Here is a 57,671-nt window from a genome sequence, read left to right on the forward strand (position 1 = left end):
CCGGAACGGCGCGCGCGCTGCGGTGCGCGAGCACGGCGTCCGCGCCGAAACGGGAGGCGACCTCGGCGGGGCCGAGCGCCGCGAAATCACCGATCCGGCGTAAACCCAAGCGGTGCAACAGATCCACCAGCTCGGCGCGCTCCGGCGCGGCCAGGCTCGGCTCCAGCGCGAGTTCGGATACCGCGAGCGGCGCCAGGAATTCCGCACCCCCACCCTGCGGCACGATCGCCCCGCGCCGCGCCGCGATCACCGCCGTGGACAGCTCGTCGGCGATGCCGATCTGCGCCTCCACCCCGACCGCGGCCACCGCGTCGACCAGCCGCTCGGCGGCCGCCTCCTCGGACCCGAAGAACCGGGCGGCCCCGCGCGCACCGAGCACGAGCAGCCCGGGCCGCAGCACTTCCACGCCGGGCACCGTGGCGTCCACGGCCGCGACGACCGGTTCGAACAGTCGCGCATCCCGATCCGGATCCGCCTGCGCCAGAAACAATTCCGGGCACCGCGCCTGCGCCTCCCTGCGCCGCAGCCCGCGTCGCACCCCGTCGGCCCGCGCCACCGCCGAGCAGGCCACCACCCGGTTGGCGGACAGCACCGCCACCGGCCGCGTCGGCGACAGCTCCGCCACGGCCGCCGCCGCGACCGCGGGCCAGTCCTGGCACCACACCGCGAGCACCCGCGTCGCCCTTCGCACCCGATTCGGCCGAATCACGGTGCCGCACCGCCACTCTCACCGGCCCGCGCCGCGCCACGCACTCGACTCGGACGAACCGAGGTGCCGCACAGCGACTCTCGAAGCAGGTCCTGACTCCTCATGACGCCGCACCCCGTGCGATCGGCAATTCGATGGGCGCGGGCGAGGTTTCCTGGGCGAACCATTCGACGCGACCACCGCTGGGGCGCAGTTCGACGCGTCCGCGCCGGGGCATGCCCGCCCGGTGCCGCGCCTCGACCTCGAGGTTGAGGGAGCGGAGGCGGCCGTGGCCGGTGCCGAGGCCGACGTATCCGGCGATGCGGGCATCCAGGCGCAGGGTGGGATTGGGCCAGTTGCCGTCGGTGACAACCAGGGTGGCGCCCTTGCTTCGGGCGCGGGCGGCGAGCACTCGGGTGCGCGCCGGGGGGACGGAGACGCCGTCGAGACCGAGTACGACCAGGTCGAGACCGTCCAGCAGTACCGCGGCCACCTCGACCGGGTCGGGCCCCGGATCGGCGATCACGGCCAGCCGCGCCAGCTCGGCGCCCATCTCCGCCGCCGCGAGCAGGCCGAACCTCGGCACCCCGACGACCGCGGCGTGCCCGCCGTGCTCGGTCACCGCGGCCAGCAGACCGGCGAGCAGCGAGCGCGCACCCGTGCAGGCGACCACGGAGCCCTTGCCGAGACCGCCCTCCGGCAACAACTCCGCAAGGGCCCGGGGCACCGGCAGCGGTTCGCGGCGCATGTCCTCGGCGAGCGGCACGCGCGCGACCGCCGATTCGCCACGGCCCGGGACAGCGGCCATTCGGCTGCGCAGCTCGGCCAGCTTCTGTTGTCTCTCTGTCTCCCCCACCCGCACGTCCGAACCCATCACAACCACCTACTTCCCACGATGGACTCCGAGGCGAAGCGAGCGGACCGACCCCACCTCCACACGGAGGAATGGAAGCCAGCACCGATACAGCTATCGATCCCTTATCGAATATACGTTCGATACGAGTCCAGTAGAAACCCACCCCCGGAAACCGTCAAGAGCACCGGACGGGGAGTCTCCGCGTCCGGATCCCCGGTTCCCGAGAACGCCCGCGACCCGCGCGGTACTTGGTCATGTTGTCGACAGTCCACTGGAGTCGACAGAGGTCGGTGACGGCCGCCACGAGTGCAGGCAGCGGTCACGATCAGCACAGCGGCCGAGGCGATGGACATCGGTTCAGCCGAGGAAGCTCTCGATCAGCGGAATGGCCTCGGTCGGGCAGTCCTCGTGCACTGTGTGACCGCACCCGGGTGGAGCGGGAGGCGGGCACGATCCGGGCGAAGACGCTGATCCTCTGGGGCGACCAGGATCGGGTCACCAACCCGTCGCAGGCTCAGCCGCTCGCGCGACTGATCCCCGGGTCGACGTTGCGAATGCTCACAGGCGTCGGCCACAACGCCCATGAGGACGATCCCGTCGCCGTCAACACGGCGCTGGCCGACTTCCTCGGCCGCTGAGGGTCGGCGTGGCGTGTCCTCGGTGCCGCCGACCTTGGCGTTCCCGGCGCGTCGCCGTAACTTGTTCTCGCACCGCTACTTGTCGCTCAAGAGTCGCGGCGACGCAGGAATATTCGGATACCCTGCACACCATGATCGATCGCCCCCGTCCCATCGTCGGCCCCGACTATCTGGTCGCAGGCCGCTATCGCCTGCAGTCCAAACTGGGCGGCGGCGGCATGGGTGCGGTGTGGCTCGCTCACGACCGGCTGCTCGACCGGGACGTCGCCATCAAGCAGGTGCTCTCCACCGCCGGGCTGCCCGAGGCCGAAGCCACCGAGGTGCGCAACCGGATCATGCACGAGGGACGGGTGGCGGCGAAGCTCTCGCACGACCACGCCATCGCCGTCTACGACGTGGTGCTGGAGGCGGGCGAGCCCTGGCTGGTGATGGAGCATCTACCCTCGCGCAACGTGGCGCGCGCGCTGGCGCTGGTCGAGACGCTGCCGGTGATCGAGGTCGCGCAGATCGGCGCCCAGGTCGCCGACGCGCTGGCCGCCGCGCACGCCGCGGGCATCACCCACCGCGACATCAAGCCGGGCAACATCCTCGTCGCCGATCGCGGCCCCGGTGTCGGCATGGCCAAGCTCAGCGACTTCGGCATCTCCCGCGGCGCGGGCGAGATCGACGAACCGGACGGGATCATCACCGGCACCCCCGCCTACCTCCCGCCGGAAGTGGCGCGCGGCATGCAGCCGACCGAGGCCAGCGACGTGTTCTCGCTCGGCGCCACGCTGTACACCGCGATCGAGGGCCTGCCGCCGTTCGGTTTGCACGAGGACAGCGACGTCCTGGTGGAGCGCGCCGCGATGGCCCAGATCATTCCGCCCTCGCGCAGCGGCATCCTCACCAACGCTCTGCTGCACATGATGGAGCCCGCGCCGCAGCGCAGGCCGACGATGGCCGAGGCGCGGGACGAAATCCTCGCCGCCGCTTTTGGTCCCGGCACCGGGCCTTATATCCTCGGCGCCCCGGTGCGCACCGAGGACGGCACCATCCCGCCGTGGGCGGCACGAAATTCGGCCTCCGGTCTACGCAGCCCGCACTCGGCGCCGCTACCCCGCCCGCACCGCCCCGCCCCCGGCGGCACGGTCGCCGCCCCCGCTGCCCCGCAGCGCGCGGCCAAACCGCAGGCGACCAACGCCCCGCTGGCCATCGCCGTCGGCCTGTTCATCGGCCTGCTCATCATCCTCTTCATCATCGTCATCGCGATGTAGACCGCACAAACGATCTGCACGCCACACAGCGCCACCGGCTGTGTGACGCGTGTGCGGGGTGTGTGGGAGCTAGTCGATGCGGCGGCGGTGTGCCCAGCGGGTGAGGGCATTGCGGTTGGACTGCTGGGTTTTGCGCAGGACGTTGGAGGCGTGTGTTTCCACGGTCTTCACCGAGATGAAGAGGTTTTCGGCGATCTCGCGGTAGGTGTAGCCGCGGGCGAGCAGGCGCAGCACTTCGAGTTCGCGCGGGGTCAGCGAGTCCAGCTCGGGGTCGAGTGGCGGTTCCGGGACGGGGGACTTGCCGGTGAACGAATCGAGCACGAATCCGGCAAGGCGCGGGCTGAAGACGGCATCACCGCTCGCGACCCTGCGGATGCCGTCGGCGAGCTCGGCGCCGGAGATGGTCTTGGTGACGTAGCCGCGGGCACCCGCGCGGATCACCGCGATCACGTCCTCGGCGGCGTCGGACACGCTGAGCGCCAAGCACACCGGGCCGTCCTCGATGCCGGACAGCACCGCGACACCACCGCCGTCGGGCATGTGCACGTCGAGCAGCACCACGTCCGGACGGGTGGACTTGATCCCGGCGATGGCCTCGGACACGCCACCCGCCTCGCCGACCACCTCCATGTCGGCCTCCCGGCTCAGCTCCGCGCGCACACCCGAACGGAACACGGCGTGATCATCGACGAGAAAGACCCGCACGCTCACCTGCTTCTCCTCACCTGTCGGTGGATCGCCCCACCCTGACTGCGCCGACCGCCCGGAGGAGGTCCGCATTCCATCGGTACCACACGCCGACCGACGATGGCGTGTCCGCTGCGGAACTCCGCACCGGGCACGGCTCACCAGCATCGAGCCAAGTGTGATGACTTGCCGGTTCCGCTCCGGTGAAGGCTTGCCCGCCGCACCGCCGCTACTTTCCCGATCGCACCGACTGCCGGATGCGCTCGGTCGGCGGATCACCGGCGGTCCCCGCGGTATCGGTGACCGCTTCCTCGGGTGCCCCGGAATCGCTGCGCGGCATGAAGATCCGCACCTCGGTGCCGCGGCCGGGAGTCGACAGGATCTCCACCTTGCCGCCGCGGCGTTCGATCCGGCCGCGGATGGATTTGGCGAGGCCCTGCCGGTCCTGCGGCACCGCGGCGACGTCGAATCCCGCGCCGCGGTCGCGCACGAAGACGCTCACCTGGTGCGGTTCCGCCTCGGCGAACAGATCGATGGTCGGCACGCCCGCGTGCTTGGCGGCGTTCACCATCGCCTCCCGGCCAGCGCCGAGCAGCGCGGTGAAATGTTCCTTGGGCAGGCCGTTTCCGGATTCGTCGACGTCCATCGAGACATCACCGACCGTCACCGGGGTCACCTTGACGCCGTGCTGGTCCTCCACCTCGCCCGCGATGGTGCGCAGCGCCGCGGCCAGGCTCGACTGCGCGGGACCGGAGTCCTCGAACAGCCACTTGCGCAGCTCCCGCTCCTGGCTGCGGGCCAACCGCGCCACCTCCTGCGGGTCGTGCGCTTGCCGCTGGATCAGGGCCAGCGTCTGCAAGACGGAATCGTGCAGATGTGAGGCGATCTCCTCGCGTTCCTCGTTGCGGATGCGGGCCGCGCGCTCGGTGTTCAGCACGCGCATCATGCGCAGCCACAGCGGGACGGTGAGCAAGCCGGCGCCGATCAGGGTGACCGCCACCGCGATCAGCGCGGAACCGAGCGCGCTCAGGTCGATCCTGGCCAACACCACGACGCCGAGCCCGAGCACCACCATGGTGGCCCCGGCGACGATGCGCGCCCAGGTGATCACCGAAGGGTGCGCGGGCAGGCCGAGCAGCGAGCGCGGGCCGTCGGTGTCGTATTCACGCCAGACCAGCGCGGCGCCGACCGCGACGACGACGATCGGCACGATCACCTTCGCCGCGACGGTACCGTTCATCAGCCACGAGACGGCCACCGAGAGACCTAGCCCGAGCAGCGCAAGACCGATCGCCTGGCGTCGCTCGGTGCCGGACGGCTTGGTCGAGTCGGCGCCGCTCGGGGTGAAGATCCACAGCAGGCCGTAGGCGAGGATGCCCGCCCCCGCCAATGCGGACAGCAGCACGAACGCCATCCGCACCTTGAACACGTCGAGCCCGAGATGGTCGGCGAGACCGCCCGCGACACCGCCGACGATCCGTCCGCCCGACCGGCGCACCAGCCGCAGCTGCGGATGCCGACCGAGATCGAGCACCGGGGCGGGTCCGAGACCGCGCCCGGCGCCGTAGCCGCGGGCGGGGTCGTACCCTGGCGCGACCCCGAAGCCCGGCGCGGCGCCGCCGCCACGGGCAGCGTCGAACACGGGACCAGTCGGGTGCATGCTTCGATACTGGCACGCTCCCCCACACCCGGTCATCAGGAATCACCCTGATCTTGCCGTCATCCCCCGGTTCGGACGCCCACGTTGTCCTTCTGGACCGACCATCCCGTTGATCTGCGGAAACACAGGTCCACCTCTTCGCCCGACCCCGACACGCAGAAGGGCGCCACCCGAAACTCGGACTTTCCGGCCCCTCCGAGGCGCAATCCGGCCGCACGACGCCGTCCGGACCGGACAAACAACCCTGTTGAGCTGCGCAGATACAAGCATCCGCCGAGCCGTCGCCCGGCGGTCGAGCCCAGTCGGCGACACATTTCCGGCCCACACGCCTCGCCGGTCCGGAAAACCCACGCCAACGCCGTGACCAGGGCTTTCCCGCTCACCACCGGCTCGCGACGCTGGGGCCGGGCATCGACCGCTCCATACCTTTCCGTTGGGTCACCGAGGACCCGGTCACCACCGGCAGCACTCGGTTCGATCACCCGCATTCCGGCGGGAAAGCAATTTCTCAGGGGAGGAACACATGAAGCACATATCGGTACTCGCGGCGGCATTCTCGGCCGCCGTCCTGGTGATCTGCATGGTCCTTACGGGGACCCCGTTCGCCGGGGCGGCACCGATGGCGCCGCACGAGAAGACGGTCGAAGGGCCGAACGGATTCCGGTTCACCGTCGGACACTCCGGTCAGGCCTTTCATCCGGTCGCTCCGCTGAACGGCATGCCGACCAACCGGGAGGTGTTCCTCGACGACACGTTCTACGGCCGGATCGACGCGGGCGGGACCGGAACACTGAAGGCCGGATACCTGGTCGCCTGCGCGGTCGACCTGACCGTCGGCATCGACCTCGGCGCGGCGATCGGCTTCGACGCGGGATTCCAGGTCGGCGGCTCCAGCAGCGGCGATTCGGCCTCGTCGAGCGTGGACGCGGGCCTCGGCCCCGACCTGCACATCGGCGCGAGCATCGACCTGTCGATCACGCCGGGCAAGGTCCAGCCCTTCGAGGTCGGCATCAAGGAGCTGCCGTCCGGCAGCACCGGCTACCTCGTCAGTCGCGATTTCCATGTCTCGGTGCAGGATTGCGGCGGTCCGCTCACCATTCGCTCGTACACGATCGTCGAGGCGGAATCGCCGGAGGTCAGCGGGCGTGAAGCGGTCTACGGGGATCCGATCTTCCTGTGAGGGCGACGTGGAAGGCGGTGCGCAATGCGGCGCACCGCCACTGTCGGGAAGATGAGCAGCGGACCGGCCGGGTAAATTGTTCCTGTGTTCGTACTGCCCAAACGTTTCCGTGGGCACGCGTGACAGGGGACGCGCCGCGGGGGGAAATTCGTTCGCCACGAGCGATTTTCGCCGAACGATTCGCCGACCTGTACGCAGCGGCGGGAAACCCGACGCTGCGCCGGGTCGCCGCCCAGGCGGAGAACCGCATGCGGGCCGCCGCGGCGGCGAACCCCGCGTCCGCCCAGCGGATCAGCGACTGGAAGGCGGGCCGAAATGTGCCCGCCCGCTTCGAATCCCTGCTGCCGGTGGTGCTGACGCTCATCGACCTCGCCAAGAAGCGCGGCGCCGCGCTGCCCGCGAAGCTGGCGGACCCGCAGGAGTGGAAGCGGCTGTGGACCGCGTCGAACTCCTGGACCCCCGACGACGCCGATGACTCAGCGTGCCCGTACCTCGGCCTCCAGTCCTATCGAAACACCGACAGCGACTTCTTCTTCGGACGCAAGCGGGCGACCGAAGAGCTCACCGAACTGGTACGGAACACCGCGGGCGGCGGGTGCGGTGTAGTAACGCTCATCGGAGCGTCGGGAGCCGGTAAGTCTTCGCTGCTCGCGGCGGGACTGAGCTTCGAACTCGCACGGCGGCAAGATAACTGGCACATCGTCACAGTGACGCCCGGCGCGCATCCATTGGATGCCTTGGCGAAGGCCCTTGGCGGGCAGACGTCCTGGCCGACCGATGGGCCGCGCCTGCTGATAGTCGACCAATTCGAAGAACTGTTCACCGTCTGCGCGGACGAACAGGAACGCGACGAATTCTTGGCGCTGCTCGATCAGTACGCCACGCAAGCCGACCCCGTCGCCGTCGTCCTCGCCCTGCGCGCCGACTTCTACGCCCGCTGCCTCGACTACCCGGTCCTGCAGGAATCCCTCGAGAAGCGCAGCTATCTGCTCGGCCCCATGCGCGTCGACGAGCTGACCGAGGCGATCATCGGTCCGGCCGAACGCGCGGGACTGAAACTCGAACCCGGACTCGACGAACTCGTCATCACCGAACTCTGCGGCCTCGGCGACCATCAGACCCGCCAGAGCTACGACCCCGGCGCCCTGCCACTGCTCTCCCACGTCATGGCCGCCACCTGGCAGCACCGGGAGGGACGCAAACTGACCATCGCGGGCTATCGCGCGGCGGGCGGGGTCGTCGGTTCCGTCGCCGCCACCGCGGAACAGGCGTGGAGCGAACTGTCCGATCCGCAGCAGTCGGCCGCGAAGGACGTGCTGCTCGGACTCGTCACCGTGGCGCGCGACTCCCGCGACACCCGGCGCATCGCCGCGCGTCCAGCGCTCCAGCAGCGCAGCACCGACCCGCTCTCGGCCGCGGCCGCGCTGGAATTGCTCGCGCGCACCCGGCTGGTCACGCTCGACGCCGATTCGGTCTTCCTCACCCACGAAATCGTGCTGGACGCCTGGCCGCGGCTGCGCGCCTGGATCGATGAGAACCGGGTCGGATATCTGGTGCGGCAGCGGGTGGAAGCGGATGCGGCCGAATGGGATTCGATGGGCCGTGATCCGGCGCTGCTGTATCGGGGTTCCCGGTTGGAGGCCGCACTCGAGCACGCGGCGGCAGCGGATGGGGTCGTGCGCGATTTCCTGCACACCTCGCGTGCATCCCGCGGCCGGTCCCGCCGACGCACCACGCTCACAAGGATCGGCCTGGCGCTGGCGGGGGTGGTACTCCTGATGCTCGGCCTGACCGCCTACACCCAGACAAAATTCGGGCAGGCACAACGCGAGGAGAAGAACTTCGCGGCGATCATGACGGAGGCGCAGCGCCTGCGCAGTATCGACCCCTCCTTGTCCGCCCAGCTCTACCTCGTCGCGGAGCGGATGCGACCCGGCGACGCGACTGTGTGGACCCATCTGCTCGGCACTCAGGATCAGTCACTCGCGACCACCGTCCCGGCACATGTCGACGGCTACGTCGAAGTGACTCGGCAGCCAGGGGGTGCTCTCCTGGCATCGGTAGACGACGAGGGCATCACGTACCTGTGGGACAACAGCAATCCACAGCATCCCCACAAGCTGGTGCAACTCCCCGGCGAGATATCGAAGGCGGTATTCAGCGCGAATCGTCGCGTCATGGCCACCAGCAGCAGGGAAGGTTCACGGCTGTGGGACATCACCGAGCCCGGCGCGCCTCGGGTGCTGGCCGAATTGCCGCGGGCCGCCGGGGGACCGTACGTGCACATGAGCTTCAGCGCGGACGGCAATATCCTCGCCACGGCGAGCGCCGAGGCCGTCACGTTGTGGAATGTCACCGATCCCGGCAGGCCTCGAGCCGGCGCAATATTGCCCGCCGGGCAGGAAGTCATGCCCGAGGTGCGGTTCAGCCCCACGGAGCCGGTGCTGGCCGTGCTGATGAACAACCTGCTCCCGAACGCGCCGTATACAGGGCGGATTCAATTATGGAAGGTCGACGATCTCGAGCGCGCTGTTCCCCTGGGATCGCCGATCGGGGCCACGACGACGGTCCTGACGGTCATGGATTTCAGCTCTGACGGTCGAATTCTGGCCGCTGGCGGCGGAACCGGGTCACTACAGCAGGACGGACAGGTGGACCGAGGGACGGTACAGCTATGGCGAATCGAACGAGACGCCCCACCCACACCGCTCATCGCACCGATGCCGGTCAGCGAATCCACCATCAGGTCGGTGACTTTCAGTCCCGACAGCCCAATACTCGCGGTCGCCACCTCCGAGCACGCGGCCCTATGGAATATGACGAATCCGGCCCGGCCCACGCTCATCGACGAGCCGCTGACCACGAGCCCTACGACCTGCCGGTTCTCGAAGGAGCTGGCGATGCCCTGCCGGGGCGGCCCCACCAGCCTCGCCTTCGGTTCCGACGGGCGGACCCTTACCGCTGGCGGATGGGACGGCAACTTACGAGTCTGGTCTCTGCCGCCCGCGCTGGTGCCCGGCACGTCGGAGAAGGCCTCGTTTCCACGGTTCGACGCGGCAGGACATCGCGCGGTCATCACCTCGAATGGGGACACCGGCGAAATTTGGGACACTCAAGATCCCGGACGGTGGCGACTGCTCGGTCGTTTCGCGCATCGCTACGGTGACTATCCGTTTGCGGTGAGCCCGGACGGAGCGACCCTGGTGACCACTACGCTCGGGAGCCAGTTCACGGTGTACGACATATCCGATCCAGCGAACGTGCGTCTTCGCGGCGACTGGGCGACGAGCCTGCAAAGCGGCAACAACTTCGCCATCCGGCCGGACTGGCGAATCGCTGTGACGTCGCACGACGACTCGCTGAGACTATGGAGCCTCGAGGATCCCGGACATCCCACGCCACTCGGCGAGAAGATACCGCTGACAAAGGCGCGAGACATCGAATTCAGCGGCGACGGCAGAATCCTCGCGGTCCGCACGTCCGTGTGGGATGGTGACATCGTCCGGCAGCCTGTCACGTTGTGGGACTTCGCCGACCCCCTACGTCCAGCCCCACTCGGTGATGAACTTCCCGCGATAGCCAACAGCGTCACTACGGTCGAGTACGCTCCCGATGGCCGCACGATGATCTTGGTCGACAACCCGAGGATGCAGGTGTGGGACATCGGCGACCGCACACGAATCCGACCGATCAGTGCTCCGATCGTCGCGGACAGCCTCTCGGTGAGGCGGATCTCCTTCTCGCCGGATTCCCGCCGGGCCGCCATCACCGGCGAGGATGGGCGAATCACGCTGTGGGACTTGACGGATCGCACTCGTCCGCAACAGATCGGCGACCCGCTGGAACCGCCGCGCGAAGACAATGACGACTGGACCGCCCAATTCCTCCCCCACGGCAACCACCTCGTGATCTCGGGCGGAGGACTGCGCGTCTGGGACCTCGACGTGTCACGCGCCATCGATCGAATCTGCGACGTCACCGGCGCCCTACTGACCGAGGACCTCTGGCAACGCCACCTCCCCCAACTCCCCTACCATCCCCCGTGCCCCTGAATCACACCCTCTTACAGGGACTTTCCAAGTATTCCTTCAGGACTCCCGACAATGCTGAAAGCAACCACGGGGGCAGTCCGTGGTCGCGCCGGGTAGGGAGCCCCGTAGAACAAGGGGGATACCGAAATGCTGGGGAAGTCTGGGCTGACCGCCGTCGCGATCGCGGTGGGTTGTCTCACGGCACTCGCACCGCAGGCGACGGCGGTCGATCTCGCACCGCACGAGAAGACGTACTCCGCCCCGGGCGGGCTGGAGTTCACCGTGGGCCACAGCGAGCACGCGGTACGGCCGGTGGGGTCGCTGACGCCCTGATCCCACAGGATCAGGATGTTTTTTCAGGGTTCCCCCCGATGCGCCGCGCCGCTGGTCAGTCGCACCATGGGAAACATGACGAGAACAACCTTCGGCGATCAGCTGCAACAGATGTGGCAGACGCGGCCCGTCCGGCTGCCGCGGCAAGGTCCGATCGCGGGCGTCGCGGCGGGGTTCGGGCAGCGCTACAACGTCGACCCGGTGCTGGTGCGGGTCGCGTTCGTGGTGTCCACCCTGTTCGGCGGCGCGGGCATCGTGCTGTACCTGCTCGCCTGGCTGCTGCTGAACGAGTCCGGGGATCAGTCCTCGGCCGCCGAATCGTTGTTCGGCAAGGGCCACAGCTCGCAGTCCCAGACGAAGACGGTCGTGCTGATCGTGGCGCTGGCCATCGCGGTCACCACGGTCGGCCCGATCGGCGTTGGGCTTGCGGGCTCCGGGATGATCAGCACGGCCCTCCTGCTGGCGGGCTGGTGGATGCTGTTCATGCGGTGCCCGCAGCCGCCGCCGGGCACCAGCGCGCTCGACGGCGGTTTCGTCGACAGCGGGTTCGCCGACGGCCTCGCCGCGACGGGCTACCCCGGAGCGGTGTTCCCGACCGGTCCGCTGCGGACGCCCGGTTACCCGATCCCCGACGTCCCGCCGGTGTACAGCCCGTACACCAAGCTGCCGGACTCCTACGTGCCCGACACCCCGCGCGAGCCGGAGACCTCCGTGCTCCCCGCCGACGCGTCGGAGACCGTGTCGCTGGACAAGGACGTCGACCGCCCCGCCGAGGTGATCGACGCTAAGACCGAAGTACTCGACGCGCGGACCTCGTCACCGCGGTCGAACACCGAAGACGTGGATGCGCCGCCGCTTTCGCTCGACAAACCCGACCGGCCCGCCGACCCGAAGACTCTCGCGGAGAAGCCCGCTCGCACCCCGGCCCCCGCGGCCTTCCCCAGCGTGACACCGCCGTCCTGGGATCCGCTCGGCGTTGCGCCGCTGGCCTGGGACCTGCCCGAACCCGCCCCGGCCCGCCCGGTGGCCGTCCCGCCACCGCGACGTCCCCGTTCCCGGCTCACCCCGGTCGTGATCGGCCTGGCCATGCTGGCCGCGGCGGGGGCGGGCGCGATCGCCGCCGCGGGCGCGGACTGGATGACGCCCGGCCGGATCGCCTCGGCGGCCCTGGCCGTGATCGGCCTCGGTTTGGTGCTCGGCGCGTTCCTGCGGCGCGGCTATGGTCTGCTGGTCGTCACGGCTCCACTCGCCGGCTTCGTCCTGCTCGCCTCGATGATCGGACCCATCGAATTCGACAGGGGCGCCATGGGCGAGCACGTCTGGGCCCCCGCGACGATGGCCGAACTGCAGCAGGATTACCAGATCTCGATGGGTTCGGGAACGCTCGACCTGCGCTCCCTGAACCTGACCGAGAACCGGACGGTGAACGTCGACGTGCAGATGGGCGAGGCCCGCATCCTGGTGCCGGAGGGCATGACCGTCCGCACCGGTTGCACCGTCACCATGGGCGAGAACCTGTGCCCGCAGGGCGTCACCGGTCCGAATACCCCGGGCGCGCCGGTGCTCGATCTCGATGTGGACGTACACCTGGGCAGCGTGGAGGTGCAGCGTGGCTGAGCAACCCCGACCCAACGACACGCCCGAAGGCCGCGGACCGTCGGCTTCCCTGCTGATCGTCGGCCTGCTCGCCCTCGCGGTGAGCGTCTGGGGCTTCATCGGCCCCGCCGCGACGGCAGGCGGAGCGATCTCCTTCGGCTGGATCGTCGTCGTCGCCGCCATCGTCATCGGTGTCCTGCTGGTGATCTCCCCCCGAAAACGGCGCTAGCGCAATGGCCCGAGTCGCACAGGAGAACCCCGTGGCGCGAGAACAATTCGAGACCGACGCGGCCGATCCGGCACCACCACAACGACCGGGCACGCCCGTCGCGCGGATCGTGCCGGTCACGCCCGCGAGGGCCTATGTCGGCGGCGGCTCGCTGCTCGGCCACGTCGTCCTCGGCCACGGCTGGAGCCGCGCCGGGACCGACTGAATCCCGAAACGCCGACGGCCCCCGCACACACCGTGTGCGGGGGCCGTCGTGGCTCTCGGGATCACTCCCACTCGATGGTGCCCGGCGGCTTGCTGGTGACATCGAGGACGACACGGTTGACCTCGGCGACCTCGTTGGTGATGCGGGTCGAAATGCGCTCCAGCACTTCGTAAGGCAGGCGGGTCCAGTCGGCCGTCATGGCGTCCTCACTGGAGACCGGGCGCAGCACGATCGGGTGACCGTAGGTGCGGCCGTCGCCCTGCACGCCGACGCTGCGCACATCGGCGAGCAGCACCACCGGGCACTGCCAGATCTGGCGGTCCAGCCCCGCCGCGGTGAGCTCCTCACGGGCGATCGCGTCGGCCTGTCGCAGCGTGGCAAGGCGATCCCCGGTGACCTCGCCGACGATGCGGATGGCCAGACCCGGACCCGGGAACGGCTGGCGCGCAACGATTTCCTCGGGCAGGCCGAGCTCGCGACCGACCGCGCGGACCTCGTCCTTGAACAGCAGCCGCAGCGGCTCGACGAGCTCGAACTCCAGATCCTCCGGCAGCCCGCCGACATTGTGGTGCGACTTGATGTTCGCCGTGCCGCTGCCGCCGCCGGACTCCACCACGTCCGGGTACAGGGTGCCCTGCACCAGGAACTCGACCTTGGGCGCCTGGCCGTCCTCGGCGCCGTGCGCGGCGACGACCTCGCTCACCGCGTCCTCGAAGGAGCGAATGAACTCGCGGCCGATGATCTTGCGCTTCTCCTCGGGATCGGTGACGCCCTTCAGCTCGCCGAGGAACTTGTCCACCGCGTCGACGGTGACCAGCTTGGCGCCCGTCGCGGCGACGAAATCCTTCTGCACCTGCTCGCGTTCGCCGGAGCGCAGCAGGCCGTGATCGACGAACACACAGGTCAGCCGGTCGCCGATGGCGCGCTGCACGAGCGCGGCCGCGACGGCGCTGTCCACGCCGCCGGACAGGCCGCAGATCGCGTGCCCGTCGCCGACCTGCTCGCGGACCTGCGTGATCAGCGCGTCGGCGATGTTGGCGGGCGTCCACGCGGCCGGGATGCCGGCGAGCTCGTGCAGGAAGCGGCTGAGCACCTGCTGGCCGTGCGGCGAGTGCAGCACCTCGGGGTGGTACTGCACGCCCGCCAGGCGACGGGCCCTGTCCTCGAACGCGGCGACCGGCGCACCCGCGGTGGTGCCGGTGACCTCGAAGCCCTCCGGCGCGTCGGTGACCGCGTCACCGTGGCTCATCCACACCGGCTGGATGGTGGGCAGACCACCGTGCAGCAGACCGCCGTCGATGTTCAGTTCGGTGCGGCCGTACTCGCGGGTGCCGGTGTGGGCGACGGTGCCGCCGAGCGCTTGGGCCATCGCCTGGAAGCCGTAGCAGATGCCGAAGACCGGCAGCTCCAGATCGAAGAGCCGAGGATCCAGCTGCGGCGCGCCCTCGGTGTACACACTCGCCGGGCCGCCGGACAGAATCACCGCGAGCGGGTTCTTGTCGGCGATCTCCTCGACGGTGGTGGTATGCGGAATCACCTCGGAGTACACGCTTGCCTCGCGCACCCGCCGGGCGATCAGCTGAGCGTATTGGGCACCGAAGTCGACGACGAGGACCGGTCTCTGGGATTCTGCCACGGCCACAGTCTAGTGAGCCGGGTGCGCGCCCGAACCAACGGGCATGCCCCTGTGCAGGCACGTTGTCTGCGCGGGCGCCGGGCGCTCCCGACATCCTCCGGCTATCTCGAAGCGGGCGGCCCGAATCCCGCGTCGACCCTGCCGCGGCTCGTTATCCTCTTGCGGTGCCCTTCGCCCGTGCGATAGACGCCGACATCCATTACGAGGACAGCGGCGGGGACGGTCCGGTGGTGTTGCTAGCGCACGAATTCCTCATGGACCGCACCATGTTCGCTTCACAGGTGGCCGCGCTCGCGCCGGAATTCCGGATCGTGTCCTGGGATGCCCGCGGCCACGGACGCACGAAAGATCAGGGCCTACCCTTCACGTACTGGACCGCGGCGCGCGACGCGCTGACGGTGCTCGACCAGCTGGGCGCCGAGCGCGCGGTGGTCGGCGGCACCGCGCAGGGCGGCTTCACCGCGCTCCGCGCCGCACTCATCGCACCCGAGCGGATCGCGGGCCTCATCCTCATCAGCACCGAGGCGCACGGGCCGACGCCCGAGCAGTCCACGGCCACCCAACGCTTCCTCGACGAGTGGTACGACGACGACAGCAGGGAGATCGCGGTCCGACGGCTCGCCAGCTGGCTGATCGGCGACGACGCCTGGTACCGGGAGATCTGGACCAAACGCTGGCTCGGCCGCGACCGGCAGAACATCGAGGTCGCCGCGGGCTGCCTGCTCGCCAGGGAGTCGGTGCTCGACCGGCTTCCCGAAATCACCTGTCCCGCACTGGTCATCCACGCCACCGACAGCGGCATCACGCACGACCGGGCCAAACAACTGGCCGAGGGTCTGGCGTCCGCGACCTACGTGGAGATCGCGGGCGCCCGCCTCGCGGTCACCATGACCCACCCGGAACCGGTGAATCACACGATCCGGCAGTTCCTCCGCGACCACGTGCGGCCGACGCACGTGTAGTGACACCGATCCGAACGGCCCCCGAGCAGCGCGGAGCCCGCGCCCGATCGTAGGGCGCGGGCTCGAAGAACACGCGGGACGACGGGCGCGGACGCCCGCCGCGATCAGGCGCGAACGCTGAGTCCGACCTTCTGAAACTCCTTCAGGTCCGAGTACCCGGCCTTCGCCATCGAGCGGCGCAGGCCGCCGACCAGGTTCAGCGAGCCGAACGGATCGTCGGACGGACCGAACAGCACCCGCTCCAGGCTCGGCCGCACCTGCTCGGTGGACTCGCCACCCAGATCCCACGGATCGTCCACGTGCAGCAGCGAACCGCGCGGCACCGACGGGTGCGCGGCGGCCGACGGCCAGTACCAGCCGCGGCCGGGCGCCTCGGCGGCCAGCGCCAGCGGCACCCCGAGCATGGCGGCGTCGGCGCCGCAGGCGATCGCCTTCGCCAGGTGACCGGACGTGGCGATATCGCCGTCCGCGATGACGTGCACATAGCGGCCACCGGTCTCGTCCAGGTAATCGCGGCGCGCGGCCGCGGCGTCGGCGATGGCGGTGGCCATCGGCACCCCGATGCCGAGCACCTCGCCGGTGGTCGTCGCACCGGGGAAGGAGCCGTAGCCCACGATCACGCCCGCGGCGCCGGTGCGCATCAGGTGCAGCGCGGTGCGGTGGTCGCTGACGCCGCCCGCGACGACGGGCACGTCCAGCTCCGCGATGAAGGTCTTCATGTTCAGCGGCTCGCCGTCGCCGACGTGCTCCGCGGAAATGATGGTGCCGTGCACGACGAGCAGATCGATGCCCGCCTGCAACAGCGCCGGAGTCAACGCGCGGGCGTTCTGCGGGCTGACCCGCACGGCGACGGTCACGCCCGCAGCGCGCACCTCGGCCACCGCGGTCGCGAGCAGATCCGGCTGCATCGGCGCCGCGTGCAGCTCCTGCAACAGGGCGACCGCGCGCTCGTAGCCGCCCTTGCCGACCAGCTCGAGCAGCTGATCGATCTTGGCCTCGACATCGGCGTGCCTGGCCCACAGGCCCTCGCCGTTGATCACGCCGAGCCCGCCGAGACGGCCGAGCTCGATGGCGAACTTCGGCGACACCAGTGCGTCGGTCGGATGCGCGAGGAACGGAATCTCGAACCGGTAGGCGTCGAGCTGCCAACCCAGCGACACCTGCTTCGACGAGCGGGTACGCCGCGAGGGAACGATGTCGACATCGTCCAGTTCGTAGGTACGCCGGGCCGTCCGGCCCATGCCGATCTCGACCATGTCGCGCACTTGTCTGTCCTTTCGGTGTTTTTGGCGCGCTGGTGCGCGCGTGTTCGCGGCCCTTATGTCTCGCTTCCGAGCGGTCGAGACTCGCGACTTCGTCGCATGCGCTTCGACCGCTCGGAAGCGAGACGGCCGCGAACGGGCTCGTAAGACTCGCCCTCGGGGTGGTCGGGAGGGAGCGCCCGTGCGGGCGCGTCGACTCGCGAACAGGTTAATCATGCACGGGGTACCCACTCGGATCGCAATCGCGTCCCGTACCTCGCATCGAAAACCGGAGGGGCGCCGGTGTCCCGAACTCGACCGCCGACGCTGTCAGGGGCGGGCCTTCCCCGCGCTACCCGCGGTAGCCGGGCCTGCGATGGCAGGTCGTCCGGCTGCCGGGGCTCGCGTCGGTTACGTCAGCTGCGGCCGGTGTAGTTCGGCGCTTCGACCGTCATCGTGATGTCGTGCGGGTGGCTCTCCTTCAGGCCCGCCGCGGTGATCTGCACGAACTGGGCTTCCTGCAGCTCCGCGATGGACTGCGCGCCGGTGTAGCCCATGCCCGCCCGCAGACCGCCGACGAGTTGGTGGATCACCTGGTTGACCGGGCCGCGGAAGGGCACGCGGCCCTCGATGCCCTCGGGCACCAGCTTGTCCTCGGCGAGCACGTCGTCCTGGAAGTAGCGGTCCTTGGAGAACGACTTGGCCTGGCCGCGGCCCTGCATGGCGCCGAGCGAGCCCATGCCGCGGTAGCTCTTGAACTGCTTGCCGCCCACCAGGATCAGCTCGCCGGGCGATTCGGCCGTGCCCGCCAGCAGCGAGCCGAGCATCACGGTGGACGCGCCCGCGGCGATGGCCTTGGCGATGTCGCCGGAGAACTGGATGCCGCCGTCGGCGATGACCGGAACGCCGTGCGGCTTGCACGCGGCGACGGCCTCGAGGATCGCGGTGATCTGCGGCGCGCCGACGCCGGCGACCACGCGGGTGGTGCAGATGGAGCCGGGGCCCACACCCACCTTCACCGCGTCGGCGCCCGCTTCGACCAGCGCGGCCGCGCCCGCCCGGGTGGCGACGTTGCCGCCGACCACCTGGATGCGGTCGCCGACCTCGGCCTTGACCTTGGCGACCATCTGCAGCACCTGCACCTGGTGGCCGTGCGCGGTGTCGACGATCAGCACGTCCACACCCGCGTCGGCCAGGGTCATGGCGCGCGACCACGCGTCCTCGCCGACGCCCACCGCGGCGCCGACCAGCAGGCGGCCGTCGCGGTCCTTGGTGGCGTTCGGGTACTGGTCGGTCTTGACGAAGTCCTTGACGGTGATGAGCCCGCGCAGGCGGCCGTTGCCGTCCACGATCGGCAGCTTCTCCACCTTGTGGCGGCGCAGCAGTCCGAGCGCGGCTTCGGCGGTGACGCCCTCCTGGGCGGTGATCAGCGGAGCCTTGGTCATCACGTCGGCGACGCGGCGGTCCTGGTCCACCTCGAAGCGCATGTCGCGGTTGGTGATGATGCCCACGAGGGCGCCGGTCTCGTCCACCACCGGAAGGCCGGAGATGCGGAACCGGGCGCACATGGCGTCGACCTCGGCCAGCGTGTCGCTCGGGCGACAGGTCACCGGATCGGTCACCATGCCGGCCTCGGAGCGCTTGACCGTCTCCACCTGCGCGGCCTGGTCGGCGGCGGACAGGTTGCGGTGCAGCACGCCCATGCCGCCCGCGCGCGCCATCGCGATGGCCATCCGCGCCTCGGTGACGGTGTCCATGGCCGAACTCACCAGCGGGGTGCGCAGCCGGATCTCCCTGGTGAGCTGACTCGAGGTCTCCACCGAGCTGGGAATCAGATCCGATGCGGCGGGCAGCAGCAGCACGTCGTCGAACGTGAGGCCGAGCATGGCGATCTTGTTCGGGTCGTCGCCACCCGTAGGGGGGCGGACTGCGAGTCGTTCGCCCGGTACGGGATTACTCATTCGGATCGACCCCTCCTGGAACGTCGAAAGCGAGAGACACCGGATGCACCGGCGTCGCGCACAACTGATGGAATGGACGGTGGCGGCGAGGTCAGCGTGTCGGTAACTGTCCGGCGCCTGCCACCTATGGTATCTGTCCCGCAAACTCGTCGATGACCGAGCCCGTCCGCGAAACTGGCACCCTACATAGCTGGCGCAGACCACCCTGTTCTGCGTACCGTGGGTGTGTGCGTGACCATCTACCACCTGGCTTGCCGCCGGATCCGTTCGCCGGAGACCCCTCCGACCCGTCCGCCGCGCTCGACGCCATCGAGCCCGGCGAGCCGCTGGATCCCCACGAGCGCCTTGCGGTCGAGGAGGATCTCGCCGATCTCGCAGTCTACGAAGCGCTGCTTGCGCACCGCGGAATCCGCGGGCTGGTCGTCAGCTGCGAAGACTGCAGGCAGGACCATTACCACGACTGGGACATGTTGCGCGCCAACCTGCTTCAGTTGTTGGTCGACGGCACGGTGCGGCCGCACGAGCCCGCCTACGATCCGACGCCCGAGGCATACGTCACCTGGGACTACTGCCGGGGCTACGCGGACGCGTCGATGAACGAAGCATTTCACGGCGACGGGTTCGACGGCTTCGACAGCTGATCCCGCGGTCCCCCACCTGAACACGACGAAATGCCGACTGCCGGTCGGCGATCGGTCTACGCGCAAATGTTCGGGTGGCGCCCTCCGCGACACGCCCGGCACAGGCGTGCGCGCACTCTTCCGCGGTGTGTCGTACGACACCGGATCACAAGGGGATCCATTGAGCAACCGACCGGACCTCCGGCAGGCTGCGTTCGATACCGAACTCGCTTACGCCCGAACTCAGTTGCCCGGAATCTGGCCCGCGGGCGCGCTCGGAACACTCGGAACACTCGGAACGATGACCGTGCCCGGCCCGTCCTCCACGATCGGCGACCGCGTCGCCGGCTGTGTCGGGGCTTCGACGTCTCCGCCAGTGGGCACGACCACCGACGTCGGCACCTGCTGCGGGGTGGTCGGCACCTGGGTCGGCGGCTGCTCGACAGGTGTGGTGTTCGGCACTGTGGTTACTAACGGCGGTTCGGTGGCCGGCCTGGTCGGCACCGGCACGGTCGGTTCCATGGTGGTCTGCGGCGTGGTCGCCGAGATCGGCGGCACCATCATGTTGGTGTTGGTGGTGGTCTCGCGCGCAGGCTGCGTCGTCGTGGGAGCGGTGGTGCCGGTGGTGCCGGTCGGCTGCGGCTGGGTCGACGTGATCGACTCCTCGAGCGCGGCCGCCGCCTCCGGAGAGATGCCCCGTAGCTGGGTGAGCAGCTTCTGCCATTCGGACTGCAGATCCTGCTTCTTGCCGGAGTCGCTGACCTGGTCGACGTTCACCGAGGCGCGCTCCAGCAGCGCCTTCGCCTGCGCCGCATTGTTTTGCGCCAGTGCCCGCTCGGCCTGGTCCAGCTCGTTGCCTGCGCGCTGCACCACGGTGGTCTGCGCCTGCTCGCTGAACACGACCTCCTTGACCCGCCACAGCGGATCGCCGGGCTCGGCGCTGTAGGAGAACGCCGTCACACCGCCGAAGACCAGTGCCAGTGCCGCCGCGGTTCCCGCGATCGGTCCGACAAGCCGCAAACGGCCACGGTTGACTGCGCCGACTCGAATCTTGCGCGCGCCGATCTCCTGGTTGACCGCGGCAAAGACTGCGTCCAGATCCGGATCGCCCGGAACCGGCGGCGAAATCAGCTCCGCACGCCAATCCGCGAGCAGCGCGGCCAGCTGAAACTCCTCCGCGCTATCGGTCTGTACCGGTCCATCGCTGGCGATGGCGTCGATCAGAGCATCGTCGCGGCGTACCGCTGCGATGTCCACCGGTCCGGTGTCACCAGTCCCCCCGGCGTAGGGACCGCTGTTTCGCGATCCACGTCGCGCCTTCCAGTCACCCCGACCGCGCTCGCCATCCCTAGCCATACATTTCACCTGCCCTCGCCACTTGTGACTTCAGTTTCGCGAGTGCCCTGTGCTGGGCCACCCGTATCGCGCCCGCCGTACTGCCCACGGCGACCGCGGTTTCTTCTGCTGACAAACCCATGACCAATCGCAGGATCAGGATCTCTCGATGCTTTTCAGGGAGAGTGGCGAGCAAACGGTTCATCTGCCTGCTCGTCTCCGATTCGAGAGCTCGCTGTTCCGGTCCTTGGTCGGTGGATATGACATCTGGTACTTCGGCCATCGCCTCCGCCTTGTTACGGGCGGCGTTGCGGTGTGCGTCGGCGACCTTGTGCGAAGCGATTCCGTATACGAAGGCCATGAAGGGCCTGCCCTGGTCTTGATACCTGGGCAAGGCTGTCATCACGGCCAGACATACCTCCTGCGCAACGTCGTCCGCTGAGAGCTGTCCTCGCTCCGCCGCGCCGATACGCGCGCGGCAGTACCGGACAACCAGCGGGCGGATCAGCTCTAGTACCTGAGCTAAAGCGGATCTGTCGCCCTGCGCAGCGGCAGCGACGGCGAGGTCCAACTCTTCGCCCGTGTGCGTCATCGTCAGAGATATTCCTGGCGTTACAAGTGGCACCGGTCCGATGACCTGTGCTTCCGCGGATGCGGCGGAACGGATCTAACAATAGCGATACACAGCATGGAACCGAGCAACATGGTCACTTGTCTCGAGAACGCATCGCCGACGGCTACGCGGTGCCGTGCGGCCGAAAACGCCCGCCACGACGGGCTATTCCGGCTGCGCACTCTTCGGCCTCGCCCGCCGCGGCCGGATCGGACAGGCCGGCACGCAGCATCGCGCACGCCCAGCGCAGTGGAAGAAGGTCGTGCGCACGGCATTCGGCGGCCACCGTGTCGGCCAGCGCGCGGGCTTGTTCGATATCACCCGATGCGGCCGTCGCGGCGGCCACGAGGAGCCTGGACTTGACGCGGTGCCGCACCGAGGGCGCGGCCTCGGCGAGGGCGAGGGCTTCGCGGGTATGTGGCAGCGCTTCCCCTGCCGCGCCCGACGCCAACGCGGTCTCGGCACTGACCCAGTGCCAGCGGATCCAGGCGCGCCACCGCAGACCGTCCGGATCGAGGGCGGCGCGGCTCCGGTCGAGCAGTCGCCGCGCCAGGGCGAGGCGACCCGTGCCGAGCGCGTCGGCGGCCAGACCGGTGAGGGCATCGCAGATCGCGTCGATGCGATCCGGGGCGGCCCCCTCGGGAGCGAGTGCGAGTGCGCCGCCCGGCAAGGCCAGCGCGGCGGCCCGTCCGTCTGGGCCGGACGCCACGGCGTGCCAGCCGAGTTGACGCAGCAGCGAGCCCTCGGTGCTCGCGGCCAGCGAAAGCAGCACCGGATCGGCGGTCCGCCGCCGCACCGCGGCCAGTTGCACACGGGCCGCGGCGTAGTGGCCCTGCCCCCCGAGAATCACCGCCCGGTGCCAGGAACCCAGGGCGTCCCGGGCGGCCGGCAACTCGGCAGCGGCGAGGCCGGGGCGAGCTCCGAAGGCTCCCATAGCGAGGACTTCATATCGGACATCCACGGTCGGAACTGGCGCGAACACGGGCGAACTCTATACCGACCGCGACCGACGACCGCGCGTAGTAAATGCCAGGTGGAGCCCCTGGCTACTTGTCAGCTTTTGTGGTACGCGGCCCATGTTTCCATCAGGTAAAACTCGCCCCGGCATTGCCAGATCATCCGCGCTACAAATTCACATGCGTTTCGCGCAATTAACCTCGATGCCCCGTTTCCGCCATCTGGGATGTGCTCGAGCACAGGCCGCACGGTGGCCACCGTCACGCCGGTTACCTGTCCCCCATGGGACCAGTAACCTGTGAGCGGTCCCAAAAAATGCCGACGACCAGGGGAAATCAGGTCGCACCTGAGACAGCGAGCACCTAGCCACGTTCTGGCCAACCGAACAGTATCACCGGAACCAGCGTTAAAAGTAAACAGCGGGTAGGTTAAATCTCGCCATTGCCGGATTTGGAAAACCGGTGCGCCGAACTATTGACGGAATTTCGCGGCTACCCCTAACGTAACTCATCGCCACGGACGGCGCCGCGTGAAATTGCAGCGCCGGAAGGGCACCGCGGGACGCCGCCGATCGCATGCGTCCCGCAACCGTTGCAGACAAACTGCTCGACAACGCCGACGAGCTCGCATTACGAGGAGTTCACCATGCCCATGCCGACCCACCTCCCCGGGCCGAACGCCGACGTCTGGGACTGGCAGATGCGCGGTTCCTGCCGGGGCGTGGACTCCGCCGTGTTCTTCCATCCCGACGGTGAACGGGGCCGCGCCCGCACCGCGCGCGAAATGCGGGCCAAGGAGATCTGCCGCGCCTGCCCGGTGCTCATGCAGTGCCGCAGCCACGCGCTGAAAGTCAGCGAACCGTACGGCATCTGGGGCGGTATGTCCGAGACCGAGCGCGAGATGCACGCGCGGCGCAACCGCCGCCGCATGGCCGTCTGAGCCGCGACCCCCTCGCCTGCCAGCCACGACGCGAATCCGCGACCCATCCGCACCGCGCGGCGCGCCGAATGCCTAGCAAATAACCGGCCACTGGAACACCAGATGCACGATCACCGGCCGAGCGTGATGGCACACCGCTGTCGCAGTTCGGAACCGACGCTGACGCGCGGCATCAGGCGGTCACCACCGCTGCACCCCGCGTTCGCGGCGAGCAGGAGCCGCATGGTTGTCGGCCCGGTGGCGAGCGGTAGCTGTTGGCGTGTCACATCTGAATTCGCCCGGCATTTGGGAGTTCACCGCAAAGTAGCTGAGCTGCTTGCGGTTCGCTGGCACCCCACTGGAAGGAGGCGATAGCGGCACGCTACGGTAGTGACCGATGACACAGAATGGAGCGTTGTGACAACGCGGCCGCCAGCCGCAGAGGGCGACTCGTTCCGAAGAGAAGCCATCCCACCGAGTGTGGATTCTGCGGTGTCGGCACGCGCAGCCGAAAGCATCGAGCTAGCCGCTCTTTTGCACCGTTGCGGCCAGTCCGATCAGAAAGCTTTCGCCGAACTGTACGACCGGACGAGCGCGCGCGTGTTCGGTCTGGTGCTCCGGGTGCTACATGATCCGGGGTACGCGGAGGAGACCACGCAAGAGGTGTATCTCCAGCTCTGGCGTACCGCAGCCAGTTTCGACCCCGCGAAGGGGTCGGCGGTGACGTGGTTGATGACGCTCGCCCATCGGCGCGCCGTCGACCGGGTCCGCGCCGAGCAGGCCCATACCCTGCGCGAAGTCGCCTATGGGATACGGGTTCTCGGCAACGAGTTCGACGAGGTGACCGAAGAGGTCGAGCGCAGGCTCGAACAACAGGCGGTCCTCGCGGGACTCAACGGCCTCACGGAAACGCAGCGAGAAGCCATCTCGCTGGCCTACTACGGCGGCCGAACCTATGCGGAGGTGGCCACCTACCTCGGCGTAGGGTTACCGACCGTTAAGTCCCGGATTCGGGATGGATTGACACGACTGAAGAAAAGTTTGGGGGTGACGTGAGATGAACGAAGCCCAGATCGATCTCGCGCACACCGTCGCGCTCGGATCGATCGACGACGAAGACCATCACGCGGTACAGGAATTGCTCGACGGCGAGGACCCGGTGCTACACGCCGAGTTCATCGCAGAGGTGCAGCAGGCCAAAGACGCTCTGTCCGCCCTCGCGGCGGTGACGGCCACCGCGCCGCCCGCCGCGCTTCGCGAACGGTTGCTCGCGGCCATCGCCGCCGAGCAACCTCCCGTCGCCTCCTGAGCTACACCCTCCAGCCGGCGTGCCTCGGGCTGCGCTCGGCACCGGCCTTCGATGACGTTCGCGCGCCACGCGCCGACCGCCGCGAGACCGCTCGCCATCCCCACCGGGTTTCCGCGCGCAACCGCCGCGTCTGCTGCGCCGTAGCCTCCGCAACGGACCCGCCCGCAGACCGAAACTCATCGCCCCTCCCCGCGCGGTGGAGCCGACGAATTGTCATCTCTCACGATCCGCCGCCGCGCGGCCCGCGAACCGGCGCAGGCCCCCACCCCACGAAAAGGCCCCCGGATGCAACCATCCGGGGGCCTTCACACGCTCGACGCGTCAGTGCGCGTGACCGTGGTGACCGTGGTCGTGCGCCTCTTCGGCGGGCTTGTCGACCACGGCGCTCTCGGTGGTCAGCACCATGCGCGCGACCGACGCCGCGTTGACGACCGCGGAACGGGTCACCTTGACGGGGTCGACCACACCGTCGGTGAGCAGATCACCGTAGGTGAGGGTGGCGGCGTTGAAGCCTTCCTTGCCCTCGATGACCTTGCTGACCACCACGGCGCCGTCCAGGCCCGCGTTGGTGGCGATCCAGTACAGCGGCGCCTCCAGCGCCTTGCGCACCACCTCGACGCCGACGGCCTCGTCGCCGGACAGCGAGTCGCGCAGCTCGACGAGCTTGGCGCCCGCCTGCACCAGCGCGGTGCCACCACCGGGGACGATGCCCTCCTCGACCGCGGCCTTGGCCGCGCTCACCGCGTCCTCGACGCGGTACTTGCGCTCCTTGAGCGCGGTCTCGGTGGCCGCGCCGACCTTGATCACCGCGACACCGCCCGCCAGCTTGGCCAAGCGCTCTTCGAGCTTCTCGCGATCCCAGTCGGAGTCGGTGGCCTCGATCTCGCGGCGTAGCTGCGCGCTGCGGGCGGCGATGTCGTCCGCGGTGCCCGCGCCGTCGATGATCGTGGTGTCGTCCTTGGTGACGACCACGCGCCGGGCCTTGCCCAGCACCTCCAGACCCGCCTCGCGCAGGGTGATACCCAGGTCGGGGTTGATCACGGTGCCCGCGGTGACGACGGCCAGGTCGTCCAGGAACGCCTTGCGACGGTCACCGAAGAACGGCGCCTTCACCGCGACGGCCTTGAGGGTCTTGCGGATGGAGTTGACCACCAGGGTGGACAGCGCCTCGCCCTCGACGTCCTCGGCGATGATCAGGACGGCCTTGCCGCTCTCGGCGATCTTCTCCAGCAGCGGAAGGAGATCCGGCAGGGAGCTGATCTTGTCGCGGTGCAGCAGCACCAGGGCGTCCTCGAGCACCGCCTGCTGGGTGTCGGTGTCGGTGACGAAGTAGGGCGAGAGGTAGCCCTTGTCGAACTGCACGCCCTCGGTGACGACGAGTTCGGTCTCCAGCGTCGAGGACTCCTCGACGGTGACGACGCCGTCCTTGCCGACGGTGGAGAGCGCCTTGCCGACCATCTCGCCGAGCTGCTCGTCGCGCGAGGACACGGTGGCCACCTGCGCGATGGCCTTCTCGCCGGTGACCGGGGTGGCCGCGGCGAGCAGCGCCGCGGAGACCACCTCGGCGGCCTTGGCGATGCCGGAGCCGAGCACGATCGGGTTGGCGCCCGCGGCGACGTTCTTCAGGCCGCCGCGCACCAGCGCCTGGGCCAGCACGGTCGCGGTGGTGGTGCCGTCGCCCGCGACGTCGTTGGTCTTGGTGGCGACGCTCTTGACCAGCTGCGCGCCCAGGTTCTCGAACGGATCCTCGAGGTCGATGTCGCGCGCGATGGTGACGCCGTCGTTGGTGACGGTCGGGCCGCCGAAGGCCTTCGCGAGCACCACGTGGCGGCCGCGCGGGCCGAGAGTGACCTTCACCGCGTCGGCGAGCTTGTCGACGCCGCGTTCCAGAGCCCGGCGAGCCTTCTCGTCGAACTCGATCTGCTTTGCCATAAGTCCTTTTCCTTGGATGCCTGGGCGGCGGGTCCGGCCCGGTGGGGCCGTGCGGATCGCCGCCCGGTGGGCTGAAACGACGGTGCCCCGGCCCCTTTGGGCGGGGAACCGGGGCAACGTCGTTACGACTCGATCCCGGGTGTGGCCGGGAAGCGCGGTCCGATCCGGACCGCGCCGAGCGCGGTCACTTGCTGACGACAGCCAGCACGTCGCGCGCGGACAGGATCAGGTACTCCTCGCCCTGGTACTTGATCTCGGTGCCGCCGTACTTGCTGTAGATGACGGTGTCACCTTCCTGGACATCCAGCGGGATGCGCTTCTCGCCGTCCTCGACCCAGCGGCCGGGGCCGACGGCGACGACGGTGCCTTCCTGCGGCTTCTCCTTCGCCGTGTCCGGGATGACCAGGCCGGAGGCCGTCGTCGTCTCGGCCTCGTTGGCCTGGACGAGGATCTTGTCCTCGAGCGGCTTGATGTTCACGCTCGCCACGTTGAGCCCTCCACTTTCAGGGGATTTGCGGTCGTCCGGAACTGTTGTCCCGGACCATCGGTTCGGTCACGGTGCTGACCCTGCGCATAGCCCCGTCGTCGCGGGTGCCGGGACCCCTGCTCAGTAGTCACAACTGCTGACACCCGGCGAATGCGGAGGGTGGACGGTTACCCGGCCGACCACGTTCACCAGTGCCACTAGCACTCTATACACGAGAGTGCCAGCGCTCAAGGCCGGGCGGTGCCAGTGCGCGTCGCCGACCCGCCCTGTGCCTACATGCACTCACCAGGGTTGGTCGACCCATGGTCTCGGGGCTTTCTATTGGTTCGGGAAATCTGTAACGTTCGGATAACGGATTGTGACAGTATTGACGACGGTCGTTTCTTCGGCCGCCGTGTTCATCACGAACCGGCGTCCGCGGGAAGCACCGAGCGTTACGAAAGAACCAGCACAGCGTCACAGATTCGGTTGCGCGACACAGCTTCACCCAGAGGGCAAGTCCACACGTGATCCAAGGCCGGTTCCCACGACCCACCCGGACGGCGGTCCGGTCGGATCCCGAGTTCGGATCGCTCGCCGATCACGCGACGGTCCGGAAGTCCATTCGAGATGGTCGGCGCCACCATGACCATCCGCTCGAAGGGAGGTGAACATGCGAACATCCCTCGGCATTTCGGCCGGGAACGAGGTCGTGTGCTCGGCGCTTGTCGCCACCGCGCCGAACGGCGCCCAAAGTTTCGACTACCGCGTCGTTTCCGCCGATGCGGCCCATTCCGACATCGGTGATCTCGTCGCGTCCTCCATCGACTTGATGACCACCCAGCTGCCGACTCAGCAAGTGCCGCACGACATCGCGTGGCCCTCCCAGCCGGTCGGCGTCCGGTTCGCGGGCACCGGCTCGGCTGGGCTGGAAGCAGCGGCGGGCGAACCGCCGACGAGCGTCGCCGTCGCCTACCGCAGCAAGGAACAGGAGCAGGTGATCCGTTCGGCCACCGGCAAACAGCGCGAGCTGAAGCTGGTACCGGAGAGCGACGCCGCGCTCACCTTCCTGCGTCATACCGGGCTGCTCGACCGCTACGAGACGGTGGCCATCGTCGACCTCGGCGCGACCGGTCTCAGCGTCACGGTCGCCGACCAGGCCGACGGCACCGTGCTGCGCTCCGAACGCATCCACGCGATCAGCGGCAACGCGATCGACGACCTCATCTACCACCATCTGGTCGACGTCCACTACGCCCGGCGCGGCACCAGGCCGAACCGCAGCATGCTGACCAACCGCGGCCGCGCCGCCAAGGAACATCTCTCGATAGCGCCCGCGGTCACCATCGACCACATCGCGGGCCGCCCGCTCAAACTCACCAGGGCCGATTTCGAGGAGCTGATCGGAGATCTGCTGCGCGACATCGCCTTGTTCACGGCGGCGGTGTTCACGCGGGCGCCCAAGTTCCCGCAGGCGGTGGCGGTGATCGGCGGTGGCGCCAACATCCCCGCGGTCCTGGAGACCCTCGAACGCAAGCTGGACGTGCCCGTGCTCACCGTCGACGATCCGGAGGCGGTCATCGCCAAAGGCGCAGCGCTGGTGGCCGATGCCGCACAGCCTTCCGGCTTCCCGGTGATGGCCGGACTCGGCGGTGACGCGCCCGCGGGCACCTTCACCAAGGTCATCGGCACGCTCGCGGGAGCCATCGTGGTGGTCGGTCTGGTGATCGGCTACGGCTTCAAGACCTTCGCGCCGACGTCGGACGAAGAGGTTTCGCCCGCGGGCACGACGAGCAGCGCCCAGCTGCCGACGACGCCGATCACGGTGGCGCCCGCCACCGGCTCCGTCACCACCGCCGGCCGCGAGACCACCGAACGCTCCACCGGCGCACCGCCGCCGGTCACCCAGGACGCCGGCCTGCCGTCGACCCGCACCGCCACCGTGTCCGGCCCAACGCCTGCGCCGATCCCGTCGGTCCAGCCGACGCTGCGGCCGGACCCGAACCTGCCGCCCATCCCGTTCCCGGAACTGCTCGGCCCGCTGCTGAATCCGCCCGGCGTCGCCCCGCCGCCCACGCAGCAGAACCTCGAGCAATACGGACCGTCGACGAGCCCGTCGCAACCTCCGGCGAGCGGCCCGACCCAGTCGCCCGCGCAGACCCAGATGCCGATTCCGATGCCGCGCTCCCACTCGGGCTCCGGCAGGCAGGGCACGACGAGCGCGCTGCCGCTCCTCGAAATCGAGTTCGCCCCGCAGTACTGAACGGCGGCTCAGCCCGAACGAACGAATCGCACCGGGCCGGGCCGAAAGGACATTTCGATCGGGCCTGCCCGGCACTGTGATCGGCAGACGGCGAACGCGACCGGTCTCAGGCGATCTGGCTCACCGAGACCGGCAGCCCGGGGTCGGTCGCGACCGTCAGCGGCGACGGCTTCGCCCCGCCCGCGATGACGTGCGCGCCGAGTGCGGCGATCATCACACCGTTGTCGGTGCACAGCCGCGGTTTCGGCACCCGCAACGTCAAACCCGCCGCGGCGCAGCGCTCCTCGGCCAGCGACCGGATCCGCGAGTTGGCGGTGGCCCCGCCGCCGAGCACCAGGGTGCCGACCCCCACGTCTTGGGCGGCGCGAATGGCCTTCATGGTCAGCACATCGGCGACCGCCTCCTGGAAGGACGCGGCGATATTCGGAATCGGCAAGTCCTCGGGCGCTACTCCACCGCGTTGCGCGGACTCCACATAGCGGGCGACGGCTGTCTTCAGGCCGGAGAACGAGAAGTCGTAGCGGGCGTCACGCGGACCGGTCATGCCGCGCGGGAACGCGATCGCCTTCGGATCGCCGTCCGCCGCGGCCGCGTCCAGCGCGGGTCCGCCGGGGAAGCCGAGACCCAGCAGCCGGGCCACCTTGTCGAAGGCCTCCCCCGCCGCGTCGTCGACCGTGCTGCCGAGCTCGACGATGGGCTCGGCCAGATCGGTGACGTGCAGCAGATGGGTGTGCCCGCCGGACACCAGCAGCGCGACGCACGGCGGCATCGGCCCGTGCTCCAGCGTGTCCACCGCGACGTGGCCGCCGAGGTGGTTGAGCGCGTAGAACGGCACATCCCACGCCGCCGCATAGGCTTTCGCGGCCGCGACGCCGACCAGCAGCGCGCCGGCCAGGCCGGGGCCGATGGTGACCGCGAGCGCGTCGGGCTTGGCGATGCCCGCCGCCGAAAGCGCCCGGCGAATGGCGGGAACGATCGCCTCCAGATGTGCGCGGGAGGCGATCTCCGGCACCACGCCGCCGAAGCGGGCGTGCTGGTCGACGCTGGAGGCGACCTCGTCGGCGAGCAGCTCGCAGCTGCCGTCGGGGTTGCGGCGGACGATGCCGACTCCCGTTTCGTCGCAGGAGGACTCGATGCCCATGACGATCACGACAGCACCTCGTCGGGAAGCGGGAGTGCGGTCAGTTCCGGCCTGCGCATGGTGTACGCGTCGGCGCCGCTGGGGTGGTAGTAGTTCTTACGCAAGCCGATGATGTGGAAGCCGTGCTTGGCGTAGAGCGCGATGGCGGGCGCGTTGTCGGTGCGCACCTCCAGGAAGACCGGTCCGCCGCGCTTGCCCGCCTCCGCGAGCAGCGCCTCCAGCAGCAGCGTGCCTATGCCCGCGCGATGACAGCTCGGGTCGACGCCGATGGTGTGCACCTCGGCCTCGGGGTGTGCGGCGTCACCGAGCAGCGCCACGCCCGCGTAGCCGACCATCCGCCCGTCCTCGTCGCGTGCGGTGATGTAGCGGTTGTGCGGCCCGGCCAGTTCCGAGCGGAAGGCGATCGCGTGCCACGGATCGTCCTCCGGGAACAGCAGCTGCTCGAGTTCGACGCAGCGCTCGATGTCGGCCGCGTTCATCGGCTCGATGGAGAAGGCGCCGGTGCGCACTTCGTCGTCCACCATCACGCTCCCGTCCGGTCGAGGCTGCGGTAGGCGTTCTCCACCGCGTCCGGCCTGCGCAGGTAGAGCGGCACCAGCGGTTCCGGCACGGCACGCGCGAGCAGCTCGGCGGCAGCGACGCGCACCAGGCCCGCGGGCGAGGGCGTCTCCACCGGCAGCACCGGCAGATCGAACAGGTCGACGTGCGAGGCGGAACCCGCGATCGCCGCGGCCGAGCCGTGGTCGAGCGCGGCGGGCTTGATCACATCCGGACCCGAGACCCGCGTCCCGGCGCGGTAGCTCGCCCAGTACACCTCGCGCCTGCGCGCGTCGGTCACGACGAGCAGCTCGCCGTCGGCGGTGAACTCGCCGTCGGCGAAGACGTCCGAGGCGATCGCGTCCAGGCTGCACACGCCGTACACCGGGATGCCGAGCGCGTCGCCAAAGGCGGCCGCGGTGGCCATACCGACCCGCAAGCCGGTGAACGGGCCCGGTCCGACACCGGCGACGACGGCGGCGATATCGGTCCTGGAACGGCCTGCCTCGGTGAGGCATTCGAGGATCTGCGGGGTCAGCACCTCGGCATGGGCACGGGCATCGACCCGGACCCGCGAGGCGACGGTGCGCAGTTCGGCCACGGTGGCCGCATCGGGCGCGGCCTGCTCCAGTTCCACCAATCCCGCTGTAACGGCGGGTGTCGCGGTGTCGACAGCGAGTACAAGCATGATTGGCCCAACGATACCGGGTGGTACCTCGCCGCGACGCGGAGCTACCGGGTAGCTAAACCCGGACGTCGATCCGCTGGTGACGCGGTGTGCGTACCTCCGGCCATGCGCGGGTCATCGTCGGACTGCGTCCGGCAGCGCCCCGTGTGACCTGCGTCTACCCGACCCACTCCCAGACCGCGGTTCGCACATCGGATTCCGGTTCCCTGCTCAGCAGCACACGCAGGTGGCGCTCGGCCAGGTGCTCGACGACGCCGAGGCCCCACTCCACGACGACCACCGCATCGTGCAGGTCGGTGTCGAGATCGAGCGCGTCGAGCGCGTCCAGATCACCGCCGAGCCGGTAGGCGTCCACGTGCACCATCGGCACCGGCGCGGCGCCCGCGCGCCGACCCGCGCGGTGCTGCCTGGCGATGATGAAGGTCGGCGAGCTCACTCGCCCCTGCACACCGAGGCCCGCGGCGATGCCTCGCGTGAGTGCGGTCTTGCCCGCACCGAGCGGACCGTCGAGCACCACGAGGTCGCCCGCGCCGAGTTCGGCAGCGAGTTCGCGGCCCAGCGCCTCGGTGTCTTCCACGGTCGGCAGCGTTCGCCGTTGCTGCGTCACCGCACGACCCTCCGATCCGTTCTCGCGCTGTCGCTGATCCGGGTCGAGCGTACCGGCGCGGGTGGGCCCGGCCGCGACCAGCTTCGCGATCGCGGCGTCCGGCCCGGCTCAGCCCGCCGAGGCGGCGTCGTCCTCGTCGGCGCGGAAGAATCCGGCGCGCACCAGCAACCGGTGCAGCGCGGCGTTGACGATGTCGGGGAACTGCAGGTGCGGCATGTGGGCGGCTTCACCGAGGCGGATCAGTTCGCTGTTCGGCAGCTCGCGGGCGAGGGCGCGCGAGTTGCGGAACGGGATGACCAGGTCGTGCGCGCCGCCGAGCACCAGCACCGGAAGCCCGGCCAGCGTAGGCAGGGCGGCCGATTCGTCGTGCAGCTCAATGGCTTTCAGGAACTTCACGATCGTCTCCACCGGGGTGTCGTCGATCATCAGCGTGGTGAATCTGGACAGCGTCGGGCTGACCGGGCCGCGGAACGAGCTCACGTGCAGGATCGGCGTGATCAGGTGCCGCACCGTGGATCGCCCGGCCTGCACCAGCGCGGGCGCGGTGTGCACCGCGAGCCGGAAGCCATCGATCGCCGGGTTGCGCATCAGCTGGGTGATGCCCGCCCCGGTGACCTCGGCGGCCGCCGTGGAGAGCAGCGCGATCGCGATCACCCGGCGCGCGAACAGCTCGGGGAACTGGGCCGCCGCCGCGAGCACGGCCATGCCGCCGAGCGAATGACCGACGAGCGCGACCGGTCCGGTGGGCGCGGTCGTCTCGACGACGGCCGCCACGTCGCGGCCGAGCTGCGCCACGGTGCAGCTCTCGGTCGTCGGCGTGCCGGAACGTCCGTGCCCGCGCAGGTCGAAGAACACCAGGCGGACCTGTGCACCCCAGCGCTCTTCGAGATCGCGCCGCTGGAAGTGGAAGGACTCCATGCTGTTGCAGAAGCCGTGCACGAAGACGACGGTCAGCGGCGCGTCGGCCGGACCGCATTCGCTGGTGGCGAGCCGGACGCCGTCCTCGGTGATCACCGCTCCGGTCCGGTCCTCCGACATGAGCGCGAAGTTCTCGTCGCGGTATTCGTCGCGGCGTGCGGGCCAGAGCACCCTGGCGCCAGCGCGGCGCAGCGCGTGCGCACCGGCGAGCGCGCCGACCATACCGGCGGTCGCCATCCCGCCGCGCCAGATGGTCGAGTGATTGTTGTTGCCCCGCACCGCTTTCGGACGTCGCTGTCGCATCGAGATCCCCTCACCTGTCAGCGGAACACGTGACGAGTCCAGCACACGGTGTCAGCACGGGCAAGCTCAGTTCGCTCCGACATGGCGCCGCGCGACCCGTCCGCGCGGCGAGCACACGATCTCGTAGTGGATGGTGCCGAGCAGGTCGGCCCAGTCCTGCGCGACGGGCTCGCCCGCGCCGCCGCCGAACAGAATCGCGGTGTCGCCCTCCGCGACGCCCGCGGCATTGTCGCCGAGGTCGACGACGAACTGGTCCATACACACCCGCCCCACGTTGGGGCGCCGCATCCCGCCGAGCCACACCTCGAAGCGCCCGCTCAGCGGGCGGAACACGCCGTCGGCGTACCCGGCGGGGATCAAGGCGACAGTGGTGTCGTGCGGGGCGATCCACTGGTGGCCGTACGAGACGCCCTCGCCGGCGGCCACCCGTTTCACGAGCGCGACCTTGGCTTGGAAGGTCATCGCGGGGCGCAGCCCGAAATCGCCGAGCTCCGGGATCGGGCTCAGGCCGTACACCGCGATGCCGGGGCGCACCATGTCGAAGGCCAGGTCGGGCCGGGTGACCGCGGCGGCGGAGTTGGCCAGGTGCGCGACCTCGGGCCGCAGACCGTGCCGCTCGGCCGCGGCGATGGCCTCGACGAATCGGTCGCGCTGCACGTCGAGGAACGGGTGGTCGGGCTCGTCGGCGTGCGCTAGGTGGGAGAAGATCGCGCGGAAGCGCACGACGCCCTCCGCGACCAGGTCCCGCAGCGCGGCGAGTACCTGCGGATATTCGTCCGGGGCGATGCCGTTGCGGTTCAACCCGGTGTCGACCTTGAGGGTGACCGTCGCGGTCCGGCCCGTCCGCCGCGCCGCCGCCTCGACCGATCGCAGATGCGCCAGCGAGGAGACACCGATCTCGATATCGCCCGCGATCGCGGCGGCATAGTCGGAGCCGGAGTTGTTGAGCCAGCACAGAATCGGCGCGTCGATCCCGGCCGCCCGCAATTGCAGGGCCTCCGGAATCGTGGTGGTTCCGAGCTCCCGAGCCCCCGCCGCTAAAGCGGTCCGCGCGACCTCCACCGCGCCGTGGTTGTAGCCATCGGCCTTCACCACCACCATCACCGCGGCGTCGCCCGCGTACTCGCGCAGAACCCGCACATTGTGGGCAATGGCATCAAGATCGACGACCGTCTCCACTTGCGCACTCACGATTGCCGATCCTGCCACCCCGGGAATGCGCGCCGCGAGGGAGTACCGATTCCGCAGGTCATCGAGGTATCGGGGGTACCGGCCAGCAGGTCCCGGCCACGCCCTCGAAGCCCGTTCGAACGGGCCGAGCACGGCCTGAGAAGTGAAACAATGACGTCCATCGGGGTGGCACTCCCCCTCGTCAACCCGGCTATCGTGCGCAGCCACTCTCCGGCAATCACCACGCATCGGTCCAGGCCCAGACCCGGGCGGCCGAGCGGCGGAGAGGTGAACGTGACGCCTGCCCGACGAACTTTGCGGCGGAGCGGGCGCGGCCGCTCGAATCAGCTTCGACCCCGGGTCGAATATCGGCATCGATGGCACGCCGGGGCGAGCTCGGAACGCACCGACTTCGACCGATACGCATCAGCGTCGCTCCGCCGTGTCGGGCACGGCGCAGTCGCGATGTGGAGCGAGATCACCGCAGCGTTGGGCAGCGGTGCGGATCGCCGCTAGGAGATGGGCGAGGTCACCGCAGCGACGGACAGCGCGACAGCTGGTCGTCGCCCACTCCCCGCACGCGGCTGCCCCGAACTGGGCCGACGCAGTTCACCCAGCAGCGTTAGGCACTCAACGAACGCAAAGTGCGAATCGCTGCTCGGAGATGAGCGAGAAGCGGGGACGCCGACGTGGGAGCCGCGACAGGGTGGTTCTCGTGGGCGGCGAGGTTGGCGGCCAGAGCATGCGCGCGGGCGGCGGCCGCGGCGGACCATGCCGGGTCGCGGCCCGCGGCGAGCAGGGCGCCGATGATGCCGGAGAGGACGTCGCCCGCGCCCGCGGTGGCGGCCCAGGAACCGCCCGCCTCGTTGATCAGCACCGGCCGACCCGGCGCGGCCACCAGGGTGGCTCGGCCCTTCAGCAGGACGGTGACCTGCCACTCCTCGGCGAAGTCGCGGACCGCGCCGACGCGGTCGGCGCCCACCTCCCGCCCGGTGAGCCGGGCGAATTCCCCGGCGTGCGGTGTCAGCACCGTCGGCGCGGTCCGGCCGCGCACCAGCTCGGGTGCAGAGGCGAGCAGGGTCAGCCCGTCGGCGTCCACCACCACCGGCAGGTCGGTGGCGAGGATCCGCTCCAGTCGTTCGCGCGCGTCCGCGTCCGTGCCCGAACCCGGCCCGAACACCCAGGACTGCACTCGCCCGGTGTCGGGGACGTTCTGCGCCGCAATCACTTCCGGGAAGTGTGCGAGTACCTGCGCCGAACCGGTACCCGCGTAGCGCACCATGCCGGAGGTGGCCGCCACCGCGCCGCCGGTGCACAACACCGCCGCACCGGGATAGGTCGCGCTGCCCGCGCAGATTCCGGTGACACCCTGGGTGTATTTGTCATCGGTCGGCCCCGGCACCGGCCACAGCGCACCGACCCACCCCGGTTCGAGGGCAGCGAGATTCGGCTCGGGGAGCCGCAAACCGATGGGCACCAACTCGATTCGTCCGCACCACGGCGCGGCCAGCGCGTGCACCGGCTTGTAAGCGCCGAAGGCGACCGTCACCGCCGCGCGCACGGCGGGCCCGGCCACCGCACCCGTGTCCGGGTCGACCCCGCTCGGCAGATCCGCCGCCACGATCGGAACATCCACCCCCGCAACGAGTTCCGCGGCGCGTGGCCGCAACGGACCGCGCCCTGAGATACCGACGATGCCGTCGACGACCAGATCGGGCGCGCCCAGCTCCGCACGCACCCGGCCGCCCGAGGCGCGCAGCGCGGCAAGGCCTTTCGTGTGCGCGCGGGCTGGATCGAGCAGCACCGCCGTCACCTCCACGCCCCGTCGGCGCAGTTTCGAACCCGCCCACAGGGCGTCACCACCGTTGTCGCCGGAACCGACGAGCAACGTCACCGACCGCCCCGCGACGCCTCCCGTGCGCGCTCGCAGCTCATCGGCGACGACCGTCGCCAAGCCGTGCGCCGCGCGCTGCATGGGCATCCCCTCGGGCACCCTGGTGAACAATTCGGCCTCGGCCGCGCGCACTTCGTCGGCGGTGAAATAGCCCCGTCGATCGGACATCGGCGCCTCCACTGGTTCGGGACCTGCGTGCCTCGGGCCGTCCGCCCGCACGTCCGGACACTACCGAATGGGGCCGCGAAATCCGCCGTGCCGCAAGCCCCGGCGGTTCCCAGCCCATCCGGCGACTAGGCTCGGACATCATGCCGATGGTCAGCCGCGCCAAGCCCGCCCCGTTCGTCACCGCGTTCGCCCTGACGGCGACGCTGATGCTGGCAGGCTGCGGCTCCGACGATTCCGCCACCGAGCCGACCACCACCGGGCGGGCCACGTCGGCGACCGCCGCACCGACCGGCGAGCGCAAGGGGAGCAGCGTCACCGTCGACGTGGATGACATGAAGTTCTCCCCCGAGAACGTCACCATCGGCGTCGGCGACACCGTCACCTGGAAGTTCTCCGACAAAGCGCCCCACTCCGTGCAGGGCATCGGCGACAAGGCCATGGGCATCAACAGCCCCATCTTCGACAAGGGCGAGTGGAGCTACACCTTCACCCAGCCCGGCACCTTCCGCTACCTGTGCACCCTGCACCCGGAGATGCGCGGGACCGTCACCGTTCAGTAGTTTCCGTCACACCGCCCTGGTCCGCACACCGCAGGCGGATGCCCCGTGTTCAGCGCTTCGACGGCCGCGACGAGCGGCGCGAGTTCGGGGTCGGCCGCGGACTGTCCGAGCGCGGCAGCCGGAGCCGACCCCTGGGCCGAGATCTATTCGACCGTTACCGATTTCGCCAGGTTCCGCGGCTTGTCGACGTCGTAGCCGCGGGCCTGCGCCACCTCGGCGGCGAAGATCTGCAGCGGGACCGTCGAGAGCAGCGGCTGGAACAGAGTCGGCGCCGAGGGGATTTCGATCAGGTCATCGGCGAACGGGCGCACCGTGTCGTCGCCCTCCTCCGCGATCACGATCGTCCGCGCGCCGCGCGCCTGGATCTCGCGGATATTGCTGAGCAGCTTGGAATGCAGCACCGCGCGGCCCTTCGGCGAAGGCATCACCACGATCACCGGAAGTCCGTCCTCGATCAGCGCGATCGGGCCGTGCTTGAGCTCACCCGCGGCGAAGCCCTCGGCATGCATGTACGCGAGCTCCTTGAGCTTGAGCGCACCCTCCAGCGCCACCGGGTAGCCCACGTGGCGGCCGAGGAACAGCACGGTCGGCACATGCGCCAGCTCCCTGGCGATCGCCCGCACCTGCGGCGCCGTCTCCAGCACCCGCTCGACAAGCTTCGGCATGGCCTCCAGCTCGCGGAACTCGCGCGCCACCTCGTCGGGGTACTTGGTGCCGCGCGCTTGCGCCAGCGCCAGACCCACCAGGTAGTTCGCCGCCACCTGCGCCAGGAACGCCTTGGTGGAGGCGACGCCGATCTCCGGGCCGGTGCGGGTGTAGAGGACCGCGTCGGACTCGCGCGGGATCTGCGCGCCGTTGGTGTTGCAGATGGCGAGCACGCGCGCCTTCTGCTCCTTGGCGTGCCGCACTGCCTCCAGCGTGTCGGCGGTCTCACCGGACTGCGAGATCGCCACCACCAGCGTCGACCGGTCCAGCACCGGGTCGCGGTAGCGGAACTCACTGGCCAGCTCCACCTCGACGGGCAGGCGCGTCCAGTGCTCGATCGCGTACTTGGCCAGCAGGCCCGCGTGGTACGAACTGCCGCACGCCACCACGAAGACCTTGTCGAACTCGCGCAGCTCCTGATCGGCGAGCCGCTGCTCGTCCAGCACGATCCGGCCGCCGGACTCGTCGGTGGTGAAGTGCCCGATCAAGGTGTCGGCGACCGAGGTCGGCTGCTCCTCGATCTCCTTGAGCATGAAGTAATCGTGGCCGCCCTTCTCGGCGGCCGCCAGATCCCAGTCGATGGTGAACGGCCGGGTACGCACCCCGTCCTCGGAGCCCGCGAAGTCGGTGACCTCGTAGCTGTCCGAGGTGATCACCACGGCCTGGTCCTGACCGAGCTCGACCGCCTCGCGGGTGTGCTCGATGAACGCGGTCACGTCCGAGGCGATGAACATCTCGCCCTTGCCGACGCCGACAACCAGCGGGGTGCTGCGACGCGCCGCGACGATCACACCCGGGTGGTCGGCGTGGGTGAAGACCAGCGTGAACGCGCCCTCCAGGCGGCGAAGCACGGCCAGCGCGCTGGCCGGGAAGTCGCCCGCGGTCGGACCGACGGCGTAGGCGCGGGCCACCAGGTGCACGGCGACCTCGGTGTCGGTGTCGCTGGACAGCTCGACCCCGGCGTCCTCCAGTTCGCGCCGCAGCGGCGCGAAGTTCTCGATGATGCCGTTGTGCACCACCGCGACCTTGCCGGAGACATCCCGGTGCGGGTGTGCGTTGCGGTCGGTCGGCGCGCCGTGCGTGGCCCACCGCGTGTGCCCCATACCGGTGGTGCCCGCGAAGTTCGCGAACCCGGTCTCGGCCAGCTCGGCCTCCAGATTGGCCAGCCTGCCCGCCTTGCGCTCCACCGCGAGAGCGCCCTGTCCGTCCAGGATCGCGACGCCCGCGGAGTCGTACCCGCGGTATTCCATGCGGCGCAAGGCGTCAACGACGACGCCGAGCGCGTCCCGGTATCCGACGTAGCCAACGATTCCGCACATGGCTCACCAGAGTACTTATCGGATAACGTTCACGTCGTGTCGGCGTCTGTGAAATCGCTACTGAGCACCCTGACCAGCCGCGGCCCGCACCGCGTGCTGCGGGGGAACCTGGCCATCGCGGGCCAGCCCGGGGTCGTCTATACGCCCGAAAACGGACTCGGCCTGCCCGCCGTCGCCTTCGGGCACGGCTGGCTCACCGGCGTCGGCAACTACCGTGAGCTCCTCGAACACCTCGCGTCCTGGGGTTTCGTCGCCGCCGCCCCCGACACCGAGCGCGGCCCGATTCCGTCACACCTCGGCCTCGCGACCGACTTGCTCACCACCCTCGACATCTGCACCGGCGTCCGCCTCGGCGACGGCGAGATCAGCGTGCACCCCGACAAGCTCGCCCTGGTCGGGCACGGTATGGGTGCGGGCGCCGCCGTCATCGCCGCGGCTCAGCGAAAGGTCGCCGCACTCGCCGCCCTCTTCCCCGCGCCGACCGCCCCCTCCGCGGAAACCCTCGCCCCCGACCTCGAAATCCCCGCCCTCATCCTGGCGGGCGCCACCGACGTCTCCTCCGTCAGCTCCAACGCGCTCCCCCTCACCACCGCGTGGGGCGGCGAAGCGGTGCTGCGCACCATCGACGGCGCCTCCCACAACGGCATCATCGAGGGCCGCCGCGCCCTCGCCGCCCTCGGCGCGGGCAAGCACGAAGCCAAAACGGCCCGCACCACCCGCGCCCTGCTCGTCGGCTACCTCAACTACACCCTCCTCGGCGACAAGACCTACAAGCCCTTCGCCGACCCGGAAGCCGCCATCCCCCACACCCAGCTCGTCGACCCGAACGCGCCGCAGGAAGAAGAGGAACGGCCGAAGCTCTCCATCGGCACCGTCGCCCAGTTGCTGCGGAAGTAAGAGGAGCGCGCCGCCCGCTCGGACGCGACCGGCGCTCCCGCCTTCAGATCAACCAGCTCTTCCGTCGGTAGTACTCCGACTCGGGATCGTCGTCCTCGTCGATCGGCGTGACGACGTCCTTCGACTTGCGCGCCGCGATGGAGCGCGCGATCGCCTCGCGCTGCTCGCGCGCCTCGGCCGCGAGTCGTTCCTGCTCGGCCCTGGCCTCGACCTCTTGCCGTTCCTTCTCCTCGGCCTCGGCTTGGGCCTTGGCGATTTCCTCGCCGTGCTCTGCCCAGAACTCCCGCATCGCCGCCGCGGACTGCTCCGCGAGTTCGCGGCTCTTGTCGGCCGTCCTCCGGTTTATCTCGATCAAATCTTCGGAGATCGCTGCGGATATCCGACGGCACTCGTCGCCGATCCGGTCCATCTCCTCGGCGTAATTCACCATGACTGCACTCCTAGCCGATCCCGATCATGCTGCCTCGGCCGGATTCACAACGGTCCCGCCTCGGCCAACTGCGCACCGCTGTCGAACGGCTCTTCCGGTTCCGCGTCCTCCTCCACAACGGGCGCCGGAATCGGCTCCGGCTTGTACTCGCCGTCCTCTTCTCGCTTCCCACCCGGCGGAACCGACGGAGTCGCACCGGGATTGCCGGTACCGCCCTCTGGATTCTGACCACCGTCGGCGGGCTTGTCCTCCCCGGGAGGAGGCGTCTCGCCCTCGCCAGGCTTCTGCTCCGTATCCGTGATGACCGGGTTGCCGTTCTCGTCGAACTTCATGCCGTATTCGTGCGACGTGCCATCGGGATCGGTAGCGACCAGCTTCAACTGTCCGTCCGGTCCCATTTCGACCGTCAGATGCTTTCCCGCGAGATCGAACTCGGCCTTCGCCTTGTCGTCCTTGTTCTCCTCGTCGGTCTTCGCGTCCTCTTCCGACTGCTTGGTCACTTCCTCCAACTGCGCCAGCGCCGTGTCGACTCCGTCTTGGATGACGCCGCTCAGCGCGCTCAGACCCGAACTCAACCCCGTGGCAAGGGTGCTGGCCGCCGAAGAGAGCGACGAGGCCAAGCTCGCAAGACCCTCCAACGACGTCGATTGCGTCGAGTCATCGTCATCGTCGTCAGTCGTCGTGTCATCCGGCGAGGTGCTCGGACCAGGGGTGCTTGGCCCGGGGCTTGGGCCTGGGCTGGGTCCCGGACCTGGTTCTCCCGGCGAGGGATTGGTCGTCTTGGGCGTTCCGGCAGGTCGGGGATACGGCTCCTCGGAGATCTTCTTCACCGCGGAGATGATCAGATCGTATGCTTCGGTGACCTTGGTATCCGTCTGGTTACAGGCTTCGAGGAATTTCGTAGTTTTCGCCGCGTAGTCCGGCTTGAAGACGTTGTCCAGCCAGTGTTTGCATCTGTCTTTGATCATTTGCTCATATGGCGAGCCAGGGAAGATCACGCCGCCCATGAATGTATTTGTGGCCCAACCCGTAAGGCCGTCTTTGGCCCCTTCCAGCATGTCAGGGAAGATACGCACGACCTTATTGGCTTCACTGTCCCCGGACCAAGTGTTGGTCCACGATACGCCCTGCGCACCCGAGATGATCGCGTCTATATCCTCCGCCGATTTGCCGTCGATCCTTACATGCTCCCCATTCTCCAAAATTTGGAGAACCTGATCCGACTTGATTTTGACGGCAGCCCGGAGGCTCTGCGGCGCCTTTTCGAAAGCCCCGAGGATTTCCTGGGCGATCTTGGAATCCGCTTCGGCCAACCTGAGCTGAGTGGACATCATGCTCAGCGCCGCGGTTGCCGCGTCACCCTGCCATGCCTGCGAAATGCTCTGCGATGTCTTCGATTGCGTACCGTACTGCTCTTGCATCGCTTTGACGACCTCTTTCAAGGCGTCGATCGTATTCGTAAGCTTGTCCTCGTTCAGGCCGTTCTGCTCGTAGTACCGCTTGTGCAGCGCTTCATAGCTCTGCAGGCTGCTGGGCAAATCACCGAAGGCTCGTTTGTAACGCGGCTCGAAATCTTCGAAGTACAGCAGCATTTTCGATCCGTAGTCCAGCAACTGCACGATAGTGCTGGACACGGGAGCATCAGAAGTCATTCTTCGGTCCCCCAGGTCACTTGTTGTTCAGTTCGCTGGCACGCTGTTCGTCCACGGTGGAGTAGCTGACCACCGCGGCGCCGATCACGTCCGCGGTGGCACCACTCGCGTTGGACCAGTCATCGATGCGCTGACGCAACGCCTCGAGGCCGCTCTGGATGTCTTTGCCTTTGCCTTCGTATTTCGTTCCGGCGTCGCCCGGCCCGAAGAGGTTGTCACTGATCTTCTTGATCTGATTCTTGACGACGTCGGTCGACGCCTGAAGCTCGTTGCTCAACCTGCCGAGCTCACCGGTCTTGACACCAAGCGTGCTACTCGTGTTGGTCATCAGTACGGGCCCCTCCGTAGTCGCTTCGTCCGATCCCCAGCTCGGAACCCTAGAGAACCTAGGCGCGCCGAGTATCGCCATACCTTCTTCGACGCGTTCGGCCTTCACTCGGTTCCGTCGGATCCATGCGATTCGCCGCTGTCGTACACAGAAACCTACTGCGCGGGGCGGCGCGGCTCAATCGGGGCCGCTGCGCGCGGACGCAGGTTCCGATGATCCGCACGGTGATGTGCGGATCATCGCAGCCTGCGGCCTGGTTCACCCCTCTATGGGGTCGGCGTTCGGGGGCCGTATGGGAGGTGAGTGTAGTCGGCGCGTCGGAGTCACGTGGTGGCGCGCGTTTTCGGCCTCGTGATGGGATTCGTTCGGCCGAGTCGGGTGGCTCTCGTTGGCGCGGAGTCCTGTGAGCCACACGACGACTCTCGGAAGAGTCTGTGGCGGGCGCCTTTTGGTAGTGCGCCCGCCGGCCGACGGGGACTACTCCCCGATCTTGCCCTGGTCGGTGCGGACCCATTCGGAGGAGCCGTCGGGGTGGCGGTGGAATTCCCAGGCGGCGTAGTCGCCGTCCTTTTCCACGACGGTGACGTGGTCGGCGAAGCCGTCGTGGTCGTAGTCGGTCCAGACCTGCATCGAGTCGTCGCCCTGGGTGGTGATGGAGTCCAGGATGCCGTCGGCGTTGATGTCCTGGGTGGGCTCGTTCAGTTCGACCGCGCCGAGGCCGCCCAATGGAGTGGACGCATCGATGTCGGGTAGATCCATGCCCGGGAACTCGCCGGACGTGATCATGGCTCCTCCTCGGACGGGACTCGTGCGATGGTGCGGAACTCCCGCAGTCGCGGGGAATCACACCATCCTGTCATCCACGAGTCCCTGGCGCAGCCCCCGACCCGGTCGCGGTGGTCACTTTTTCGGAATCACCAGCCAGAGAACGAGGTACAGGATGAACTGCGGGCCGGGCAGCAGGCAGGACAGTACGAACAGCAGCCGGACGATGCCTGCGTTCCAGCCGAAGTACTGTGCGATGCCGCCGCAGACTCCGGCGATCCACTTGTCGTGGGAGGTGCGGGTGAGGCGGCGGGCAGGTGCGGTCATCGGTCTTCCTTCTCTGGTGTCGATCGCTGTGCCATCCACTCTCCGTGTGAACGCGCCCGCGCACATCGGTCGGGTGACCCATCGGGACCCTGAATTCTCGGCGCCCCGCCTCAGGGTGAAACCCCGAGTACGAGCGCGAATCCAATGCACTCGGTGTTCGACGGCGGTCTGCGGAGTGCGACCCCGTGCGGCGCGCCGACGCGAACACGGCAGACTTCTCCGGGTGAGCACCACTTTGCATGCGCGCGGACTCTCCGCCGGACACGGCGAACGCACCCTGTTCGACGAGCTCGATCTGACGCTCGCCCCGGGTGACGTGATCGGCCTGGTCGGCGTCAACGGCGCGGGCAAGTCGACGTTGCTGCGCATGCTCGCCGACCGCACGGCGCCCACCGGCTCGATCACCCTCAGCCCTCCGGACGCGACGGTCGGCTACCTGGCGCAGGAGCCGGAGCGGATTCCCGGCGAAACCGTCCTCGAGTTCCTCGGCCGCCGGACGGGCGTCACGGCGGCGCAGCACGCCATGGACTCCGCCGCGGAACGGCTCGCCGAGGGTGGCGCGGACGACTACACGCCCGCACTGGAACGCTGGCTCGCGCTCGGCGGAGCGGACCTCGACCAGCGGGCCGAGGAGGTCGCGTCCGATCTCGGTCTCACCGCGAGCCTCGCGAGCGGGCTGGACACGCCGATGACCGGCCTCTCCGGCGGTCAGGCGGCACGGGCCGGTCTGGCATCGGTCTTGTTGTCCCGCTTCGACATTCTGCTGCTCGACGAGCCGACCAACGATCTGGATTTGGACGGACTGGCTCGCCTCGAGCAGTTCGTCACCGGCGTGCGCGTGCCGCTGATGGTGATCAGCCACGATCGAGAGTTCCTGGCGCGCACCGTGAACCGGATCGTCGAACTGGATCTCGCGCAGCAGCAGGTGGGTGTCTACGACGGCAGCTACGAGTCGTTCCTGGCCGAACGGGCGATCGCCCGCCAGCACGCCAGGGACACCTACGAGGAGTACGCCGACACCAAGTCGAGCCTGGAGACGCGTGCGCAGATGCAGCGCAACTGGCTCGAGCACGGTGTGCGCAACGCCCGCCGCAAGGCGCGCGACCCGAAGAAGCTGGATTCCGACAAGGCGGGTCGCAAGATGCGCGCGGAGTCGACCGAGAAGCAGGCGGCCAAAGCCCGTCAGACGCAGCGCCGTATCGAGCGGCTGGAGGTGGTGGAGGAGCCGCGCAAGGAGTGGGAGCTGCGGATGTCCATCGCCTCCGCGCCGCGCAGCGGGTCGGTGGTCGCCACGGTCTCCGACGCGACGGTCACCCGCGGTGACTTCACCCTCGGTCCGGTGACGACCCAGGTGGACTGGGCTGATCGGATCGTGCTGACCGGTGCGAATGGTTCCGGCAAGTCGACGTTGCTCGCGCTCCTGCTCGGCAAGATTCAGCCCGACTCGGGGACCGCCATGCTCGGCTCCGGCGTCGAGATCGGCGAGGTCGACCAGGCGCGCGGGCTCTTCCGCGGAACCGGTTCCCTCGCAGACACTTTCGGCGCCGAGATGCCGGACTGGCCGGACGCGGAAGTGCGTACGCTGCTGGCCAAGTTCGGGCTGCGCGGGCCACATGTGATGCGTGCCTGCGACACTCTCTCGCCCGGCGAGCGCACGCGCGCCGCGCTGGCGCTTCTGCAAGCACGCGGAGTGAACCTGCTCGTGCTGGACGAGCCGACGAACCACCTCGACCTGCCCGCGATCGAACAACTCGAGCAGGCCGTCGAATCCTTCACCGGCACAATGCTGCTGGTCACGCACGACCGGCGGATGCTGGATTCGGTCCGCGCGAACCGGCGTTGGCATATCGAGAACGGCAAACTCACCGAGAACTGACCGGCTTACCCGCGCCGTGGGGCCTGGGAGTTGGATAACCATCGCCTACCGCCCCCTCATCGCGCACCGGATGGGTTCGACGAAGTTCTCGGGTCGCAGGTACACGTCCGTGGCGGTGGCGTAGTAGACGGTCCAACCGTCCGCCGAGAGCCAGTGGTGCCGCAGATCGTCGCGCGCTACCGCCGCTTCGCCGGAATGCCATGCCACGCTGTCGTATTCCAGGCCGATTCGCCACTCCGGCCAGCCGAGGTCGAGTCGCCGGAGCCCGTTTCTGGTCAACACCTCGACCTGCGGCTCGGGGCGCGGCAGTCCGGCGTCGATACAGCGCAGCCGCGTCCGTGACTCCATCGGCGACTCCGCACGACCATCCGCGAGTTCGATCAGCTCCACCGCATGCACATAGCCGCGACGTCCTCGATGCCGTTCACTTTCCGCGAGCAGTGACGTACGGGAAATGCCGAGGTGTAGTGCGGAGTCCAAGGTCGCCAACGTGTCCAGCCGGTCGGCTGTCCGCGCGACGTCGACCGCGGTGCGGATGGCGTTCGTCGCCACGATGCCGTTGACCAGTTCCAGATCCCCCGGCTCGGTCCGATCGCTGTGCACTACCAGGCGGGCGGTCCGCGATCGTTGAGCGCCGAGGACGTGCGTTGCTCGGCTTTCGCACACCGCGAAACCGTGTAGTTCTGCGGCGGTCTCGTAAGCGGCGGCCAACGACTGGGCTCCGATCGACAGGCGCGCGGCCTCCACCCGCAATTGCGGGGTCGGCGGTGTCGCGGCTTCGCGATACACGCCGTGGAACACGCGCACCCATTCGCCGCGGTCCACGCGAGCGCGCACTTCGGCGCGGGTGTACTCGCACAAGGCCTGCCAGGCGGTGAAGGCGCCGAATTGCTTGTCTCGAACTTCCGTCAGTCCCGGTCGCATGGGACCACCGTGGACTATGTGCGCCGCGGCGTGGATTCGGTGACCTGCGGAAACTGTTGGGCGGTGGATAACTTCGAGTCTGTGGACAACTCACCAGAACGCAACCACAGCCGGTCGACCACCTCGGAAGCCGAACCGCCCCCACCCAACCGCGGGAGGTAAGGAACAGCCCCTAAACCGACGCAACCCTCTTCGCCAGATCATCCGCAAGCTGCTTCGCCTGCACCGGATCGGTCGCCTCCACCATCACCCGCACCAACTGCTCGGTACCGCTGGGACGCAACAGAACCCGTCCGGAATCCCCCAGCACGCGCTCGGCTTCCGACACCGCGTCGCGCACCTCCGGTGCGGCAGCGACCGCCACCTTGTCGTTCACCGGGACGTTCAACAGCACCTGCGGCACGGTCTGCAGCACGCTCGCGAGGTCCGCGAGGGTGCGGCGCGTCTGGGCCATCCTGGCCATCAGGCGCAGGCCGGTGAGGATGCCGTCGCCGGTGGTGCCGTACTTGGGGAAGACCACGTGACCGGACTGCTCGCCGCCGAGGCTGTATCCACCGCGGCGGAGTTCCTCCAGCACGTAGCGGTCGCCGACGGCGGTGGTGCGCAAGGCGATTCCGGCCTCGCGCATCGCGATGTGCAGGCCGAGGTTGCTCATGACGGTGGCGACCAGCGTGTCGCTCGCGAGTCGGCCCGCCTCCTTCATCGCGAGGGCGAGAATCGCGAGGATCGCGTCGCCGTCGACGACATTGCCCTCGGCGTCCACGGCGAGGCAGCGGTCGGCGTCGCCGTCGTGGGCGAGCCCGAGGTCGGCGCCGTGCTCGCGCACCGCACGCTGGACCTGCTCCAGGTGGGTCGAGCCGCAGCCGTCGTTGATGTTGAGGCCGTCGGGTTCGGCGTTGATGGCGAACACCGTCGCGCCCGCCTCGCGATACGCGGCGGGACCGACCTCGGCAGCCGCGCCGTGCGCGCAGTCGACCACCACGGTGAGCCCGCTCAGGTCCTGGCCGGTGGCCTCGACCAAGTGCTCGACGTACCGCTCGTGGGTGCCTTCCAGGCTGTATTGGTCCGGGATGACCAGCCCGTGGTCGCGCGCGCCGGAGGCGTTCAGCACCCGTCCGATATCCGCGCCGGTCGGGCGTGCGGTGGCGTCCCCGGCCACCAGCGCCTCGATCCGGTCCTCGATGGCATCGTCGAGCTTGTGACCGCCCGCGGCGAAGATCTTGATGCCGTTGTCCGGCATCGGGTTGTGCGAGGCGGAGATCATCACGCCGAGACACGCGTCGTAGAGACCGGTGAGGTAGGCGACCGCCGGTGTCGGCAGCACCCCCACCGAGAGCACGTTGACACCCGCCGCGGTCAGTCCTGCGGTCACGGCGGCTTCCAGCATCTCGCCGGATGCTCGCGGGTCGCGGCCGACCACCGCGAGCGCACGCTTCTTGCCACGGCCGAGTACCTGCGCCGCTGCTCCGGAAACCCGCAGTGCCAGTTCCGGACTCAGCGATCCATTGGCAAGCCCGCGGACACCGTCGGTGCCGAACAAACGTCCCATACCTCGCCCCTCATCGGTGGTTTCGCGACATGCGATGGGCCCGCAGGCGTCGGCCTGTGCAACCGTGCAGGGCCCGCGAACGCCGCGACTCAATACAGCGAGAGCAGGCGACCAGCGGTGCTGGAAGCCTGCTCTCGTACAGCTGCCGCGCCGACCATACCGCCCCCGGCACCTCCCAGGTGCCGGTTGGCGGTGATCGACGAAGCCAAAATCAGCGCTTCGAGTACTGAGGCGCCTTACGCGCCTTCTTCAGACCGTACTTCTTGCGCTCGGTGGCACGCGGGTCACGGGTCAGGAAGCCGGCACGCTTGAGGGCGGGACGGTCCTCGGGGGTGACCTCGATCAGCGCGCGGGCGATGGCCAGACGCAGGGCGCCTGCCTGACCCGACGGGCCGCCGCCGACCAGGCGGGCGTGCACGTCGAAGGACTCGGTGCGCTCGACGGTCACCAGCGGCGACTTCACCAGCTGCTGGTGCACCTTGTTCGGGAAGTAGTCCTCGATGGTGCGGCCGTTGAGCACGAAGTTGCCGGTGCCGGGCAGCAGGCGGACGCGGACGACGGCCTCCTTGCGGCGGCCGACGGTCTGCACCGGGCGGTCGATGACGACCGGGGCGTAGGCGGCGGGCTCGGCCTCGTAGCCGTAGTCCTCCTCCACGACCTCGACGGCGGCCTCTTCGGCGAAGTCCTCGTTGAATTCCTCGGGAGCGGTCACTGGGCCACCTGCTTGATCTCGAACGGAACGGGCTGCTGAGCGGCGTGCGGATGGGTCGGGCCCGCGTAGACCTTGAGCTTGCCCGCGATGGCGTTGCCCAGCTTGTTCTTCGGGATCATGCCCTTGACGGCCTTCTCCACGAGACGCTCCGGACGGGTCTCCAACACCTGACCGACAGTGCGCGACTTGAGGCCGCCCGGGTGTCCGGAGTGGTGGTGGATGAGCTTGTCGGTGCGCTTGTTGCCGGAGATGGCAATCTTGTCCGCATTGATGATGATGACGAAATCGCCACCATCGAAGTTCGGCGCGTAGGTCGGCTTGTTCTTGCCACGCAGCAGATTCGCTGCCTGGACGGCAAGACGGCCGAGCACTACGTCAGTGGCGTCGATGACGTACCACTTACGGGTCACGTCACCCGCCTTGGGGCTGTACGTAGGCACAGTGCTTCCCTGTCTGTCGTCGGTGTTGCCGGCCAAGCGTGCGGTAGAGGTGGTCCCGGCGGCCGGTTGAGACCCGGGCCTCGGTGTACGACCTGGTGATCCACGAAGAATCGCCCGATCGCCCACACGCCAACGCAGAACGATACCAGGAAGGTATCGAGGGACCCGAATCCGGTCAGATCTCGACCGGGGCCCCGGGATCGATCGCGCCCGGCGGCCCGGGCACCACGTACCGAAGCGTGTCCATGCTCGGCGGCGCGCATTCCGACTCCGACGAGGGCACCCGCACCGTGGCAATTCCCTGCCTGCGATCGCCGGGCGCGACGTGCGGCGTCAGCCCGCAGGACACGGGAGCAGCCTCATCGATTACTACGCGAATCGGCTCGCCTGCGCCGGTGAGCTCGACCCGTTCACCCTCGGAAGGCATGGCGACCACGGCCAGCGCCACCGCGCCCACCACCGCCTGCGCGCCGAACAGGTTGCCCTTCATCTTGTTCCAGAGCTTGCCTTTGCGCTCCTGGCCGTCTTCGTCGTCGTCCTCGGCGGACGGCTGCTGCCAGGAACCCTGGTGGCTGGGTGGCGGATACGGCGACCGCGGACCGGGCGGCTGCGAGCTGGGCGCCTGATGCCCCAGCACGGTGGTCCGCTGATCCTCGGGGTGCTGCCCGGGCGGCCTGGTGAATCGGCCGCCCAGCTCTGCCAGATTCGGCGGCAGACCGCGCGCCATGTCCTCGCGTGTGACGCGAGTGGTCGGCTCCTCGCTGGGCGGGGGTTCGGGGTTCGGCGGGGCGGTCGGGTAACCGGGCCCGTAGGTGACCACGGGCGATCCCGGCGACGACTGCGGACCGAGGTCGGGCCGCTGCGCCGTTTCCGGTGGACGCTGCGCGTGCTCGACCGGTCGTTGCGGCGGTTCGGCAGGACGCTGCGGTTCGGCAGGACGTTGTGGTTCCGCCTGCCACTGCTGCGGCTGGTGCTGAGCAGGTGCCTGCTGCGGCGAGGAATAGTCGTTCCGCGGCGCGGCCTCGGCGTGCCTGCCCCCCTGTTCCGGCTCTCCCGATTCGCTGTCGGTGACCAGCAGATGGGTGGCTCCGAGCACCAACGCGTGCATCGGATGGTCGGCGACGTGCAGCCGATGGCCGAGGTGGTTCTGGAAAGCGAACCGCAACGCCTCGTTGAAGCAGACATTGCCGCTCAGCAGCACCGTCGAAGTGTCCGCCCCGATGGAGCGAGCCGCGGCCATGACCTCGATCACCACGTTGTCGGCCGAGCGCGCATCGCGCATCGCGTCGCTGGTCACCGGCACGTCGACGGATTCGGTGGGCTGCTCGTCGTCCCCGTGCACCGCGACCACCAGCATGGTGCGACCGTCGGAGTAGACGCCGGTCGCGCCGACGCCGTGCGGGTTGCGCTTGTCGGGCGCACGCACCAAACCGAGGGCACGCACGTACCCCGACAGCGCGACGCTCTCGGGCAGCGGTTCCACCACCACGTCGAGCGTCTCGACGAGCTCGGCGTACACCTCGACCTTCTCGTCCGGCCAGCCGTCCGGGAAGGGCAGCGCCACCACGTCCGGTTTGCCGCGCAGGTATTTACCGATGGACGCGAGCGGGTTGTACATGCGGGCACGGAAGACCATTTCCGCAGGCCAGGTCGCTCCGGCCACCACGATCTGCGGGTGACCGAGGATGTCGCGCACGTCGGCGATGGCCATACCGAGGTCCGGACGCTGCCGGTCGACCCCGGCGGTGTGCAGCCTGCCCGACGAATCCGCCAGCAGATACGCCGGCGGCGTATACGTACCTTCCACCTGCACCGGCCGGATCGGGGTTCGCCCGCCGCCCGCTGCCACGGACACCACATCCCAACCGAGATGCACTGCCCCTACTCGCACCGTCACAGTCATAAGTGTGCCTGCTGTGCGAGCGACATGCGCGCGATCCCAGCCGACCCCAGGTCGTGGCGGTTCGAGTAGGTAGTCACGCCGCGGACTTCTTCAGCCGCAGCCGCTGCCAGGTCGCGAATGCGAGCAGCGCGGTGATCACCAGCAGCAGTGTCACGTCGAGGATCCAGATGCCCGCCGTGTGATCCCAGAGTTTGTCCTGCTGGGCGTTGGCGAAGATCGTCTTGATATCGACCGTCGACGAGCCCGCCGCGTAGCCCCAGCGCGAGGGAAACACCCAGGACAGCTGTTCGAGCACGATCCGGTCGGTGACCGGGATGAGTCCGCCCGCCATCACCAGCTGCACCATGATCATCACGACGAGCATCGGCATGACCTGCTCGTTCGACTTCGCCAGGCTAGAGATCAGCAAACCGAACACCACACAGCACACGGCGGTCAGCGCGATGTCGATGTACAGCTCGACGCTGCCCGAGGACAGCACCGACCCCGCTCCCGGCGGGTTCTTACCGGCCAGCGTGATCCCGACCAGCACCGCCGCCTGGAGGAACGCGGTGACACTGAACACCGCGATCTTGGCCATCAGATATGCCGAGGGCAGCAGGCCGACCGCCCGCTCGCGGTAGAAGATCGTGCGCTCGCCCACCAGGTCGCGCACGGTCAGCGTGGCGCCCATGAAGCAGGCGCCGAGAATGAGCACGACGAGCAACTGCTGGGTCTCGCCGCCGCCGACGCGCACGATCTCGCCGGTGGGCAAGGTCGTCAGTCCGCCGGGCGCGAAACCGTTCTTGCCGGGCACCACCAGCGAGAGCACACCGAGAATGAACGGCAGCAGTAAGAGGAAGACCAGATAGCCGCGGTCGGCGAAGATCAGCCGGATCTGTCTGCGCACCAGTGTGGAGAACTGTTTGAACCCGCTCGACTGCGGCGGGCTGCCCACGGGTCCGTAGCGCGGCGGCGGTGGCGGCGGTGGCGCGAACGCCTGTCTGGATCGATAGGCCGCGAACGCCTGGTCCGGATTGGCCGCCACGTTCGCGAAGATCTCGGCCCAGTCGCTGGTACCCAAGGCCCCGCCGACACCGGCCGGATGCCCGCAGAACGCGGTCTTGCCGCCCGGCGCCAGCAGCAGCACCTGATCGCACATGTCCAGGCAGGCCACCGAGTGGGTGACCACGATGACCACGCGACCGGCGTCGGCCAGCTCGCGCAGCATCACCATGACCTGGCGGTCCAGCGCCGGGTCCAGACCCGAGGTCGGCTCGTCCAGGATCAGCAGCGAAGGGCCGGTGAGCAGTTCGAGCGCCACCGAGGCGCGCTTGCGCTGACCGCCGGAGAGCCGGTCCACCCTGGTGTCGGCGTGTTCGGTGAGCGAAAGCTCTTTCAGCACACCGTCGATCACCTGCTGGCGGTCGGCCTTGGTGGTGTCCGGCGGCAGTCGCAGCTCGGCGGCGTAGCCGAGCGCCTGGCGCACCGTGAGCTGACGGTGCAGCACGTCGTCCTGCGGGACCATGCCGATACGGGAGCGCAGCGCCTCGTACTCGGCGTGCAGGTTGCGTCCCTCGAAGGTCACCACGCCGCCGGAGGGCTGGGTGGTGCCCGCGATCAGCTTCGACAGCGTCGACTTGCCCGCACCCGACGGGCCGATGAGCGCGGTCAGCGTGCCGCGGCCCGCCTGCATGTTCACGTCGACGAGCAGCTGCTTGTTGCCCTCGACGGTGAATCCGACGCCGTGCACGTGCAGCCCCTGCTCGGCGACCGGCTTCTGCCGGTGCACCAGGGTGCCCTGCTGGACGACGAAGTCGATATTGCCGATGGTGACGATGTCGCGCTCGCGCAGCACCGTGCGTTGCTGGCGGGTGCCGTTGACGAAGGTGCCGTTCGCCGAGCCGAGATCCTCGATGGTGAGGCCCTCGCCTGCCGCGACGAGGCGAGCGTGCTTGCGGGAGGCCAGCGGATCGTTGACGACGATCTGGTTGTCGGTGGTGCGGCCGATGGCGAGACCGGCGGACGGGATCCGGTCGGCCCTGGCGATCGGCGCGGTCGACGCCCTGGTGCGCAGCGGCGGCAGTGCCGAGGTGTCGGCCTTGGTGGTCATGTTGAAGTTGGGCTGCTGCGGTGTCGGCTGCGAGGGCGGCTGGTGCGCCCCGACAGGTTGGTGCGCAGGCGGCGACTGGTGCGGCGGCGGCTGATGCGACGGTGCAGGCTGATGCGATGGCTGCCCGACCGGCGGACGGTTTGGATGCTGATAGTTCGGCCGTTGCGCCTGCTGCGGCTGCGAAGACGGTTGCGCCACCTGGGTTCGCGCGTGCCGGACCGGTGCCGCGGCGGGCAGCAGGTGCAGCAGCGGACCGCTGATCGCGTCGCCGAGCCGGACCTGCGTCGGCCGGTCGATCGACACCGGCTGACTCAGCCGGCGAGCGTCCACGAAAACGCCATTGGTACTGCCGTTGTCGGTGAGAACCCAGCCACTCCCCTGCCAGGCCAGTGTCGCGTGCACTCGTGACACCAGCGGGCTGTCGACGAACAGCGTCACCTCGGGCGCGCGGCCCATAGTGACTTGCTGATTCGAATCGAAGACCCGTTCAGTTCCATCATGGCGCACGGTGATGGTCTGCGCCCCCGGTAAAGACATGCAGCGGATACTATGCCATCAACCGGACATCGGCGGTGCCCCCGACGCGCCTCTCGCCCCGATCCGGCGACCGATGTGAAGGTTCTACCGGCCGACTAGGGGGAGCTTTGCCGAAACTCCAAGCGACCGCTGTCATTACGGTTGCGCTGTGCGCGATGGCCCTGCTCGCGGGGTGTACGCGTGCGGTGGACGGCCGTGCGGTCTCGGTGTACGACGACCCGTTCAGGGTCGCCGGATTGCCGACCACGAGCGGGCCGAGCGGGCCGCGTCCCGGGGCACCCGACACCGACCTCACCGCGATCAACGGCGACCGCGGCGCGACCGACACCTTGGCGCTGAACGCCATCGATGACATCCAGACCTACTGGCGCGCCGAGTACGGCAAGGAGTTCGACGGCGAATTCGTTCCTGTCGAGCGGCTCATCTCCTGGAGCGCGAAGGCGCCGCGCACCGACGCGCCGGAGTTCTGCAAGGAGACGACCTACCGACTGGTGAACGCGGCCTTCTGCCGCCTCGACAACTCCATCGGGTGGGACCGCTCGGTGCTGCTGCCCACCATGGAGGACACCTTCGGCAAGATGGCCGTCGTGATGGTGCTGGCCCATGAGTACGGGCACGCCATCCAGTCGCAGGCCAAGATCGTCGATGCCAAGGATCCGGTGATCGTCAAGGAGCAGCAGGCCGACTGCTTCGCAGGGTCGTTCATCCGTCACGTGGCGGAGGGCAAGTCGAAGCACTTCACCATCAACACTTCCGACGGCCTGAATTCGGTGCTCGCTGCCACCGTCGCGATCCGCGACTCCGACCCCGACGACCCGGAGAGCGTGCACGGCTCGGCCTTCGAGCGGGTCACCGCGGTGCAGATCGGATTCACCGACGGCCCCAAGGCGTGTAAGGGCATCGACATCGACGAGATCAACCAGCGTCGCGGCGGCCTGCCGCAGACGCTGGGCGGCAGCACCGGCGAGTACCCCATCGACAAGGAAAGCCTGATCGAGCTCACCAAGGCGCTCGCCGCGATCCTGCCCATCGAAGACCGCCCGACCTACAACTACAACGGCGCGAAGATCGACTGCCGCGACGGCACCACCACGGCACCGGTCTCCTATTGTCCCGCCGAGAATCTCATCGCCACCGACATCGCCGAATTGGCCAAACGCGGCACCGCCGACGTCGACCAGGACAACCCGCTGCCGCTCAAGGTGACCGGCGACTACAACGGCTACGTCGTCTTCATCGCCCGCTACACCCTCGCGGTGCAGCAGAGCCACGGCCAGTCGCTGGTCGGCGCCAAGACCGGGCTGCGCGCCGCCTGTCTGGCAGGCGTGGTCACGGGCAAGCTCGCCGACCCGAATCGCCAACGCACCCAGGGCGACATCTCCCTGGCCGCGGGCGATCTGGACGAGGCGGTGTCGGGCCTGCTCACCGACGGCCTCGCGGCCAGCGATGCGCAGGGCAAGACGGTACCGAGCGGATTCGCCAGGGTGGACGCCTTCCGCGCGGGCGTGCTCAACGGCGAGAACACCTGCATGTCGCGGTACTCGTAGGCCGCAGCAGGCGAATGCGTCGATCGGCAACCGGCGTCAGCCGAATGGCGGCGGCGCGGCCGGTTCGAAGCGCAGCACCCGGTTGCCGATCATCACCTCGGTGCCCGGCACCAGGCTCATCGGCTGGTTGGGATTGAGCCGGACCCAGTCCCGGTACCCGGGCAGCCGCGTGCGGGTGCCGTTGGTCGAGCCGCGATCCACCACGGTCACATCCCAGTTGATCAGCCGAATCTCCGCGTGCGCGCGGGACATTCCGCCGGAATTGTCCTCGACCTTCAGCGGAATCAGCCCGCGCTGCGCCGCCTCGGAGTTTTCCGGGTCGCGGCCGAGCACCGCGTCGGCGGCCAGCATGTAGGTCATGCCGTCATCGAGGATCAGCATGCCCAACGGCGGACGGACCACCTCGATCAGCGCCTGGGTCTGATCCACCGGCATGCCACAGACGGTGCAGAACGCCGCGCGCGGATCACTGGGATGGGCTCGTGCGCACTTGAATCCCATCACCTTCACGGTGAGCGCGGTGGCCTTGGCGGTGGCCTCGAGGCGGCGCTGCAGATCGGGATCGGGCTGGGGTGCCGGGTTGGTGCCGCCGACCTGGGTGTCGGCCTCGTGCGGGTCGGGCCGGTCGGTCACCGAGTCCAGCATCGAGGTCGACGCCTGCGTCGCCGTGAGTTCCGGCTCCGGTTCGGGCCGTGGCCGCTGACGTGGCTCCGGATCTATGCGGGCAGTCGGCAGCGGCGCGGCGGGGGTGCGATGCTGCGGCGCTCGCTGCTCGGCGGTCTCCGGCTGGGAGGCAGGCGCCGGGCGCGAACGGGCGCCGTCCGACCAGACGATCGCCCCTCCGGCCTGCGCGATGCCTTCGACCAGCCAACCGATTCCGCGCTGCTCGGGCATTTCGGGAATCCGGCCCTCGGTGTCGTCGATGAACAGCGCGACACCGCGCGCCGGAACGGCCGCGACGCGATCGACGGTGAACGCCGCGTCGCTGCCCCGGTACCGTTCGGACCTGCCGTCCCCCGCGAGCACCGCGGTCACCGCGCCGTGCAGGAAGATCGCCATCCCGCCGTTCTCCGCCGCGGAGAGAATGCCGAAATCGATAGGCACGCCGGGGCTGATCTGCTCGGCGTGCTTCATGAGCCAGCGCGTCGCCTGCCGCGCGACCAGCGCGCCGGGGCCACTCGGTTGCTGTTCGACGGCCGCCCTGACCAGTTCCGCGAGCGATTCCAACGCGATGACGGCCGGCGCGTCCTCGGTCGGCCTGTCCCGGCCCCGATGTGCGACCACCAGCACCGCGCCCGCGACACGGGCGACCGCGTGGTTCCCCGCAACGACCTCGACCTGCCGATCCTTCACCGGTATCGGCCTCCACCGGGGGTCTGGTCCAAGGTCGTCGCCATGTCCCACAGCGTATTGCAATCGGTGTCTGATCGGTCGCTCTGCCCGGCGTTCGTCGGGTAACTTCATGGGCAGGTACGGGAGGAACGAGGGGCCTGTCATGGTTCGGACTTCGCGCATCGCGATCTTGGCGGCGTGTGTGGCGGCGGCCGGTGCGTTGACCGGGTGCAGCAACGTGGCGGGCACCGCATTACCGGGCGAGCTCGACGTCCGGAGGCTGGAGGTCGGCACCTATCCCGTGGACAAGCATGCCTACGACCAGGATTCGGGCGGCGACGGCGCACTGCTGGAGGGCATGCGCATGTCCGAGGCCGTGGTGCCGACCGTGCGCATCGATCCGTCGCTCACCTTCGGACGAGGCAGCACCGTGCTCGCCGACACCGAGTCGGCCCTCGACTTCGTCGCCAACGTCTCCAAGCCGGTGCTGGACAATCGCAAGATGGTGACCGGGTTCGCCGCCAGCGGTTCGGACAAGGCCGATCCCGCGGGCCAGACCCGCCCCGCCAGCGACGCCACCGCGGTCACCAATGTCGTGTTCCGCTTCCCGGACGAGGCCTCCGCCAAGCTCGCCGCCCGCGAACTCGAGGACGCCGACATCGGCGTCTCCGATCAGAACCGCAGGCTCGGCTCCACCAAGTACCCCGACGCCTATCTGCATTGGCGCCCAGGCGTTCCCAACGTCGGCGCCTTCCTGGCCCACCGCGAGTTCGTCATC

51 protein-coding genes (1 of these 51 running past the window's edge) are annotated in these 57,671 nt (G+C 69.0%); 19 read left to right on the forward strand and 32 right to left on the reverse strand.

Annotation, left to right across the window (positions count from 1 at the left end):
- Both NL1_RS00940 and imuA' read right to left on the reverse strand, forming a co-directional pair.
- On the reverse strand, positions 1 to 691 hold a 691-nt coding region (locus NL1_RS00940), incomplete at its 3' end, for a DNA polymerase Y family protein (RefSeq protein ID WP_162272671.1).
- A gap of 118 nt (positions 692 to 809) precedes the next feature.
- On the reverse strand, positions 810 to 1,562 hold the full coding sequence (imuA', locus tag NL1_RS00945) for a DnaE2-dependent mutagenesis accessory factor ImuA' (RefSeq protein ID WP_067832999.1): 753 nt from the start codon (positions 1,560 to 1,562) through the stop codon (positions 810 to 812).
- Positions 1,563 to 1,975: 413 nt separating this feature from the next.
- Here imuA' and NL1_RS00950 point away from each other — a divergent pair, with 413 nt between their 5' ends.
- Together NL1_RS00950 and NL1_RS00955 are read left to right on the forward strand one after the other, a co-directional pair.
- Positions 1,976 to 2,182, forward strand: coding sequence for an alpha/beta fold hydrolase (locus NL1_RS00950; RefSeq protein WP_067833002.1), 207 nt, complete (start codon positions 1,976 to 1,978; stop codon positions 2,180 to 2,182).
- 131 nt (positions 2,183 to 2,313) lie between these two features.
- Positions 2,314 to 3,438, forward strand: a complete 1,125-nt coding sequence (locus NL1_RS00955; protein ID WP_067833005.1) for a serine/threonine-protein kinase — start codon at positions 2,314 to 2,316, stop codon at positions 3,436 to 3,438.
- Between the two features lie 69 nt (positions 3,439 to 3,507).
- Here NL1_RS00955 and NL1_RS00960 read toward each other — a convergent pair whose 3' ends face one another.
- Together NL1_RS00960 and NL1_RS00965 are read right to left on the reverse strand one after the other, a co-directional pair.
- Positions 3,508 to 4,143, reverse strand: a complete 636-nt coding sequence (locus tag NL1_RS00960) for a response regulator (RefSeq protein ID WP_067833223.1) — start codon at positions 4,141 to 4,143, stop codon at positions 3,508 to 3,510.
- A 211-nt stretch (positions 4,144 to 4,354) separates the two neighbouring features.
- Positions 4,355 to 5,785 carry an ATP-binding protein gene (locus tag NL1_RS00965; RefSeq protein WP_084510199.1) on the reverse strand — a complete coding sequence of 477 codons (1,431 nt, stop codon included), beginning with the start codon at positions 5,783 to 5,785 and terminating at the stop codon, positions 4,355 to 4,357.
- A gap of 523 nt (positions 5,786 to 6,308) precedes the next feature.
- Here NL1_RS00965 and NL1_RS00970 point away from each other — a divergent pair.
- From NL1_RS00970 to NL1_RS00995, 6 genes are all read left to right on the forward strand, one after another.
- The gene (locus NL1_RS00970) at positions 6,309 to 6,965 is read left to right on the forward strand and encodes an MspA family porin (RefSeq protein WP_067833008.1); all 657 of its coding nucleotides are present in this window, start codon (positions 6,309 to 6,311) and stop codon (positions 6,963 to 6,965) included.
- Positions 6,966 to 7,084: 119 nt separating this feature from the next.
- The gene (locus tag NL1_RS00975) at positions 7,085 to 11,017 is read left to right on the forward strand and encodes an NACHT and WD repeat domain-containing protein (protein ID WP_067833011.1); all 3,933 of its coding nucleotides are present in this window, start codon (positions 7,085 to 7,087) and stop codon (positions 11,015 to 11,017) included.
- Positions 11,018 to 11,143: 126 nt separating this feature from the next.
- Entirely contained in the window at positions 11,144 to 11,329 is a 186-nt protein-coding gene (locus NL1_RS00980; protein WP_067833014.1) for a hypothetical protein, read from the forward strand.
- A 66-nt stretch (positions 11,330 to 11,395) separates the two neighbouring features.
- Positions 11,396 to 12,946 carry a PspC domain-containing protein gene (locus NL1_RS00985; protein ID WP_174553378.1) on the forward strand — a complete coding sequence of 517 codons (1,551 nt, stop codon included), beginning with the start codon at positions 11,396 to 11,398 and terminating at the stop codon, positions 12,944 to 12,946.
- Entirely contained in the window at positions 12,939 to 13,154 is a 216-nt protein-coding gene (locus NL1_RS00990) for a hypothetical protein (protein WP_084510200.1), read from the forward strand. The genes NL1_RS00985 and NL1_RS00990 overlap by 8 nt, the downstream gene beginning before the upstream one ends.
- Before the next feature lie 31 nt (positions 13,155 to 13,185).
- Entirely contained in the window at positions 13,186 to 13,359 is a 174-nt protein-coding gene (locus NL1_RS00995; RefSeq protein WP_156094588.1) for a hypothetical protein, read from the forward strand.
- Between the two features lie 61 nt (positions 13,360 to 13,420).
- On the opposite strand, the gene guaA is transcribed toward NL1_RS00995, so the two are convergent.
- Positions 13,421 to 15,001, reverse strand: coding sequence for a glutamine-hydrolyzing GMP synthase (gene guaA / locus NL1_RS01000; protein WP_067833023.1), 1,581 nt, complete (start codon positions 14,999 to 15,001; stop codon positions 13,421 to 13,423).
- 158 nt (positions 15,002 to 15,159) lie between these two features.
- On the opposite strand from guaA, the gene NL1_RS01005 reads away from it, so the two are divergent.
- Complete coding sequence (locus NL1_RS01005) at positions 15,160 to 15,957, forward strand: alpha/beta fold hydrolase (protein ID WP_067833026.1); 798 nt, start codon at positions 15,160 to 15,162, stop codon at positions 15,955 to 15,957.
- Positions 15,958 to 16,061: 104 nt separating this feature from the next.
- On the opposite strand, the gene NL1_RS01010 is transcribed toward NL1_RS01005, so the two are convergent.
- Positions 16,062 to 17,222: a GuaB3 family IMP dehydrogenase-related protein gene (locus tag NL1_RS01010; protein ID WP_067833029.1), complete on the reverse strand. Its 1,161-nt coding sequence runs from the start codon at positions 17,220 to 17,222 to the stop codon at positions 16,062 to 16,064.
- A 392-nt stretch (positions 17,223 to 17,614) separates the two neighbouring features.
- Positions 17,615 to 19,159 carry an IMP dehydrogenase gene (gene guaB / locus NL1_RS01015; protein ID WP_281180757.1) on the reverse strand — a complete coding sequence of 515 codons (1,545 nt, stop codon included), beginning with the start codon at positions 19,157 to 19,159 and terminating at the stop codon, positions 17,615 to 17,617.
- Between the two features lie 227 nt (positions 19,160 to 19,386).
- Here guaB and NL1_RS01020 point away from each other — a divergent pair, with 227 nt between their 5' ends.
- On the forward strand, positions 19,387 to 19,800 hold the full coding sequence (locus NL1_RS01020) for a DUF5319 domain-containing protein (protein WP_011207424.1): 414 nt from the start codon (positions 19,387 to 19,389) through the stop codon (positions 19,798 to 19,800).
- Positions 19,801 to 20,022: 222 nt separating this feature from the next.
- Here NL1_RS01020 and NL1_RS01025 read toward each other — a convergent pair whose 3' ends face one another.
- The 3 genes from NL1_RS01025 to NL1_RS01035 all read right to left on the reverse strand — a co-directional run bounded on the left by NL1_RS01025 (position 20,023) and on the right by NL1_RS01035 (position 22,661).
- Positions 20,023 to 21,036 carry an anti-sigma-D factor RsdA gene (locus tag NL1_RS01025; protein ID WP_245673032.1) on the reverse strand — a complete coding sequence of 338 codons (1,014 nt, stop codon included), beginning with the start codon at positions 21,034 to 21,036 and terminating at the stop codon, positions 20,023 to 20,025.
- 91 nt (positions 21,037 to 21,127) lie between these two features.
- Positions 21,128 to 21,706: a sigma-70 family RNA polymerase sigma factor gene (locus NL1_RS01030; protein ID WP_067784912.1), complete on the reverse strand. Its 579-nt coding sequence runs from the start codon at positions 21,704 to 21,706 to the stop codon at positions 21,128 to 21,130.
- A gap of 145 nt (positions 21,707 to 21,851) precedes the next feature.
- Entirely contained in the window at positions 21,852 to 22,661 is an 810-nt protein-coding gene (locus NL1_RS01035) for a hypothetical protein (RefSeq protein ID WP_067833035.1), read from the reverse strand.
- 668 nt (positions 22,662 to 23,329) lie between these two features.
- On the opposite strand from NL1_RS01035, the gene NL1_RS01040 reads away from it, so the two are divergent.
- The 3 genes from NL1_RS01040 (at position 23,330) to NL1_RS01050 (ending at position 24,911) form a co-directional block, all read left to right on the forward strand.
- Positions 23,330 to 23,623 carry a WhiB family transcriptional regulator gene (locus tag NL1_RS01040; protein WP_067784918.1) on the forward strand — a complete coding sequence of 98 codons (294 nt, stop codon included), beginning with the start codon at positions 23,330 to 23,332 and terminating at the stop codon, positions 23,621 to 23,623.
- Between the two features lie 459 nt (positions 23,624 to 24,082).
- The gene (locus NL1_RS01045) at positions 24,083 to 24,658 is read left to right on the forward strand and encodes a sigma-70 family RNA polymerase sigma factor (RefSeq protein ID WP_067833038.1); all 576 of its coding nucleotides are present in this window, start codon (positions 24,083 to 24,085) and stop codon (positions 24,656 to 24,658) included.
- 1 nt (position 24,659) lies between these two features.
- Positions 24,660 to 24,911 carry an RskA family anti-sigma factor gene (locus NL1_RS01050; RefSeq protein ID WP_067833041.1) on the forward strand — a complete coding sequence of 84 codons (252 nt, stop codon included), beginning with the start codon at positions 24,660 to 24,662 and terminating at the stop codon, positions 24,909 to 24,911.
- Positions 24,912 to 25,232: 321 nt separating this feature from the next.
- Here the strand turns inward: NL1_RS01050 and groL are convergent, their stop codons facing one another.
- Both groL and groES read right to left on the reverse strand, forming a co-directional pair.
- Complete coding sequence (gene groL, locus NL1_RS01055; RefSeq protein WP_067833044.1) at positions 25,233 to 26,843, reverse strand: chaperonin GroEL; 1,611 nt, start codon at positions 26,841 to 26,843, stop codon at positions 25,233 to 25,235.
- Between the two features lie 184 nt (positions 26,844 to 27,027).
- Positions 27,028 to 27,330 (reverse strand): co-chaperone GroES, encoded by a 303-nt coding sequence (gene groES, locus NL1_RS01060; RefSeq protein ID WP_067833047.1) that lies wholly within the window; start codon positions 27,328 to 27,330, stop codon positions 27,028 to 27,030.
- 652 nt (positions 27,331 to 27,982) lie between these two features.
- Here groES and NL1_RS01065 point away from each other — a divergent pair.
- Positions 27,983 to 29,572: a DUF7159 family protein gene (locus NL1_RS01065; protein WP_156094589.1), complete on the forward strand. Its 1,590-nt coding sequence runs from the start codon at positions 27,983 to 27,985 to the stop codon at positions 29,570 to 29,572.
- A 106-nt stretch (positions 29,573 to 29,678) separates the two neighbouring features.
- Here the strand turns inward: NL1_RS01065 and tsaD are convergent, their stop codons facing one another.
- The 7 genes from tsaD to NL1_RS01100 form a co-directional block, all read right to left on the reverse strand.
- Positions 29,679 to 30,722 (reverse strand): tRNA (adenosine(37)-N6)-threonylcarbamoyltransferase complex transferase subunit TsaD, encoded by a 1,044-nt coding sequence (tsaD, locus tag NL1_RS01070; protein ID WP_067833050.1) that lies wholly within the window; start codon positions 30,720 to 30,722, stop codon positions 29,679 to 29,681.
- A complete protein-coding gene (rimI, locus tag NL1_RS01075) occupies positions 30,719 to 31,237 on the reverse strand; it encodes a ribosomal protein S18-alanine N-acetyltransferase (protein WP_067833052.1) in 519 nt (172 codons plus the stop codon). The genes tsaD and rimI overlap by 4 nt, the downstream gene beginning before the upstream one ends.
- Positions 31,237 to 31,938 (reverse strand): tRNA (adenosine(37)-N6)-threonylcarbamoyltransferase complex dimerization subunit type 1 TsaB, encoded by a 702-nt coding sequence (gene tsaB, locus NL1_RS01080; protein WP_067833055.1) that lies wholly within the window; start codon positions 31,936 to 31,938, stop codon positions 31,237 to 31,239. Before tsaB ends, rimI begins: the two co-directional genes overlap by 1 nt.
- A 157-nt stretch (positions 31,939 to 32,095) precedes the next feature.
- On the reverse strand, positions 32,096 to 32,545 hold the full coding sequence (gene tsaE / locus NL1_RS01085) for a tRNA (adenosine(37)-N6)-threonylcarbamoyltransferase complex ATPase subunit type 1 TsaE (protein ID WP_067833057.1): 450 nt from the start codon (positions 32,543 to 32,545) through the stop codon (positions 32,096 to 32,098).
- Between the two features lie 108 nt (positions 32,546 to 32,653).
- Positions 32,654 to 33,766: an alpha/beta fold hydrolase gene (locus tag NL1_RS01090; RefSeq protein WP_084510208.1), complete on the reverse strand. Its 1,113-nt coding sequence runs from the start codon at positions 33,764 to 33,766 to the stop codon at positions 32,654 to 32,656.
- A gap of 66 nt (positions 33,767 to 33,832) precedes the next feature.
- Positions 33,833 to 34,957 (reverse strand): alanine racemase, encoded by a 1,125-nt coding sequence (gene alr, locus NL1_RS01095; RefSeq protein WP_245673033.1) that lies wholly within the window; start codon positions 34,955 to 34,957, stop codon positions 33,833 to 33,835.
- A 601-nt stretch (positions 34,958 to 35,558) separates the two neighbouring features.
- Complete coding sequence (locus NL1_RS01100) at positions 35,559 to 36,998, reverse strand: NAD(P)H-hydrate dehydratase (RefSeq protein WP_067833237.1); 1,440 nt, start codon at positions 36,996 to 36,998, stop codon at positions 35,559 to 35,561.
- 140 nt (positions 36,999 to 37,138) lie between these two features.
- Here NL1_RS01100 and NL1_RS01105 point away from each other — a divergent pair, with 140 nt between their 5' ends.
- Entirely contained in the window at positions 37,139 to 37,558 is a 420-nt protein-coding gene (locus tag NL1_RS01105) for a cupredoxin domain-containing protein (RefSeq protein ID WP_084510202.1), read from the forward strand.
- A gap of 143 nt (positions 37,559 to 37,701) precedes the next feature.
- Here the strand turns inward: NL1_RS01105 and glmS are convergent, their stop codons facing one another.
- Positions 37,702 to 39,582 (reverse strand): glutamine--fructose-6-phosphate transaminase (isomerizing), encoded by a 1,881-nt coding sequence (gene glmS / locus NL1_RS01110; protein WP_067833062.1) that lies wholly within the window; start codon positions 39,580 to 39,582, stop codon positions 37,702 to 37,704.
- A 36-nt stretch (positions 39,583 to 39,618) separates the two neighbouring features.
- Between glmS and NL1_RS01115 the strand changes: the two genes are divergently transcribed.
- The gene (locus NL1_RS01115; protein ID WP_067833065.1) at positions 39,619 to 40,479 is read left to right on the forward strand and encodes an alpha/beta hydrolase; all 861 of its coding nucleotides are present in this window, start codon (positions 39,619 to 39,621) and stop codon (positions 40,477 to 40,479) included.
- A 43-nt stretch (positions 40,480 to 40,522) separates the two neighbouring features.
- Here the strand turns inward: NL1_RS01115 and NL1_RS01120 are convergent, their stop codons facing one another.
- From NL1_RS01120 to NL1_RS01140, 5 genes are all read right to left on the reverse strand, one after another.
- Complete coding sequence (locus tag NL1_RS01120) at positions 40,523 to 40,909, reverse strand: hypothetical protein (RefSeq protein WP_067833068.1); 387 nt, start codon at positions 40,907 to 40,909, stop codon at positions 40,523 to 40,525.
- 44 nt (positions 40,910 to 40,953) lie between these two features.
- Positions 40,954 to 42,543 carry a hypothetical protein gene (locus NL1_RS01125; RefSeq protein ID WP_067833071.1) on the reverse strand — a complete coding sequence of 530 codons (1,590 nt, stop codon included), beginning with the start codon at positions 42,541 to 42,543 and terminating at the stop codon, positions 40,954 to 40,956.
- A 34-nt stretch (positions 42,544 to 42,577) separates the two neighbouring features.
- Positions 42,578 to 42,889: a hypothetical protein gene (locus NL1_RS01130; protein ID WP_067833074.1), complete on the reverse strand. Its 312-nt coding sequence runs from the start codon at positions 42,887 to 42,889 to the stop codon at positions 42,578 to 42,580.
- 477 nt (positions 42,890 to 43,366) lie between these two features.
- On the reverse strand, positions 43,367 to 43,675 hold the full coding sequence (locus NL1_RS01135; protein ID WP_067833077.1) for a DUF6802 family protein: 309 nt from the start codon (positions 43,673 to 43,675) through the stop codon (positions 43,367 to 43,369).
- 114 nt (positions 43,676 to 43,789) lie between these two features.
- Positions 43,790 to 43,981: a PspC domain-containing protein gene (locus tag NL1_RS01140; protein WP_067784968.1), complete on the reverse strand. Its 192-nt coding sequence runs from the start codon at positions 43,979 to 43,981 to the stop codon at positions 43,790 to 43,792.
- Positions 43,982 to 44,204: 223 nt separating this feature from the next.
- On the opposite strand from NL1_RS01140, the gene NL1_RS01145 reads away from it, so the two are divergent.
- Complete coding sequence (locus tag NL1_RS01145) at positions 44,205 to 45,857, forward strand: ABC-F family ATP-binding cassette domain-containing protein (RefSeq protein ID WP_067833079.1); 1,653 nt, start codon at positions 44,205 to 44,207, stop codon at positions 45,855 to 45,857.
- Between the two features lie 45 nt (positions 45,858 to 45,902).
- Here the strand turns inward: NL1_RS01145 and NL1_RS01150 are convergent, their stop codons facing one another.
- From NL1_RS01150 to NL1_RS01175, 6 genes are all read right to left on the reverse strand, one after another.
- Complete coding sequence (locus NL1_RS01150; RefSeq protein ID WP_067833082.1) at positions 45,903 to 46,781, reverse strand: type IV toxin-antitoxin system AbiEi family antitoxin; 879 nt, start codon at positions 46,779 to 46,781, stop codon at positions 45,903 to 45,905.
- 172 nt (positions 46,782 to 46,953) lie between these two features.
- Positions 46,954 to 48,330 (reverse strand): phosphoglucosamine mutase, encoded by a 1,377-nt coding sequence (gene glmM, locus NL1_RS01155; RefSeq protein WP_067833085.1) that lies wholly within the window; start codon positions 48,328 to 48,330, stop codon positions 46,954 to 46,956.
- Positions 48,331 to 48,541: 211 nt separating this feature from the next.
- On the reverse strand, positions 48,542 to 49,042 hold the full coding sequence (gene rpsI, locus NL1_RS01160; protein ID WP_084510203.1) for a 30S ribosomal protein S9: 501 nt from the start codon (positions 49,040 to 49,042) through the stop codon (positions 48,542 to 48,544).
- A complete protein-coding gene (gene rplM, locus NL1_RS01165; RefSeq protein ID WP_067833240.1) occupies positions 49,039 to 49,482 on the reverse strand; it encodes a 50S ribosomal protein L13 in 444 nt (147 codons plus the stop codon). Before rplM ends, rpsI begins: the two co-directional genes overlap by 4 nt.
- A gap of 175 nt (positions 49,483 to 49,657) precedes the next feature.
- The gene (locus tag NL1_RS01170) at positions 49,658 to 51,385 is read right to left on the reverse strand and encodes a hypothetical protein (protein WP_067833088.1); all 1,728 of its coding nucleotides are present in this window, start codon (positions 51,383 to 51,385) and stop codon (positions 49,658 to 49,660) included.
- A gap of 73 nt (positions 51,386 to 51,458) precedes the next feature.
- The gene (locus NL1_RS01175; protein ID WP_067833091.1) at positions 51,459 to 54,014 is read right to left on the reverse strand and encodes an FHA domain-containing protein; all 2,556 of its coding nucleotides are present in this window, start codon (positions 54,012 to 54,014) and stop codon (positions 51,459 to 51,461) included.
- Positions 54,015 to 54,169: 155 nt separating this feature from the next.
- Here NL1_RS01175 and NL1_RS01180 point away from each other — a divergent pair, with 155 nt between their 5' ends.
- Positions 54,170 to 55,561, forward strand: a complete 1,392-nt coding sequence (locus tag NL1_RS01180; protein WP_067833094.1) for a neutral zinc metallopeptidase — start codon at positions 54,170 to 54,172, stop codon at positions 55,559 to 55,561.
- Positions 55,562 to 55,597: 36 nt separating this feature from the next.
- Here NL1_RS01180 and NL1_RS01185 read toward each other — a convergent pair whose 3' ends face one another.
- Entirely contained in the window at positions 55,598 to 56,914 is a 1,317-nt protein-coding gene (locus NL1_RS01185; protein WP_067833097.1) for an FHA domain-containing protein, read from the reverse strand.
- Between the two features lie 142 nt (positions 56,915 to 57,056).
- On the opposite strand from NL1_RS01185, the gene NL1_RS01190 reads away from it, so the two are divergent.
- Positions 57,057 to 57,671: the 5' portion of a DUF7373 family lipoprotein gene (locus NL1_RS01190; protein ID WP_067833099.1), read on the forward strand. The gene runs 591 nt beyond the window's last position; the window shows 615 of its 1,206 coding nt (coding positions 1–615); the start codon lies at positions 57,057 to 57,059; its stop codon lies off the right edge, out of view.

The organism is Nocardia lijiangensis NBRC 108240 (genome assembly GCF_001613045.1).
Lineage (GTDB): Bacteria > Actinomycetota > Actinomycetes > Mycobacteriales > Mycobacteriaceae > Nocardia > Nocardia lijiangensis.

Coding starts and splice junctions, on each gene's coding strand:
- imuA' (WP_067832999.1), bottom strand. CDS start 1,562: ATGGGTTCGGACGTGCGGGTGGGGGAGACAGAGAGACAACAGAAGCTG.
- NL1_RS00955 (WP_067833005.1), top strand. CDS start 2,314: ATGATCGATCGCCCCCGTCCCATCGTCGGCCCCGACTATCTGGTCGCA.
- NL1_RS00965 (WP_084510199.1), bottom strand. CDS start 5,785: ATGCACCCGACTGGTCCCGTGTTCGACGCTGCCCGTGGCGGCGGCGCC.
- NL1_RS00970 (WP_067833008.1), top strand. CDS start 6,309: ATGAAGCACATATCGGTACTCGCGGCGGCATTCTCGGCCGCCGTCCTG.
- NL1_RS00980 (WP_067833014.1), top strand. CDS start 11,144: ATGCTGGGGAAGTCTGGGCTGACCGCCGTCGCGATCGCGGTGGGTTGT.
- NL1_RS00985 (WP_174553378.1), top strand. CDS start 11,396: ATGGGAAACATGACGAGAACAACCTTCGGCGATCAGCTGCAACAGATG.
- guaB (WP_281180757.1), bottom strand. CDS start 19,159: ATGAGTAATCCCGTACCGGGCGAACGACTCGCAGTCCGCCCCCCTACG.
- NL1_RS01030 (WP_067784912.1), bottom strand. CDS start 21,706: ATGACGCACACGGGCGAAGAGTTGGACCTCGCCGTCGCTGCCGCTGCG.
- NL1_RS01035 (WP_067833035.1), bottom strand. CDS start 22,661: ATGGGAGCCTTCGGAGCTCGCCCCGGCCTCGCCGCTGCCGAGTTGCCG.
- NL1_RS01040 (WP_067784918.1), top strand. CDS start 23,330: ATGCCCATGCCGACCCACCTCCCCGGGCCGAACGCCGACGTCTGGGAC.
- NL1_RS01050 (WP_067833041.1), top strand. CDS start 24,660: ATGAACGAAGCCCAGATCGATCTCGCGCACACCGTCGCGCTCGGATCG.
- groL (WP_067833044.1), bottom strand. CDS start 26,843: ATGGCAAAGCAGATCGAGTTCGACGAGAAGGCTCGCCGGGCTCTGGAA.
- NL1_RS01065 (WP_156094589.1), top strand. CDS start 27,983: ATGCGAACATCCCTCGGCATTTCGGCCGGGAACGAGGTCGTGTGCTCG.
- rimI (WP_067833052.1), bottom strand. CDS start 31,237: ATGGTGGACGACGAAGTGCGCACCGGCGCCTTCTCCATCGAGCCGATG.
- tsaB (WP_067833055.1), bottom strand. CDS start 31,938: ATGCTTGTACTCGCTGTCGACACCGCGACACCCGCCGTTACAGCGGGA.
- NL1_RS01090 (WP_084510208.1), bottom strand. CDS start 33,766: ATGCGACAGCGACGTCCGAAAGCGGTGCGGGGCAACAACAATCACTCG.
- NL1_RS01100 (WP_067833237.1), bottom strand. CDS start 36,998: ATGTCCGATCGACGGGGCTATTTCACCGCCGACGAAGTGCGCGCGGCC.
- NL1_RS01105 (WP_084510202.1), top strand. CDS start 37,139: ATGCCGATGGTCAGCCGCGCCAAGCCCGCCCCGTTCGTCACCGCGTTC.
- glmS (WP_067833062.1), bottom strand. CDS start 39,582: ATGTGCGGAATCGTTGGCTACGTCGGATACCGGGACGCGCTCGGCGTC.
- NL1_RS01120 (WP_067833068.1), bottom strand. CDS start 40,909: ATGGTGAATTACGCCGAGGAGATGGACCGGATCGGCGACGAGTGCCGT.
- NL1_RS01130 (WP_067833074.1), bottom strand. CDS start 42,889: ATGACCAACACGAGTAGCACGCTTGGTGTCAAGACCGGTGAGCTCGGC.
- NL1_RS01135 (WP_067833077.1), bottom strand. CDS start 43,675: ATGATCACGTCCGGCGAGTTCCCGGGCATGGATCTACCCGACATCGAT.
- NL1_RS01140 (WP_067784968.1), bottom strand. CDS start 43,981: ATGACCGCACCTGCCCGCCGCCTCACCCGCACCTCCCACGACAAGTGG.
- NL1_RS01150 (WP_067833082.1), bottom strand. CDS start 46,781: ATGCGACCGGGACTGACGGAAGTTCGAGACAAGCAATTCGGCGCCTTC.
- glmM (WP_067833085.1), bottom strand. CDS start 48,330: ATGGGACGTTTGTTCGGCACCGACGGTGTCCGCGGGCTTGCCAATGGA.
- NL1_RS01170 (WP_067833088.1), bottom strand. CDS start 51,385: ATGACTGTGACGGTGCGAGTAGGGGCAGTGCATCTCGGTTGGGATGTG.
- NL1_RS01175 (WP_067833091.1), bottom strand. CDS start 54,014: ATGTCTTTACCGGGGGCGCAGACCATCACCGTGCGCCATGATGGAACT.
- NL1_RS01180 (WP_067833094.1), top strand. CDS start 54,170: ATGGCCCTGCTCGCGGGGTGTACGCGTGCGGTGGACGGCCGTGCGGTC.